This is a genomic window from Streptomyces sp. NPDC020801, assembly GCF_044334385.1.
GTDB lineage: Bacteria > Actinomycetota > Actinomycetes > Streptomycetales > Streptomycetaceae > Streptomyces.
The window spans coordinates 115,344-163,760 of sequence record NZ_JBIRST010000010.1; the positions used below are offsets into that span (position 1 = coordinate 115,344).

At 73.1% G+C, this 48,417-nt stretch carries 48 protein-coding genes and 3 pseudogenes (1 of these 51 cut by a window edge); 22 read left to right on the forward strand and 29 right to left on the reverse strand.

The annotated features are described in order from the left end of the window. Positions 1 to 439, reverse strand: the 5' portion of a protein-coding gene (locus tag ACH4UM_RS21825) for a MarR family winged helix-turn-helix transcriptional regulator (RefSeq protein WP_398181681.1). It extends 5 nt beyond the left edge of the window; 439 of the gene's 444 nt are visible here — the first part of the coding sequence; it begins with the start codon at positions 437 to 439; the stop codon falls past the left edge of the window. Positions 440 to 563: 124 nt separating this feature from the next. Here ACH4UM_RS21825 and ACH4UM_RS21830 point away from each other — a divergent pair, with 124 nt between their 5' ends. Both ACH4UM_RS21830 and ACH4UM_RS21835 read left to right on the forward strand, forming a co-directional pair. Beyond that, positions 564 to 1,481 (forward strand): zinc-binding alcohol dehydrogenase family protein, encoded by a 918-nt coding sequence (locus ACH4UM_RS21830; protein ID WP_398181684.1) that lies wholly within the window; start codon positions 564 to 566, stop codon positions 1,479 to 1,481. A 45-nt stretch (positions 1,482 to 1,526) separates the two neighbouring features. Then, complete coding sequence (locus ACH4UM_RS21835) at positions 1,527 to 2,762, forward strand: hypothetical protein (protein WP_398181687.1); 1,236 nt, start codon at positions 1,527 to 1,529, stop codon at positions 2,760 to 2,762. Here the strand turns inward: ACH4UM_RS21835 and ACH4UM_RS21840 are convergent. Continuing rightward, entirely contained in the window at positions 2,698 to 3,717 is a 1,020-nt protein-coding gene (locus ACH4UM_RS21840; RefSeq protein WP_398182095.1) for a bile acid:sodium symporter family protein, read from the reverse strand. The two genes, ACH4UM_RS21835 and ACH4UM_RS21840, sit on opposite strands and share 65 nt — an antisense overlap. Before the next feature lie 199 nt (positions 3,718 to 3,916). On the opposite strand from ACH4UM_RS21840, the gene ACH4UM_RS21845 reads away from it, so the two are divergent. The 4 genes from ACH4UM_RS21845 to ACH4UM_RS21860 all read left to right on the forward strand — a co-directional run bounded on the left by ACH4UM_RS21845 (position 3,917) and on the right by ACH4UM_RS21860 (position 9,474). Next, positions 3,917 to 4,822, forward strand: a complete 906-nt coding sequence (locus ACH4UM_RS21845) for a LysR substrate-binding domain-containing protein (RefSeq protein ID WP_398181688.1) — start codon at positions 3,917 to 3,919, stop codon at positions 4,820 to 4,822. 908 nt (positions 4,823 to 5,730) lie between these two features. Next, the gene (locus tag ACH4UM_RS21850; protein ID WP_398181690.1) at positions 5,731 to 7,557 is read left to right on the forward strand and encodes an AMP-dependent synthetase/ligase; all 1,827 of its coding nucleotides are present in this window, start codon (positions 5,731 to 5,733) and stop codon (positions 7,555 to 7,557) included. A 201-nt stretch (positions 7,558 to 7,758) separates the two neighbouring features. Beyond that, on the forward strand, positions 7,759 to 8,595 hold the full coding sequence (locus ACH4UM_RS21855) for an aldo/keto reductase (protein ID WP_398181693.1): 837 nt from the start codon (positions 7,759 to 7,761) through the stop codon (positions 8,593 to 8,595). A 183-nt stretch (positions 8,596 to 8,778) separates the two neighbouring features. Beyond that, a complete protein-coding gene (locus tag ACH4UM_RS21860) occupies positions 8,779 to 9,474 on the forward strand; it encodes a glycoside hydrolase family 75 protein (protein WP_398181695.1) in 696 nt (231 codons plus the stop codon). 175 nt (positions 9,475 to 9,649) lie between these two features. On the opposite strand, the gene ACH4UM_RS21865 is transcribed toward ACH4UM_RS21860, so the two are convergent. Then, complete coding sequence (locus ACH4UM_RS21865; protein ID WP_398181698.1) at positions 9,650 to 10,606, reverse strand: class I SAM-dependent methyltransferase; 957 nt, start codon at positions 10,604 to 10,606, stop codon at positions 9,650 to 9,652. 124 nt (positions 10,607 to 10,730) lie between these two features. Between ACH4UM_RS21865 and ACH4UM_RS21870 the strand changes: the two genes are divergently transcribed. After that, positions 10,731 to 11,501, forward strand: a complete 771-nt coding sequence (locus ACH4UM_RS21870; RefSeq protein WP_398181701.1) for a phytanoyl-CoA dioxygenase family protein — start codon at positions 10,731 to 10,733, stop codon at positions 11,499 to 11,501. A 30-nt stretch (positions 11,502 to 11,531) separates the two neighbouring features. Here ACH4UM_RS21870 and ACH4UM_RS21875 read toward each other — a convergent pair whose 3' ends face one another. The 3 genes from ACH4UM_RS21875 to ACH4UM_RS21885 form a co-directional block, all read right to left on the reverse strand. Next, positions 11,532 to 11,672, reverse strand: coding sequence for a hypothetical protein (locus ACH4UM_RS21875; protein ID WP_398181704.1), 141 nt, complete (start codon positions 11,670 to 11,672; stop codon positions 11,532 to 11,534). A gap of 110 nt (positions 11,673 to 11,782) precedes the next feature. After that, entirely contained in the window at positions 11,783 to 12,553 is a 771-nt protein-coding gene (locus ACH4UM_RS21880) for a class I SAM-dependent methyltransferase (protein WP_398181707.1), read from the reverse strand. Positions 12,554 to 12,578: 25 nt separating this feature from the next. After that, positions 12,579 to 12,884, reverse strand: coding sequence for a 4a-hydroxytetrahydrobiopterin dehydratase (locus ACH4UM_RS21885; protein WP_398181711.1), 306 nt, complete (start codon positions 12,882 to 12,884; stop codon positions 12,579 to 12,581). 389 nt (positions 12,885 to 13,273) lie between these two features. On the opposite strand from ACH4UM_RS21885, the gene ACH4UM_RS21890 reads away from it, so the two are divergent. The 3 genes from ACH4UM_RS21890 (at position 13,274) to ACH4UM_RS21900 (ending at position 15,969) form a co-directional block, all read left to right on the forward strand. Further along, the gene (locus ACH4UM_RS21890) at positions 13,274 to 14,104 is read left to right on the forward strand and encodes a helix-turn-helix domain-containing protein (protein ID WP_398181713.1); all 831 of its coding nucleotides are present in this window, start codon (positions 13,274 to 13,276) and stop codon (positions 14,102 to 14,104) included. Between the two features lie 121 nt (positions 14,105 to 14,225). Continuing rightward, entirely contained in the window at positions 14,226 to 15,089 is an 864-nt protein-coding gene (locus ACH4UM_RS21895; protein WP_398181715.1) for a helix-turn-helix domain-containing protein, read from the forward strand. 64 nt (positions 15,090 to 15,153) lie between these two features. Further along, complete coding sequence (locus ACH4UM_RS21900) at positions 15,154 to 15,969, forward strand: SAM-dependent methyltransferase (protein WP_398181717.1); 816 nt, start codon at positions 15,154 to 15,156, stop codon at positions 15,967 to 15,969. Positions 15,970 to 15,988: 19 nt separating this feature from the next. On the opposite strand, the gene dnaK is transcribed toward ACH4UM_RS21900, so the two are convergent. After that, complete coding sequence (gene dnaK, locus ACH4UM_RS21905) at positions 15,989 to 17,857, reverse strand: molecular chaperone DnaK (RefSeq protein WP_398181720.1); 1,869 nt, start codon at positions 17,855 to 17,857, stop codon at positions 15,989 to 15,991. Positions 17,858 to 18,057: 200 nt separating this feature from the next. Continuing rightward, complete coding sequence (locus tag ACH4UM_RS21910; RefSeq protein WP_398181722.1) at positions 18,058 to 18,483, reverse strand: OsmC family protein; 426 nt, start codon at positions 18,481 to 18,483, stop codon at positions 18,058 to 18,060. 159 nt (positions 18,484 to 18,642) lie between these two features. Between ACH4UM_RS21910 and ACH4UM_RS21915 the strand changes: the two genes are divergently transcribed. Continuing rightward, entirely contained in the window at positions 18,643 to 19,422 is a 780-nt protein-coding gene (locus tag ACH4UM_RS21915; protein WP_398181725.1) for a type IV pilus biogenesis/stability protein PilW, read from the forward strand. Then, entirely contained in the window at positions 19,412 to 22,054 is a 2,643-nt protein-coding gene (locus ACH4UM_RS21920; RefSeq protein WP_398181728.1) for a VWA domain-containing protein, read from the forward strand. Before ACH4UM_RS21915 ends, ACH4UM_RS21920 begins: the two co-directional genes overlap by 11 nt. A 31-nt stretch (positions 22,055 to 22,085) precedes the next feature. On the opposite strand, the gene ACH4UM_RS21925 is transcribed toward ACH4UM_RS21920, so the two are convergent. Further along, entirely contained in the window at positions 22,086 to 24,185 is a 2,100-nt protein-coding gene (locus ACH4UM_RS21925; protein ID WP_398181730.1) for a phage holin family protein, read from the reverse strand. A gap of 92 nt (positions 24,186 to 24,277) precedes the next feature. On the opposite strand from ACH4UM_RS21925, the pseudogene ACH4UM_RS21930 reads away from it, so the two are divergent. Next, positions 24,278 to 24,391, forward strand: a pseudogene (locus tag ACH4UM_RS21930) (IS481 family transposase); the annotation flags it as partial. A gap of 163 nt (positions 24,392 to 24,554) precedes the next feature. Here the strand turns inward: ACH4UM_RS21930 and ACH4UM_RS21935 are convergent. Next, entirely contained in the window at positions 24,555 to 24,992 is a 438-nt protein-coding gene (locus ACH4UM_RS21935) for a hypothetical protein (protein WP_398181733.1), read from the reverse strand. Between the two features lie 86 nt (positions 24,993 to 25,078). Between ACH4UM_RS21935 and ACH4UM_RS21940 the strand changes: the two genes are divergently transcribed. Beyond that, positions 25,079 to 25,852 carry an MBL fold metallo-hydrolase gene (locus ACH4UM_RS21940; protein ID WP_398181736.1) on the forward strand — a complete coding sequence of 258 codons (774 nt, stop codon included), beginning with the start codon at positions 25,079 to 25,081 and terminating at the stop codon, positions 25,850 to 25,852. 17 nt (positions 25,853 to 25,869) lie between these two features. Continuing rightward, the gene (locus tag ACH4UM_RS21945) at positions 25,870 to 26,511 is read left to right on the forward strand and encodes a DedA family protein (RefSeq protein ID WP_398182098.1); all 642 of its coding nucleotides are present in this window, start codon (positions 25,870 to 25,872) and stop codon (positions 26,509 to 26,511) included. A 151-nt stretch (positions 26,512 to 26,662) separates the two neighbouring features. Here ACH4UM_RS21945 and ACH4UM_RS21950 read toward each other — a convergent pair whose 3' ends face one another. The 4 genes from ACH4UM_RS21950 to ACH4UM_RS21965 all read right to left on the reverse strand — a co-directional run bounded on the left by ACH4UM_RS21950 (position 26,663) and on the right by ACH4UM_RS21965 (position 31,275). Then, entirely contained in the window at positions 26,663 to 27,757 is a 1,095-nt protein-coding gene (locus tag ACH4UM_RS21950) for an MBL fold metallo-hydrolase (protein ID WP_398181738.1), read from the reverse strand. Beyond that, positions 27,754 to 29,004, reverse strand: a complete 1,251-nt coding sequence (locus ACH4UM_RS21955) for an aminotransferase class I/II-fold pyridoxal phosphate-dependent enzyme (RefSeq protein ID WP_398181741.1) — start codon at positions 29,002 to 29,004, stop codon at positions 27,754 to 27,756. Before ACH4UM_RS21955 ends, ACH4UM_RS21950 begins: the two co-directional genes overlap by 4 nt. A 242-nt stretch (positions 29,005 to 29,246) precedes the next feature. Beyond that, positions 29,247 to 30,218 carry a hypothetical protein gene (locus ACH4UM_RS21960; protein ID WP_398181744.1) on the reverse strand — a complete coding sequence of 324 codons (972 nt, stop codon included), beginning with the start codon at positions 30,216 to 30,218 and terminating at the stop codon, positions 29,247 to 29,249. Between the two features lie 262 nt (positions 30,219 to 30,480). Then, positions 30,481 to 31,275, reverse strand: coding sequence for an RNA polymerase sigma factor SigF (locus ACH4UM_RS21965; RefSeq protein ID WP_398181747.1), 795 nt, complete (start codon positions 31,273 to 31,275; stop codon positions 30,481 to 30,483). 294 nt (positions 31,276 to 31,569) lie between these two features. Here ACH4UM_RS21965 and ACH4UM_RS21970 point away from each other — a divergent pair, with 294 nt between their 5' ends. Together ACH4UM_RS21970 and ACH4UM_RS21975 are read left to right on the forward strand one after the other, a co-directional pair. Continuing rightward, complete coding sequence (locus ACH4UM_RS21970; RefSeq protein WP_398181750.1) at positions 31,570 to 31,971, forward strand: DUF2795 domain-containing protein; 402 nt, start codon at positions 31,570 to 31,572, stop codon at positions 31,969 to 31,971. Between the two features lie 598 nt (positions 31,972 to 32,569). After that, positions 32,570 to 33,112, forward strand: coding sequence for a type 1 glutamine amidotransferase domain-containing protein (locus ACH4UM_RS21975; RefSeq protein WP_398181753.1), 543 nt, complete (start codon positions 32,570 to 32,572; stop codon positions 33,110 to 33,112). Positions 33,113 to 33,272: 160 nt separating this feature from the next. Here the strand turns inward: ACH4UM_RS21975 and ACH4UM_RS21980 are convergent, their stop codons facing one another. Next, positions 33,273 to 33,551: a DUF6158 family protein gene (locus ACH4UM_RS21980; RefSeq protein ID WP_398181755.1), complete on the reverse strand. Its 279-nt coding sequence runs from the start codon at positions 33,549 to 33,551 to the stop codon at positions 33,273 to 33,275. A 57-nt stretch (positions 33,552 to 33,608) separates the two neighbouring features. Here ACH4UM_RS21980 and ACH4UM_RS21985 point away from each other — a divergent pair, with 57 nt between their 5' ends. Further along, entirely contained in the window at positions 33,609 to 34,727 is a 1,119-nt protein-coding gene (locus tag ACH4UM_RS21985; protein ID WP_398181758.1) for a Vms1/Ankzf1 family peptidyl-tRNA hydrolase, read from the forward strand. Positions 34,728 to 34,998: 271 nt separating this feature from the next. Here ACH4UM_RS21985 and ACH4UM_RS21990 read toward each other — a convergent pair whose 3' ends face one another. Both ACH4UM_RS21990 and ACH4UM_RS21995 read right to left on the reverse strand, forming a co-directional pair. Continuing rightward, on the reverse strand, positions 34,999 to 36,618 hold the full coding sequence (locus ACH4UM_RS21990; RefSeq protein ID WP_398181761.1) for an ABC-F family ATP-binding cassette domain-containing protein: 1,620 nt from the start codon (positions 36,616 to 36,618) through the stop codon (positions 34,999 to 35,001). A 162-nt stretch (positions 36,619 to 36,780) separates the two neighbouring features. Next, positions 36,781 to 37,437 (reverse strand): annotated as a pseudogene (locus ACH4UM_RS21995) (histidine phosphatase family protein); the annotation flags it as partial. Between the two features lie 89 nt (positions 37,438 to 37,526). Between ACH4UM_RS21995 and ACH4UM_RS22000 the strand changes: the two are divergent. The 3 genes from ACH4UM_RS22000 to ACH4UM_RS22010 all read left to right on the forward strand — a co-directional run bounded on the left by ACH4UM_RS22000 (position 37,527) and on the right by ACH4UM_RS22010 (position 40,236). Next, positions 37,527 to 39,020: a bifunctional phosphatase PAP2/diacylglycerol kinase family protein gene (locus ACH4UM_RS22000; RefSeq protein ID WP_398181764.1), complete on the forward strand. Its 1,494-nt coding sequence runs from the start codon at positions 37,527 to 37,529 to the stop codon at positions 39,018 to 39,020. Between the two features lie 177 nt (positions 39,021 to 39,197). Continuing rightward, the gene (locus ACH4UM_RS22005) at positions 39,198 to 40,019 is read left to right on the forward strand and encodes a class I SAM-dependent methyltransferase (RefSeq protein ID WP_398181767.1); all 822 of its coding nucleotides are present in this window, start codon (positions 39,198 to 39,200) and stop codon (positions 40,017 to 40,019) included. 46 nt (positions 40,020 to 40,065) lie between these two features. Further along, positions 40,066 to 40,236, forward strand: a complete 171-nt coding sequence (locus tag ACH4UM_RS22010) for a hydrophobic protein (protein ID WP_398181770.1) — start codon at positions 40,066 to 40,068, stop codon at positions 40,234 to 40,236. On the opposite strand, the gene ACH4UM_RS22015 is transcribed toward ACH4UM_RS22010, so the two are convergent. From ACH4UM_RS22015 to ACH4UM_RS22070, 12 genes are all read right to left on the reverse strand, one after another. After that, complete coding sequence (locus ACH4UM_RS22015; protein WP_398181773.1) at positions 40,237 to 40,518, reverse strand: gas vesicle protein K; 282 nt, start codon at positions 40,516 to 40,518, stop codon at positions 40,237 to 40,239. Then, positions 40,515 to 40,712 (reverse strand): gas vesicle protein, encoded by a 198-nt coding sequence (locus ACH4UM_RS22020; RefSeq protein WP_398181776.1) that lies wholly within the window; start codon positions 40,710 to 40,712, stop codon positions 40,515 to 40,517. The genes ACH4UM_RS22015 and ACH4UM_RS22020 overlap by 4 nt, the downstream gene beginning before the upstream one ends. Further along, the gene (locus tag ACH4UM_RS22025) at positions 40,709 to 41,479 is read right to left on the reverse strand and encodes a GvpL/GvpF family gas vesicle protein (protein WP_398181778.1); all 771 of its coding nucleotides are present in this window, start codon (positions 41,477 to 41,479) and stop codon (positions 40,709 to 40,711) included. Before ACH4UM_RS22025 ends, ACH4UM_RS22020 begins: the two co-directional genes overlap by 4 nt. Further along, positions 41,476 to 41,829: a gas vesicle protein gene (locus ACH4UM_RS22030; RefSeq protein ID WP_398181781.1), complete on the reverse strand. Its 354-nt coding sequence runs from the start codon at positions 41,827 to 41,829 to the stop codon at positions 41,476 to 41,478. The genes ACH4UM_RS22025 and ACH4UM_RS22030 overlap by 4 nt, the downstream gene beginning before the upstream one ends. After that, positions 41,826 to 43,022 carry an SRPBCC family protein gene (locus tag ACH4UM_RS22035; protein ID WP_398181784.1) on the reverse strand — a complete coding sequence of 399 codons (1,197 nt, stop codon included), beginning with the start codon at positions 43,020 to 43,022 and terminating at the stop codon, positions 41,826 to 41,828. The genes ACH4UM_RS22030 and ACH4UM_RS22035 overlap by 4 nt, the downstream gene beginning before the upstream one ends. After that, positions 43,019 to 43,693, reverse strand: a complete 675-nt coding sequence (locus ACH4UM_RS22040) for a DNA primase (RefSeq protein WP_398181787.1) — start codon at positions 43,691 to 43,693, stop codon at positions 43,019 to 43,021. The genes ACH4UM_RS22035 and ACH4UM_RS22040 overlap by 4 nt, the downstream gene beginning before the upstream one ends. Continuing rightward, positions 43,690 to 43,953, reverse strand: coding sequence for a gas vesicle protein GvpG (locus ACH4UM_RS22045; RefSeq protein WP_398181789.1), 264 nt, complete (start codon positions 43,951 to 43,953; stop codon positions 43,690 to 43,692). Before ACH4UM_RS22045 ends, ACH4UM_RS22040 begins: the two co-directional genes overlap by 4 nt. A gap of 4 nt (positions 43,954 to 43,957) precedes the next feature. Beyond that, positions 43,958 to 44,728 (reverse strand): GvpL/GvpF family gas vesicle protein, encoded by a 771-nt coding sequence (locus tag ACH4UM_RS22050; RefSeq protein ID WP_398181792.1) that lies wholly within the window; start codon positions 44,726 to 44,728, stop codon positions 43,958 to 43,960. Further along, positions 44,725 to 45,156: a gas vesicle structural protein GvpA gene (locus tag ACH4UM_RS22055; protein ID WP_398181795.1), complete on the reverse strand. Its 432-nt coding sequence runs from the start codon at positions 45,154 to 45,156 to the stop codon at positions 44,725 to 44,727. Before ACH4UM_RS22055 ends, ACH4UM_RS22050 begins: the two co-directional genes overlap by 4 nt. 58 nt (positions 45,157 to 45,214) lie before the next feature. After that, the gene (locus tag ACH4UM_RS22060) at positions 45,215 to 45,586 is read right to left on the reverse strand and encodes a gas vesicle protein (protein ID WP_398181798.1); all 372 of its coding nucleotides are present in this window, start codon (positions 45,584 to 45,586) and stop codon (positions 45,215 to 45,217) included. A 105-nt stretch (positions 45,587 to 45,691) separates the two neighbouring features. Next, on the reverse strand, positions 45,692 to 46,315 hold the full coding sequence (locus ACH4UM_RS22065) for a hypothetical protein (protein ID WP_398181801.1): 624 nt from the start codon (positions 46,313 to 46,315) through the stop codon (positions 45,692 to 45,694). Then, complete coding sequence (locus ACH4UM_RS22070) at positions 46,312 to 48,159, reverse strand: transketolase (RefSeq protein WP_398181804.1); 1,848 nt, start codon at positions 48,157 to 48,159, stop codon at positions 46,312 to 46,314. Before ACH4UM_RS22070 ends, ACH4UM_RS22065 begins: the two co-directional genes overlap by 4 nt. A 57-nt stretch (positions 48,160 to 48,216) precedes the next feature. Here ACH4UM_RS22070 and ACH4UM_RS22075 point away from each other — a divergent pair. Then, positions 48,217 to 48,417: pseudogene (locus ACH4UM_RS22075) on the forward strand (hypothetical protein); the annotation flags it as partial.

Genomic DNA, 48,417 nt, shown 5'->3' on the forward strand with positions numbered 1-48,417 from the left:
GCTGTGTGCCGGAAATCCGGATCAACAGGTCCATGAACCGCTTCCGTTCGGCCGAGGACAGCGGCGCGAGGAGGGTGTCGTTCGCCTCGCGGGCCGCCTTCTCGCAGCGGGTCAGCAGCCGCCCGCCCTCCTCGGTGAGGGACACCGCGTTCTTGCGCCGGTCCCTGAGGTCCGGCTCGCGCACGACCAGTCCGGCCGACTGCAGGTCGTTGAGGACACCGACCAGGTCCTTGGGGTCCAGGCCGACGCTGCGGCCGAGGTCGGCCTGGGCGACGGGGGCGAGGTCGCGCACGGCGGAGAGCACCACGTGGTGCCACATCCTCAGCCCCTCCACGGCCAGCGCCTCGGCCACCAGGGCCCGGCCGCGGGCGGCGGCCCGGCCGAGCAGCCAGCTGGGCAGGGAGCGGATCGCGGCGAGGGGGGCTTCGGCTTCGGCCATGCCGGAAGCCTAGCGAGATTTCATTGGACTTCCCAATGAAGTCATGGATACCGTTGGGGTACCCAATGAATTCGAGGGGTTCGACGACGGTTTCCGAAGCGGTCCCACGCCCTCAGGAGGTGCGATGCGACGCGTCCGGTACGAGTCCACCGGCGGTCCCCTGTTCCTGGAGGAGGTCGCCGTCCCCGAGCCGGGCCCCGGCGAGCTGCTGGTGCGCTGCGAGGCCGTCGGGGTCACGCTGCCCGTCGTGCGCAAGGTGACCGAAGCCGCGGAGCCGGTCCCGCTCGGGGGTGAGGTCGCCGGCGAGGTCGCCGGCGCCGGCCCGGGCGTGACCCGGTTCCGCGCCGGTGACCGCGTGACGGGGCTCTGCTTCGGGCACGGGTACGCCGACTTCGCGCTGCTGCACGAGGCCATGGCCTCGCCCGTCGCGGACGTCGCGTCCGCCGTCGACGCGGTCGCGCTGGTCCGCAGCGGGCTCGTGGCCCTCGGCGCGCTCGAGGCCACCCGGCCGGGGCCCGGTGAGGCGGTGCTGGTGACCGCGGCCGCGAGCGGCGTGGGCCATCTCGCGGTGCAGCTGGCCCGGTTGCGGGGCGCGGCCCGGGTGGTGGGCGCGGTCTCGGATCCCGCCAAGGCGGACTTCGTACGCTCCCTCGGGGCCGACGAGGTGGTCGGCTACGGCGACGACGACTGGGGCGAGCCCGTCGACTGCGTGCTCGACGCGGTCGGCGGCGACCTGCTCACCCCGGCGCTCGCCGCGCTCGCGCCGGGCGGACGGCTGGTGGCCTACAGCTCCGGAGGCGGCACGATCCAGGCGTACGACCTGCTGGTGGGCGCCAAGTCGGTGATCGGCTTCCAGATGACGCGGATCGCCCGCGACGAGCCGGAGTCGTACGAGCGCATGCGGCAGGAGCTGTGGCGGCTGTTCGCGCGGGGCTCGCTCACCCCCGTCGTCCACAAGGAGTTCGCCCTCGAGGACGCGGCCGGGGCGCACGAGGCGATCGCGTCACGCGGCAACCTGGGCAAGGTGGTGCTGCGCCCCTGACCCACCATGGACCGGGCCGGCGGTGAGCCGCTAACGTCCCGGAGCGTGCCCGGGGATGCGCGAGCACGACAGCGGACGGGAGCCGGGGCCGGCCTGCTGCTGGTCCTGGTTCTCGCGGCCGTGCTGCTCACCGCGCTGCCGGCGCGGCACCACCAGGACCACGGCGGCGGATGCCGGGCCCTGACCATCGGCTCCTGGTCGGCCGACCGGCCGCTCGGCAGTGCCTTCGCCCGCTACGGCGACGACCCCGCCCGCACCGACGACTGGACCGGCGGGGACGGCACCCACTCGGTGCGGCTGCCGGACGGCCGGGTGCTGTGGCTGTTCTCCGACACCTACCTGGGCCAGGTGCACCCCCCGCCCAACCCGTCCGGTGAGTCGGCGTCCTGGCGGGACGCCTCCGCCCCGATGGTGCGCAACTCGGCGGTCGTGATGGACTCCCGGGGGCGGCTTGGGCGCACGCTGCCCGCTCCGCTGTTCCCCGATCCGGCGCCGGGCCAGTGGCGGTGGCCGGTCGCGGCCCGTGTCGAGCCCCGCTCCCCCGGCTCGCCGGAGCGGGTCCTGCGCGTCCTGCTGTGGGTGCGCGCGGCCGGGCGGTTCCCGTGGATCTACGGGGTGCCCACCGCCACCGAGGTGGCCACACTGACGCTTCCCGGCCTGCGGGTGGAGTCGGTGGCGCGGGTCCTGGACCAGCAGCAGGTCCCGGATCCCTCGCGGCGGGTCCTGTTCGGTACCACCCTGGTCGCCTCGGGCGGATGGACGTACGTCTTCGGCGGCGACGACGGCCAGGCGGTGTCCCGCCCGGTGTCGTCGGCGTATGTGGCGCGGGTGCCGGAGGGCCGGCTCGCCGATCCGGTGGCCTGGCGGTACTGGAACGGCTCGTCGTGGGCGGCCGGCGCCGGCGGTGTGCGGCCGGTGCTCGGGGACGGACGGCGCGCCGGTGTCGGCAGCGCCTTCTCGGTGGTGCCGGACGGCGGCACGTACCTGCTGTTCACGATGGCCGCGGGCAGCCGGGGGCTGACCACCCTGACCTCGTACTGGGCCTGCTCCCCCACCGGGCCGTGGCACGGTCCGGTGGGCGGCTTCGCCGTGCCGCTGCCGCCGGGGCGGGTCGCCGCGTACAACCCGCAGGCGCATCCGGCGCTCGGCGGGGACGGCCGGCTGGTGCTGAGCTACGACGTGAACTGGCTGGAGGCGGCGACGGCGTCGGCGGGCGTCAGCGGGAACGTGTCGCTGTACCGACCGCGCTTCCTGACGCTGCGGCCGGCACCGCCGCGTTGAGTTCCTCCCGCGCCTCGGCGTCGTGCGCCCGGCGCTTGGCGATCACCGCGCACACCATGAGCTGCATCTGGTGGAAGAGCATCAGCGGCAGCACGGCGAGGGAGGCGTGGGCGCCGAACAGCACGCTTGCCATGGGCAGTCCGGAGGCCAGGGACTTCTTCGAGCCGGCGAACTGGATGGCGATCCGGTCCTCGCGGCCGAAGCGCAGTGCCCGGGCGCCGTACCAGGTCAGGGCGAGCATCACGGCCAGCAGCACGGCCTCCACGACTAGCAGGCCGCCCAGCCGGACGGGGCTGACCTGGTGCCATATGCCCCGCACCATGCCCTCGCTGAACGCGGTGTAGACGACGAGCAGGATGGAACCGCGGTCGACGAGGCCCAGCACCTTCCTGTGCCGGGCGACGAAGCCGCCGATCCACGGGCGCAGCGCCTGCCCGGCGGCGAACGGGACGAGGAGCTGCAGGACGATCGTGACCAGGGAGTGCGCGGAGAAGCCGCCGCCGCTGCCGCCGAGGAGCGCGGCGGCGAGCAGCGGCGTCAGGACGATGCCGACCAGGGAGGAGAAGGAGCCGGCGCAGATCGCGGCGGGCACGTTGCCTCTGGCGATGGAGGTGAAGGCGATGGACGACTGGATGGTGGAGGGGACCAGGGTCAGGAAGAGCAGGCCCTGGTAGAGCGGCTGGGTGAGCAGGACCGGGACCAGGCCGCGGGCGGCGAGGCCGAGCAGCGGGAAGATCACGAAGGTGCCGGCCAGGACCGTGGTGTGCAGCCGCCAGTGCCTGAGTCCGTCCAGCGCCTGGCGGGTGGACAGGCGGGCGCCGTAGAGGAAGAACAGGAAGGCGATCGCGGCGATCGAGGCGCCGGAGGCCACGTCGGCGGCGGCGCCGCGGGCCGGCAGGAGAGCGGCGAGGCCCGCCGTCCCGAGCAGCAACAGGATGTACGGGTCGATCGGCATCCGACTCGGCCGGCGCAGGCGTTTCACGGTGCTCCACTTGCTCGTGCTCTTCGGCGGCAGGGCGTCCGGCGTCGTGCGCCCTCTCGTCACGGGACCGACGGGTCCCCGGTCCATCGTCCTCCTCACGGGGCCGATCGGGAATCCGTCATACCGCTCCGACTGTCATCATGTTCCGTGATGAACAGCTAGCCTGGACCTCGTGTACGACCCCGCCCAGCTGCGCACCTTCCTGGCCGTCGCCCAGAGCCTGAGCTTCACCCGGGCGGCGCGGCGGCTGGGGCTGCGCCAGTCGACCGTCAGCCAGCACGTGCGCCGCCTGGAGGACGCCACCGGGCGGCTGCTGTTCACCAGGGACACCCACTCGGTGGAGCTGACCGAGGACGGCGAGGCGATGCTCGGCTTCGCGCGCCGGATCCTTCGGGTGCACGAGCAGGCGGCGGCGTTCTTCACGGGCACCCGGGTGCGCGGCCGGCTCCGGTTCGGCGCGTCGGAGGATTTCGTGCTGACCCGGCTGCCGGAGATCCTGGAGGGCTTCCGCTACGAGCATCCCGAGGTGGACCTCGAGCTGACGGTGGAGCTGTCGGGCACGCTGCACGAGCAGCTGGCCGCGGGACGGCTCGATCTGGTGCTGGCCAAGCGGCGCCCCGAGGACCCGCGCGGCGAACCGGTCTGGCGCGACCGGCTGGTGTGGATCGGCGCGGAGCGGCTCCGCCTGGACCCCGACCGCCCGGTGCCGCTGATCGTCTACCCGCCGCCGGGCATCTCCCGGGCCCTGGCATTCGAGGCCCTCGAGCGTCAGGGGCGGCCCTGGCGCATCGCCTGCACCAGCGGCAGCCTCAACGGGCTGATCGCCGCCGCCCGGGCGGGCCTCGGCGTCATGGCCCACTCACGCGGGCTGATCCCGCCGGGCCTGGTGCGGGTGCCGGACCGGGCGGGGCTTCCCGAACTGGGCGGGGTCGACTTCGTCCTCGTCCACAACCACCAGCGCCCCTCCGCCCGGCCCGCGGCCGACGCGCTGGCCGCGGCGATCCTGACGGGCGGCGACCGCCTGCACCACCGCTGGCCACCGCCGTCCGTCGCCGGGCGCTCGGCAGACCATGGGTGACGGCAGGCGGCGGCGGGACGGCAAGCAGCGGGGCAGGAGGTGGATGACGGCAAGCGGCGGGGCAAGGGGTGGGTGACGGCAGGCGGTGGGTGACGCGGCGCCCGGCGCCACGCGTCCGCCGCGCCGGCGGTGCTCGGCACGGCGGGTTCCGGCAGACGAGCCGGCGCGGGCCGTGCGTCGCGGGAGAGCCCGCCGTGCGAGTGGGTGCGGCGTCCGGACGCGGGCGCGGACGCCCTGCCGGATTCGGGCACGGACGCCCTGCCGCCCCTGCGGGCCGCAGCGGGCCTGCGTGGCGGCGGCCTCGGCGGGGCCGCAGGGCACCCCGTCCGCCCGGCTCGGGGACACACCGGGCACCGGCTCGGGGTCACACCGGGCGCCGCCCCCGCCCGGCACCCGTCCCTGCCCCGGACGCGCCACACGCCGCCACACGCCGCCACACGCCGCCACACGCCGCCGCCGACGCGGTCCGGCAGGGCCGGACGAGACGGACGGCCGGGCCGGACAGGACGGCCGGGCGGGCTGGGACGGGCGGGACGGGACGCCAGGGCGGGCGCGGCGAGCAGGCGCGGTGGGGTGAGTGGAGTGACGGAATCCGGTGGGTGGACGCTGTCAGAGGTGACGGTGGGGCGGCGCGGACGGTGCCGTCGGCCAGGCGGGACGGCCGTAATCGGGTCGTACAGATTCAGTGGAGATTACGGCGCCAAAGCTTACGGAACCGTAAGTCTTCTGTCCGACCCCTACCCTTGTGAGCGCATTTTGCAGCGCTGACCAGTGCGTTTTGTGAGCACTGCTCGCCTTCGGCCCCCCTCCCGCCCTGCCGCCCGGTGGGGTAGCTTTCACGGCGCTGTGCGGAGCGTCACAGGTAGCGCCCCGGAGGCGCACCGAAGACCGAGGAGCGGGAGAGGGGTTTGCGCGAGTTCACCAACCCGCCGTTGACGTCGGCCCCGCCAGTGGGCGGACTGGCCGACGTCGTCTTCCAGCATGCCCAGGACGACCCGCTGCACGTCGCGCTCGGCCGCAAGGACGACAGCGGCGTATGGGGTGATGTGACCGCCGCCGAGTTCCGCGACGAAGTGCTCGCCCTGGCCAAGGGCCTGCTCGCGCAGGGCATCCGGTTCGGCGACCGGGTCGCGATCATGTCCCGTACCCGCTACGAGTGGACGCTGTTCGACTTCGCACTGTGGACCATCGGCGCCCAGGTGGTGCCGATCTATCCGACCTCCTCCGCGGAACAGTGCTTCTGGATGCTGTACGACGCGGAGGTGTCCGCGGCGGTCGTGGAGCACGAGGACCACGCGATGACGATCGCCACCGTCATCGACCGGCTGCCGCAGCTGCGCGGGCTGTGGCAGCTGGACGCGGGCTGTGTGCAGGAGCTGTACGACGCGGGCGCGCACATCGACGACGACGTGGTGCACCGCCACCGCGAGGCGGTCACCCCCGACTCGGTCGCGACGGTCATCTACACCTCCGGCACCACCGGCCGCCCCAAGGGCTGTGTCCTCTCGCACGGCAACTTCATGTACGAGGCGGACACGGTCATCGAGCGCTGGCAGCCGGTCTTCCACACCAAGAAGGGCGACGAGGCGGCGACGTTGCTGTTCCTGCCGCTCGCCCACGTCTTCGGCCGGATGGTCGAGGTCGCCACCATCCGCGGCAAGGTGCGCCTCGGCCACCAGCCGGAGCTGCACGCGGCCGCCCTGCTGCCCGATCTGCAGGCCTTCAGACCCACGTTCATCCTGGCGGTGCCGTACATCTTCGAGAAGGTGTTCAACGCCGCCCGCCGCAAGGCGGAGCAGGAGGGCAGGGACGGACCCTTCGAGAAGGCCGTCGAGATCGCCGTGAAGTACGCGGACGCCGTCGAGGCCAAGGCGTGGGGCATCGGGCCCGGCCCTTCGGCCGGTCTGCGCATGCAGCACCAGCTGTTCGACAAGCTCGTCTACTCCAAGGTGCGGGCGGCGATGGGCGGCCGGATCCGCAACGCCATGTCCGGCGGCTCCGCGATGGACCGGCGGCTCGGTCTGTTCTTCGCGGGCGCCGGGGTGCAGATCTACGAGGGCTACGGCCTGACCGAGTCCACGGCGGCCGCCACCGCCAACCCTCCGGAGAAGACCCGCTACGGCACCGTCGGGCAGCCGATCCCCGGTGTCACCGTGCACATCGCCGACGACGGCGAGGTCTGGCTGCGCGGCGGCAATGTCTTCCAGGGCTACCTCAACAACCAGAAGGCCACCGACGAGACCCTGCACGACGGCTGGCTGGCCACCGGCGACCTCGGTTCCCTCGACGAGGACGGCTATCTGACCATCACCGGCCGCAAGAAGGAGATCCTGGTGACCTCCGGCGGCAAGAGCGTGGCACCGGGCCTGCTGGAGGAGCGGGTGCGCGACCACCCGCTGGTCTCCCAGTGCATCGTCGTCGGCAACGACCGCCCCTACGTCGCCGCCCTGGTCACCCTGGACCAGGAGGCCGTGGAGCACTGGCTGCAGATGCGGGGCAAGCCCCGGATGCCCCCGGCCCAGCTGGTGCGGGACGCCGACCTGGAGACCGAGGTGCGGCGTGCGGTGGTCGCCGCGAACACCCTGGTCTCCCAGGCGGAGTCCATTCGTACCTTCCGTATCCTCGCCCAGCCGTTCACCGAGGAACACGGCCTGCTCACGCCGTCCCTGAAGCTGAAGCGGAAGGCCATCGAGAACGCGTACGCGAACGAGGTGGACGCGCTGTACCAGGGGTGAGCCCGGGGTGAGCCCGGGGCGACCCGGGTGAGCGCCTTGGAGGCCGAACTCCCCCGCACCTCACCGATCTTGTTCACCCGGCGCCCGCGGACCGGCTCGCCGATCCGTTCCGGGCGGATCGGCCGATCAGGAATGCACGCGGGCCCGTGATCGTTGACGATGGTGACTACCACCTGACGACAACCGAAGGATCAAGAGCTCGTGAGCAGCAAGGTCCCCCCGATCATCCTCAACAACGGCGTCGAGATGCCCCAGCTGGGCTTCGGCGTCTGGCAGGTGCCGGACGACGAGGCGGAGCGGGCGGTCGCCACCGCGCTGGAGGCCGGGTACCGCAGCATCGACACAGCGGCGATCTACGGAAATGAACAGGGCACCGGCAAGGCCGTCGGCACCTCCGGGATCCCCCGCGAGGACATTTTCGTCACCACCAAGCTCTGGAACAGCGACCAGGGGTACGACAGCACGCTGCGCGCCTTCGACACGTCGCTGGCCAGGCTCGGCCTGGAGTACGTGGACCTGTACCTGATCCACTGGCCGATGCCGTCGAAGGGCGCCTTCGTCGACACGTACAAGGCGTTCGAGAAGCTGTACGCCGACGGCCGCGTCCGGGCCATCGGCGTGTCCAACTTCCTTCCCCAGCACCTGGAGCGTCTGATCGCCGAGACCTCGGTGATCCCGGCGGTCAACCAGATCGAGCTGCATCCGCATCTGCAGCAGCACGCCGCACGCGAGTTCCACGCGGAGCAGGGCATCGCCACCGAGGCGTGGTCGCCGCTCGGCCAGGGCAAGGGCCTGCTGGAGGTGCCGGCGATCGTGGCGATCGCCCAGAAGCACAACCGCACCCCGGCCCAGATCGTGCTGCGCTGGCACCTGCAGCTGGGCAACCTGGTGATCCCGAAGTCGGTGACGCCGTCCCGGATCCGGGAGAACGTCGAGGTCTTCGACTTCAGCCTGGACGACGAGGACCTCGCGGCGATCAGCGCGCTGAACGAGGACCGGCGACTGGGCCCGGACCCGGCGACCTTCGAAATGGCCTGACGGACGCTCCCTCGGTGCGCCCCGGAACCGCTTCCTGCGGTTCCGGGGCGCACTGGTCGTCGCCGGACGGCACGGGTGGCGCAATAGGTGTCACCCGAACGCCCACCGGACTTGACGCGGGCATGCAGGCGGGCCACTTTGCACGTGGTAAGGAAACTTTCCTAACAGAAGGGTGCCTCCACAGTGCACATACGAACACTGACCCTCGCCGCGGCCTCAGGTGCCGCCCTGCTCGCCGCCGGAGTGCTTCCCGCGAACGCCTCCGGTGCCACCAGCCCGAAGTCGGCCCAGGAGGGCACGGTCAGCGCGGCCGGCCTGCTCGCCAAGGTGACGTCCTGTCAGCAGATCTCGAACGGCAAGTACAAGACCGACGACGAGACCTCGGCCACCGTCCCCGTGTGCGGCAAGAACGGCGCGGTGTTCTGGAAGGCGGACATGGACGTCGACTGCGACGGCCAGCGCACCACCAACTGCAACGAGAACCGCGACCCCTGGTTCCTGAACGACACCGCGTTCCACCAGTCCAACGGCCAGCCGCTGAAGGCGGAGTCACTGCCGTACATCGTGGTCCCGAGCTCCAGCAGTATCTGGAACTACTCGAGCGCCGGCATCAAGGGCGGCGGCGTGGTCGCCGTGATCTACAACAACAAGGTCGAGTACGCGGTCGTCGGCGACACCGGACCCACGAAGATCATCGGGGAGGCGTCCTACGCCACCGCCAAGGCACTCGGGATCAATCCCGATCCGGCGACCGGCGGCACGGACTCCGGGGTGACGTACATCCTGTTCAAGAACTCGCAGGTCTCCCCCATCGAAAGCCACAGCGCGGCGGTCACGCTCGGCGACAGGCTGGCGAGGCAGTTCATCGCCGGCAACTGAGCCGAAGGCCGGGTGCGGTGCCATGGCCCGTCGCGGCACCGCACCCGACGCAGCCGCGCAGCCGCTCCTCGCCGCGGCCGGTGACGGCCACCCGGTGCCCGGCGCCCGGCAACCGCCGCGGCACCGCCGCGCATCACTTGAAGAGCACTCCAGGTCAACCCGTGGCGCGGGCCGTTCAGGAGGTCCGCACGGCCGTGTACACGGTGTACGCCTTCAGGACGAACACGTCGTTCCTGCGGTGCACGCTCGCCTCGTCCTCGGGGTCCAGGAGCCGGTCCAGGGTGGCTCGGTCCGCTTCGTCGACGCCGTCCTCGAGCGCCTCGCGCAGCCGGGTCAGGGAGGCGACGACGTAGGCGCGGGCCCGGTCCGAAACGGGCGCGGGCAGGTCGAGGAGGAAACTGCGGGTGCCGGTGGGCTTCAGTCCCGCGGCGGCCAGCAGCGCCGGCCAGTCCTCGGTCTCGGCGACGGAGCCCGGCAGCTCCTCCCGCATCCGGGTGAACCAGTCCGCCTCCACGGCGTCGAGCCGGGCCTGCAGGCCCGGGCGGCCGATGCCGATGTCCCGGGGCAGGAAGCGGGCGGGCAGTCCCCCCTCCAGCAGGGCGAGGGTGCCGCCGGGTGCCAGCCGCCGGGCGAACTCGGCGATTGCAGCGCGCTGGTCGCCCAGGTGGTGCAGGCTGTTGGCGGCCCAGAGCAGATCGGCCGGGTAGTCCAACTCGGCCAATACGTCCGGTAGTTCACCGGCGATGGTGGAGAAGCGGTCGGCGAGGCCGAGGCGGGCCGCCCGGGCGCGGGCCAGCTCCAGCAGCGGCTCGGAGCCGTCCACCGCGACGACCCGGGCGCCGGGGAAGGTCTCGGCGAACAGGCAGGAGACGACGCCCGGCCCGCTGCCCATGTCGACGATCAGACCCGGCTCGGTCACCTCCTTCGCCAGCCAGGCCATCGCCCGCTCGTAAAGGGGCGCGAACAGTTCCGCCTGGGACTGGAGCAGCGGAGCCATCTCGGCCCAGTCGATGTCGGTGTGGCCGTGATGACCCCGGTGTCCTTGGTGGGCGCGGTGGCCCTGGCTGTGGTCGTGACCTTGCGGGCCATGCGGGCCGTGCGGGCCGTGGTGGTCTCGGTGCTCCTGCGCCATGGAATCAGCCTCTTCTCTCGGTGCGCCCAGGGTGCGCCGACGCACCGCCCGGCGGCCAGTCGAGTTGCCGGGACGGCAAAAAACCAGGTGCGTCCTTTCCGGGCCGGACGCCACCATGGGGCGCATGGAGGACCTGATGGTGGAGCGCTTCCTCGAGGACGGGTTCGTGAAGATCGAGGGCGCCTTTCCGCTCCGTGTCGCCGAGGACTGCGCGCGGCTGCTGTGGCGGGAGACCGGGTACGACCCAGGGGATCCCGGCACCTGGAAGGAACCCGTGGTGTGGGTGGGCGACATGGCGCAGGGCCCGTTCGCGGCCGCCGTCAACAGCCCCGTACTGCACGACGCGTTCGATCTGCTGGTGGGCGCGGGCCGCTGGGCACCGCGCTACTCGCTGGGCTCCTTCCCGCTGCGGTTCCCGCACCAGGAGGAGCCGGACGACGCGGGCTGGCACATCGAGGGCGGCTACCTCCCCGAGGGTGCGCGGTGGCACTACGCCAACCTGCGGTCGAAGGACCGCGCGCTGCTGATGCTGTTCCTGTTCAGCGAGGTGGGCGAGGACGACGCGCCGACCCGCATCCGGGTGGGTTCGCACCTGGACGTGCCCCGGCTGCTTCAGCCGTACGGCGAGGCCGGCGTGTCGGGCCTGGAGATCGCCCCGCAGCTGGTCGAGGCCTCGGCCCACCGCCCGCTCGCGTACGCCACCGGGCGGCCGGGCGACGTCTACCTCTGCCACCCCTTCCTGGTGCACGCCGCCCAGCCGCATCACGGAACCCGGCCCCGGTTCATGGCCCAGCCTCCGCTGTACCCGGCGGTGCCCTACGAGCTGGACCGGCCCGACGGCGACCACTCGGCGGTGGAGTTCGCGATCCGCCGGGGGCTGACCCGAGAGGACTGACCCCGCCGGATCGCGCGCCGGGTCGCCGTGTCACGACAGCGGCGGATAGGCGTTCCGCACCAGCTGCTGGAACTGGGCGGAGAACCAGTGTCCGGACGGCGGGGCGTTCGGCGGTGCGCCCGACATGCTGTTGCCGTTGCGGGCGTTGCCCGTGTACGTCGGGTCGCACATCCGGCCGAAGCCCTTGTCGCCGCGTACGCCAGGACTCCGACTACGCCGGCAGGTCGGGTGGCACCGGGGCCGGGTCCACGGCCGGGGCGCTGCTGGAGTGGGGCCTTCTCTCAGCTGCCGCCGTCCGTACGGGAGTTGGCGTGGGGCTTGCGGAACGCCCGCAGGGTGAAGACGGGTTCCGGGCGGGGGCGGTCCTGCTCGGGCAGGGCCGCGAGCCGGGCAGCGAAGTCCTCACTGAGCGGCTCGCCGGGCGGCAACGTGACGAACCAGCCCCGGCGCAGGTCGGCGATGGTGCGGCGGGGGCTGCGGCCCTGGCCGCGGCCCGGGAAACGGTCCCGGCCGGCCGGGAGCAGGCCGTGCTCGGCGGCGTATGCGGCGACGAGGTCCTCGGCGTCCCGGGCCGGGCTTCGCGGCCGGGAGGCGAGGACGGCGTCGATGTCGCTGCCGACGTTGTGGGCGGCGGCCTTGTCGACGGTGGTGACGTACACGCCGCCGGGCCGCAGCACCCGGGCACACTCGGCGACGACGGCCCGGGTGTCCTCGGGGCCGGACGTGAGGTGCAGCAGCCACACGCTGGTGACCGCGTCGAAGCGGCCGGCCGGGAAGGGCAGGCGGCGGCTGTCGGCGAGGACGACGGCGCCGGGCAGGCGGGCGGCGGCCTGCCGGGCCATCGCGGGCGCCCGGTCGACGCCGGTCACGTGCAGGCCGGCCCGGGCGGCGGCGAGCCGGCGGGTGACGATGCCCGTGCCGCAGCCGACGTCGAGGAGGTCGCGGGCCGCCCGTGGCACGAGGCCGAGGACCGCCTCGGCGGCCGCCGCAGCCCTGGGTTCGCCGCCGCGGGAGGCGTCGTAGCGTTCGGCTTCCTTGTCGTAGTCCAGCATGCGGCTCCCCCCGCCCCGGCGCCGCTCAGCTCGCCCCGTGCCCCGGCGCGAGGTCCTGGACGCGGCGGGCGAGCTCGAAGTCCTTCTCGGTGACGGCGCCGCCGGCGCTGTGGGTGTGCACGCTGAGGGAGATCGTGTTGTAGCCGAGGGTGAGGTCGGAGTGGTGGTCGAGCTCTTCCTGGACCTGGGCGATGTGCACGACCATCGCCGTCGCCGCGAAGTGCGAGCCGAGCCGGAAGGAGCGGGTGAGGCGGTCCCCGTCGAGCGACCAGCCGGGCAGTTCGGCCAGCCGTTCCTCGATCTCCTTGTGGGACAGCGGTTCGGCGGGCATGGGCTCGCTCCCTTCCTGGGCTCGGCGTGACGGGCGCTCCTCGTCCGGCGGGCGCGCCCACCTGTTCAGACTGCCACAGGACAGCTCCTGCGTCCCTGGTCAGAGGGGGACCCGGGGCGCCGTCCGGGGATGTGCCCCGCCGCCGGGCTGCCCGCGCGGGGGCTCCTGCGCGGCCGGGAGCCGGTGGGGTGGCCGTGGGCCGTCCGGGCGCAGTGGGACGGGTGTGCCACGGGGCGGGCGGGCGCGGGGCAGGCATGCCGGGGCGCGGGCGAACCGGGGGGCGGGCACATCCGGTGCCGCGGCGGAGACGCTCTGGCAGCGGGCGGGCCCGCGGGCGTTTTCCTCCGGGCCCGGGTGGCATGCGGGCGGGGTCGACTACGGTCGTGCTTATGACCACTGTCGCCTCGGGTAGTGCCGCCTCCTCCGTCGCCCCGGCCGCTCAGGGGGTGGGTCCGCTGCTGCGGGCCTGGCGGGAGCGGCGGCGGGTCAGTCAGCTGGAGCTGGCGCTGCGCGCCGACTCCTCGGCCCGGCACATCAGCTTCGTCGAGACGGGCCGGTCCCGGCCGAGCGAGGAGATGGTGCTGCGGCTGGCGGAGCACCTGGACGTGCCGGTGCGGGAGCGCAACGCGCTGCTGCTGGCGGCCGGCTACGCCCCGCACTATCCGGAGACCCCGCTGCAGGACCCGGCGCTGGGCGCGCTGCGGGAGGGCATGGAACGGCTGATCCAGGGCTACGAGCCCTATCCGGCGCTGGTGGTGGACGCCACCTACGACGTGGTGACCGCCAACCGGGGCATCACGATGCTGCTGGAGGGTGTCCCGGAGTCGCTGCTCGCCCCGCCGCTGAACGCGATGCGGCTGACCCTGCACCCCGAGGGGCTGGCGCCGCGCATCCGCAATCTGCGCCAGTGGCGCGGGCATCTGCTCGCGCAGATGGAGCGGCAGATCGCGCTGCACCGGTCGGAGAAGCTGCGCGCGCTGTACGAGGAGGTGTCGGCCCATCCGGTGCCGGACACCGGCTCCGATGAGGAACCGGAAGAGGAGGTCGCGTACTTCGCGCTGCCGATGCGGATCGAGCACGAGGGACGGGTGCTGTCGTTCGTCTCCTCGATCTCCACCTTCAACACACCGATGGACGTGACGGTGGCCGAACTGGCGATCGAGACGTTTCTGCCCGCCGATCCGGCGACCGTCAAGTACCTTCACTCGATGGTGTCTTGACACCGCTGTGACGCTTGTGCCGACGTAGGCCCCGGGTGTGCCCGTGCGTACCCGTGTGCGGTCCGGCGGCACATGTCACACTGCTGGCAGAGGTCCGGGCGCGCGTGTGGGGAGGCGTGGCGTGAGTGAGCGGCGGCCCGCGCCCACCGTGGGTCAGGTGGTGCTCGGCAGAAGACTTCAGGAGCTGCGCGAGGCGGTGGGCCTCAGGCGTGAGGAGGCCGCGCGGGTGCTGCGGGTGGCGCCCGCGACCGTGCGGCGCATGGAGATGGCCGAGGTCGCCCTGAAGATCCCGTACGTGCAGGTGCTGCTGACGACGTACGGGGTGGGGGACGAGGAAGCGGCGGCGTTCGTTGCGCTGGCCGAGGAGGCCAACCAGCCGGGCTGGTGGCAGCGGTTCCACGACGTGCTGCCGGACTGGTTCAGCCTGTACGTGAGCCTGGAGGGTGCGGCCCGGCTGATCCGCTCCTACGAGCCGCACTTCGTGCCGGGGCTGCTGCAGACCGAGGAGTACGCGCGTGCCGTGCTGGAGGCCGGGACGATCGGGCAGCGCGGGCCGGAGGCGATCGAGCGGCACGTGTCGCTGCGCATGGCCCGGCAGCGGCTGCTGGAGCGTGCGGACGCGCCGCACCTGTGGGTGATCATCGAGGAGACGGTGCTGCGGCGGCCGGTGAGCGTCCGCGGGCAGGTGATGCGCGACCAGCTGGACAAGCTGCTGGAGTACACCGAGCGGGACCGGGTGACGGTCCAGGTCGCCGAGTTCGCCAACGGCCCGCACCCGGGGACGTACGCGCCCTTCTCGCTGTTCCGCTTCGCCGAGCCGGAGCTGCCCGACATGGTCTACACCGAGTATCTGACCGGCGCGCTCTACCTGGACTCGCGCAGGGAGGTCTCCGCGCACCTGGAGGTCCTCGACCACATGACGGCGCTGGCGGCCTCCGCCGAGCGCACCCGCAAGCTGCTGCGGGAGTGCCGCGAGAACTTCTGAGATCTCCCGTTCGTTCAAGACGCAGTTTTCCGACGCCCCGACCAAGCCGAGGAGCATTCACCGCATGACCGGATCCGACGCCGCGCCCACCCGTATCGACACCAGCCGTCCGCACCCGGCCCGGGTGTACGACTGGTGGCTGGGCGGCAAGGACAACTACCCGGTGGACGAGGAACTGGCCCGCCGGATCCTCGCCGTGGACGACACCGCCGTGCGCGGAGCGCGCGCCAACCGCCGGTTCATGCACCGGGCGACCCGCGCGGCCGCCGAGGCGGGGACACGGCAGTTCCTCGACATCGGCACCGGCATCCCCACCGAGCCCAATCTGCACCAGGTGGCTCAGCAAGTGGCACCGGAGGCGAAGGTGGTGTACGCCGACAACGACCCGATCGTGCTGCGGCACGCCCAGGCGCTGCTGCGCGGCTCCACCGAGGGCAGCACCGACTACGTGCACGCCGACGTCCGTGATCCGGGCACCATTCTGCGGCTGGCCGCCGAGTCCCTGGACTTCTCCCGGCCCGTCGCGCTGTCGCTGGTCGCCCTGACGCACTACCTGGACGACGAGGCGGACGGGGACGACGTGCACGGCCTGCTGCGGCGGTACGTGGACGCACTCGCCCCGGGCAGTCATCTGATCCTGTCGCAGGTGACGCCGGATCTGAATCCGGAGGCCGTGGCGAAGGCGGCGGAGCTGTTCCGCCGCAACGGCACGCCCTTCTTCCCGCGTTCCCTGGCCGAGTTCTCCCGTTTCTTCGAGGGGCTGCGGCTGCTGGGTCCCGGGATCATCCCGGTCACCGGATGGCGGCCGGAGCCCGTCGACGTGGCGGCCCAGGAGGAGGGCGTCGTGCCCGTGTACGCGGGGGTGGCCGTCAAGCCGTGACCCGGGCCGCCGTCGTGTGTCAGGCGGCCCCGCCCTTCGCGTCGCGTTCGTCGTCGACGATCTCCGCGTCCACCACGCTTTCGTCTTCGTGCTCGTGCGGCGCGGTGTGCTGCTCGGCGCCCTCGGCCGGGCCCTGCTGTGCCTGGGCGTACATCGCCTGGCCCATCTTCTGGCTGACGGCGGCGAGTTTGTCGACGCCGTTGCGCAGGGCGGCGGTGTCGGCGTTCTGCTCCAGCAGGGTCTTCACCTCGGCGGCGGCCGCCTCGACCTCGCCCCGGGTGTCGGCGGGGATGCGGTCGGTGTTGTCGCGGAGGAACTTCTCGGTCTGGTAGACGAGTTGCTCGGCCTGGTTGCGCGTCTCGGCGGCCTCGCGGCGTTCGCGGTCCTCCTCGGCGTACTGCTCGGCCTCCCGCATCATGCGGTCGATGTCGTCCTTGGGGAGGGCGGAGCCGCCGGTGACGGTCATCTTCTGTTCGCGGCCGGTCGCGAGGTCCTTGGCGGAGACGTGCATGATCCCGTTGGCGTCGATGTCGAAGGCGACCTCGATCTGCGGCACCCCGCGCGGGGCGGGCGGCAGGCCGGTGAGGTCGAAGACGCCGAGCTTCTTGTTGTAGGCGGCGATCTCGCGTTCGCCCTGGTAGACCTGGATGCCGACCGAGGGCTGGTTGTCGGCGGCGGTGGTGAAGATCTCCGAACGCCGGGTCGGGATCGTGGTGTTGCGTTCGATGAGCCTGGTCATGATGCCGCCCTTGGTCTCGATGCCCAGGGACAGCGGGGTGACGTCGAGGAGGAGCACGTCCTTGACGTCGCCGCGGATGACGCCCGCCTGGAGGGCGGCGCCCACGGCGACCACCTCGTCGGGGTTGACGCCCTTGTGCGGGTCCTTGCCGGTGAGGTCGCGCACCAGGTCGGTGACGGCGGGCATCCGGGTGGAGCCGCCGACGAGGATGACGTGGTCGATGGCCGAGAGCTTGATCCCCGCGTCCTTGACGGCCTGGTGGAAGGGGGTCTTGCAGCGGTCCAGCAGGTCGGCGGTGAGCTCCTGGAACTGGGCCCTGGTGAGCTTCTCGTCCAGGTGGAGGGGGCCCTCGGCGGAGGCGGTGATGTAGGGCAGGTTGATGGAGGTCTCGGAGGACGACGAGAGTTCGATCTTGGCCTTCTCCGCGGCCTCACGCAGCCGCTGCAGCGCCATCTTGTCGGCTGCGAGGTCGATGCCGTACTGGCCCTTGAACCGCTTGACGAGGTGCTCGACGATCCGCTGGTCCCAGTCGTCGCCGCCGAGGTGGGTGTCGCCGTTGGTGGCCTTGACCTCGATGACGCCGTCGCCGATCTCCAGCAGGGACACGTCGAATGTGCCGCCGCCGAGGTCGAACACGAGGACGGTCTGCTCCTCGCCCCGGTCCAGGCCGTAGGCGAGCGCGGCGGCCGTGGGCTCGTTGATGATCCTGAGGACCTTGAGCCCCGCGATCTCCCCGGCCTCCTTCGTGGCCTGCCGCTGGGCGTCGTCGAAGTAGGCGGGGACGGTGATGACGGCGTCGGTGACGTCCTCGCCCAGATAGGCCTCCGCGTCCCGCTTCAGTTTCTGCAGCACCCGCGCGGACAGTTCCTGAGCCCGGTAGCGGGTGCCGTCGACGGAGCCCTGCTCGGGGAACCGCCAGTGCGCGTCTCCCATGTGGCGTTTGACGGAACGGGCGGTGCGCTCCACGTTCGTCACGGCCTGCCGCTTGGCGACCTCGCCGACGAGGACCTCGCCACTCTTGGCGAAGGCCACGACCGACGGCGTGGTCCGCCCGCCCTCGGCGTTGGCGACGACGGTGGGCTCGCCGCCTTCCAGGACGGCCACCACCGAGTTCGTCGTCCCGAGATCGATCCCGACCGCACGTGCCATCGTTTGACCCCTTCCGCGAGGGCACCTCCCGTGTGTCCCCTTGTGTCCAGCACAAAACCTGAGTGGGCTGTTGTCAATGCCGCGTACTCCGCGCCGCGTACCGCGCCGTGCGGAAACGGCCGCGTACCGCGCCGGGCGAAAACGACGGTGCCGCGCCCCCGTCTGCCGGCGGGGGCGCGGCACCGGTCCGGCGCGGGGCCTCAGGCGAGCTTCGCGTCCAGGGTGATCGTCGTGCCGGTCAGGGCCTGGCTGACCGGGCAGTTCTTCTTGGCGTCCTCGGCGGCGGCGGCGAACGCGTCGTTGTCGATGCCGGGGACCGTGCCCTCGACGGTGAGGTGGATGCCGGTGATGCCCTCACCCGGCTGGAATGTGACGTCGGCCTTGGTCTCGATCTTGGTGGGCGGGGTGCCGGCGCCGGCCAGGCCGTGCGACAGCGCCATGGAGAAGCAGCTGGAGTGTGCGGCGGCGATCAGCTCCTCGGGGCTGGTCTTCCCGTTCGCCTGCTCGGCGCGCGACGGCCAGGACACCGGCTGCTGGCCGATGCCGGAGGAGTCGAAGGTGACGATGCCGTTGCCCTCGAGCAGGTTGCCTTCCCAGACGGTGTGAGCGGTGCGCGTGGTTGCCAAGGTTGTTCATACCTTTCGCCTAGGTTCCCGTTGCCGGGGTTCCGTGGCCCCATCCGATCACATCCGTGCGCCGCGCAGCCGTCGAACGGGCCGCGACCTGCCGGAGAAGGTCGGTGAATCGCCTGCCGGGCGGCGGCGCCAGGGCCTACAGTCCGTTCCATGGTCGAACTCTTCCAAGTCCTCGGGGGAATCGCGGGATTTGGTGGGGTCGCTCTCGGCGTCCTGTATCTGCTCTACCGGGACCTCGTGCGCGACATCATCCGCAGGCGGATGTTCCGGACGCTCACGTCGGCCCAGGCGACCGCCCTGTTCGGGGCCGTCGTGGTGCTGGCCTTCGTCGTCGCGATCCTCGGGATCTTCGCCACCCTCGCCGAGAGCCGGGGCGTACAGCAGTTCCTGGTGCTCGTGGGCATGCTCCTGCTGTTCCTGCTGGCGGTGCTGTTCATCGCGGTGCGTACGGTCACCGGCCCCGCGGCCCGCCCGAAGGCGACCGGCAGGAACGGCGTCGAACGCTCGCTGGCCACCGTGCTGCGGCACATCGAGAGCGACGAGCCCGACCACGCCGAGCGGGCACTGGAGTCGGCCGGGCTGGACGGGGACTCGCCGGTCCGCTGGTACTGGAAGGCCCGGATCGCGCTGGCCCGGTCCAACCTCGACGTGGCCGCCGGCTATGCCGAGGAGGCGCTGAAGCTGGATCCCCGGGACCCGTACAGCATCGCGCTGAAGATCGAGCTGCTGTTGCTGGCCAATGATCCCGGCCGGCGCGACCGGGCCGTGCGGCTGGCGGAGGAGAGCACCGGTCTGAGCGGCGAACTCGACACGTGGCTCAGGCAGTTGCGGGCCGAGGGAATGTTCGGCGGTGGGGTGCGCACCCGCACGCGGTTCGAAGCGCGGTGCCCGCTCCCCACCCGTACCACGGAGGATGTCCATGCGGAGTGAGCGCAGCAAGGTCGACGGACCGCGGACGGCCGTCGTCTATCTCGGGCCGCCCACCGTGACCGATGGGGGCCCTGCGACGGCCGAGGCCGCCCGTGCGGTGTCCGGCGCGGGGCAGGAGGCGTGCCACGCGGTCCTGCGGACCGGTCTGTTTCCGCTGTCGCCGGTCAGGACGGTTCAGGAGGCCGATACGCTGCTGGCCGAGTACCCGGACGCGGTGCTCTGCGTCCATCCCGGTGGCGCACGGCCCGACCGGGTGCCGGCTCCGGGCAGTGCGCTGTGGAACCTGCTGCGCTGCGGGGCCGGGTTACGGCTGTGCGAGACGGGCTCGGCAGAGGCGTCCCCGTCGCCGGAGCCCGGGAGCGCGGAGGCCTTCCTGGTGGTGGAGCTGCCCGTGGAGGGCGGTGCCGGAAACGATCCGGCGCGCGACGATCGCGAGCCGCACGCGGAGCGCGTGGCCGAGTGCCGGGCGTTCGCCGCGACACTCGGTCTGCCCACCGGACCGGTGCTCGCCGGGGACCCGCTGCACTGGGGCGCCGCATTCGAATTGGCCCTGCTCCGGCCACTGCCGCCCACGGCCGTCGTCCATCCGGGCATCGCCCCTCCGGCCCCGGACAGCCCGGACGGGCTGCTGTGGCGGTGGCTGCGGTCGGGGCGGGAGATCCGGTCGGCGGCCGGCCCGGTGACACGGACGCCTGGGCCGCCGGCGGTGCTGCCGCGGTCCCGGTCCGCAGCGGCCCGGCTGTCCGGCTCCGCCCCGGGTTCCGCCCCGGCCTCTGCCCCGTCCCCGGCCGACCCCGGCCGTCGGGCCGTCCCGGGCGGTCCTCCACCGGCCCGGGATGCCCCGGCGCCGTCCCCCCGCAGCGACGACATCCCGGGAGCCCCCGCCCGGCTCGGCTCGCGGTACCGCGGCCTGCGGCGGAGCCTGGCGTCCGACGACGCCGACGACCTCGACGTCCCCGACTTCCTGGAGTACGGGCGGGCCGAGCGGCGCCGCTCGGCCAAGAGCCGTATCAGCCATGGCGCCTCCGGCCCCCGGCACCGCCCCGCCCACTCCTCCCGGCGCACCGGCGAGCCCCTCCCCCACGACGGCCTGTTCATCCGCCGCAACAACGCCTTCGGCACCCGCTCCCCGCTCGGTGTCCGGGACCTCATCGAGCAGGGCGTGATCATCGGTCAGGAGCAGATCCGGTTCGACGACTTCGTGGCGGCCCGCACCGACCAGGTGCCCGGCCCGCCGCCCGGCCGGGCCGTCGCCGTCAGCCACGGACTCGCGGCCGTCCAGGGGGACTTCAGGGCGGACGAGGCCACGACCCACTTCCTGGAGATCACCCTCAAGGCGGGCGAGGCCCACCCCGGCGACACCCCCGCCGAGCCGCTCCCGGTCAACTTCGTCTTCGTCGTGGACACCAGCGGCTCGATGCACGGCGAGAAACTCGACTGCGTCAAGGCGGCCCTGCAGACCCTCTACGACAAGCTGCGGCCCGCGGACTGCCTGGGCATCATCACCTTCGACCATCACGTCCGCACCGTGCTCGCCGCCACCGCCAAGCGGGACCTGCCGCCCGAGCGTTTCGCCCAGGTGGTCTCCGGGCTCACCGCCGGCGGCGGCACCGACATCAACCTCGGTGTGCAGTACGGCATCGACGAGATCGGCCGCAACGCCCTCGGCGGGCGCACCGTCAACTGCCTGTACCTGTTCTCCGACGGCGACCCGACCTCCGGCGAACGGGACTGGGTCAGGATCCGTACGAACGTCGCGGCCAAGCTCCGCGGCGACCTCACCCTGTCCTGCTTCGGCTTCGGCTCCGACGCCCGGATGCCCGAACTGGCCGCGCTGGCCGGGCTCGCCGGCGGGCACTCGACGTTCGTCACCCGGCCCGAACAGGTGGGCGCGGACCTGCTGGCCGACCTCAACCGGCGCGACCACCTGGCCGCCATCGACATCCAGCTCAGACTCGACATCGCGCCGGACGTGGAGATCCGGCACCTGTACGGCCACGACCTGGTCACCGACCCCCGGGCCAGGGCGGCCGTCCTGCGGGAGGTGGGCCGGGCGGCCGAACGGGCCCGGCAGGACTACGGCGCCGAGGCGCTCCCGGACATCGTCACCGACGAGAAGGGCATCAGGATCTTCGCGCCCGACCTCGCCTTCGGGGAGACGTACTGGATCGTCCTCGAACTCGCCGTGCCGCCCGGCCGCGAGGTGCCCGGTCTGGGCACCGCCACCGTGCAGTACGTCGACACCGTCACCCGCGAGGGGCACCGGCACGAACTGGACGTGTCCACCGGGTTCACGCTGTCCGAGGAGACCGTGACCGTGCACGCGGTGGGACTGTGGACCAGCGAGGTGACCTTCCATGCGCTCGATGACCTGTACGACCGCGACCGGGACGCGGCGAGGAAGCGGCTGACCCATCACATCCAGGTCCTGCGGGCCGCCCACAGCCGGCTGCCGGCCCCGGAGTTCCGCGACGACCAGGTCACCCTGCAGAAGCTGATCACGCTGACCGGCACGCTGGACACCGTGGTGTCGTTCAGCGACACCCCCCACGGCCCGGGTCCGGTGGCGTCCGCGGTCATGGCCATGAGCGACTTCGGCAGGGTCCGGTCGGGATTCTGGCCGCACCGCTGACGGCCGGCCACGCCGGACGGCACACCTGGGCCTAGGCCGCCCGCTCCTGTGGCTCCTGTGGCTCCTGTGGCTCCCGCGGCTCCCGCGTGAGCGGCACCTGAGGTCCGGCGGCCTCGCGCAGCCAGCGGCGCAGCAGCCGGTGGATCTGCTCGGCGCCGGCGAGCTCCCCGCCCTCCGCCCCGGGCGGGGAGCAGACGAGCGGCGACAGCAGGAAAGGGCGGCCCTGGGCGCCGCCGAGGCCGCCGTGGGATCCGATCTGCTCCTCGAAGGCGAGGACCTCGCCGTCGGCCGGGTCGTGGAAGGAGTTGACCATGATGTCGGCGGCGTGCGGGAAGGAGTGGGTGCGGCGGACCACGTCGGCGGCGCCGGGTCCGAAGGCGGCGAGCGGACCGGGCGTCGTGTCGAGGTCGGCCAGCGGTATCTGCGCGCCGCGCGCGCCGAGCACCAGGCCGCCGTGCTCCTCGCTGCGCACCAGCAGGAACCCGATGCCGGGGTGGTTGGCGAGCGTGGGCAGCAGCGCGGGATGGCGGGCGTCGATCTCCTCCCGGCTCATGCGGTGCGGCACGTCCGGGAACGAGATCAGGCCGAGGTTGCCGGAGGCCAGGACGACCGGCTCCGAGCGGCGGGCCGGCCGGTGCCGCTCGCCGCGCTCCTCGACCGGGCGGCGCAGCGCGGCGCGCACGGCGGCCCGCGCCTCGGCGCCGCTGTGCGTGCTCTCCGCCCGGCGCGGCACATGCAGTCCGCAGCCGGCCCGGACCAGGTCGCCGAGGGTGAGACCGTAGCGGGCGCGGAAGGTCTCGCCGGGGCTCTGGCCGTGGTCGGACAGCACGACGACGCGGTAGGGGCGGGGGGCGTGCTCGGCTACGTTCTCGATCAGAGCGAGCGAACGGTCCAGGCGCTGCAGCACCTTGGCCGCGTCGCGGCTGCGGGGCCCGGAGTGGTGGGCCACCTCGTCGTAGGCGACCAGGTCGGCGTAGATCGCGGTGCGCCCGGCGAGCAGGTCGCCCATCACCGCGGCGACGACGACGTCCCGTTCGACGACGGTCGCGAAGGCCCGGACGAGCGGGTAGAGGCCACCGCGCGAGACACGCGGACGCTGCCTGCGGACACGGGCGCGGACGAACTGGCCGATCTCGCGGGCGGCCTCGGCGACGAAGGACAGGGCGGTGCGGACGGCGTTGGCGGGGTCGGAGAAGTAGGCGAAGTAGCCGGCGCGGGAGCGGTTGCCGGGGCCGCGCCGCGCGGACACCGACAGCACCAGGGCGAGTTCGCCGGCGCCGCCGCTGAACAGGTTGCCGCGGCTGGCGCCGTCTGCGCTCAGCAGTCCGGCGTCGCCCGTGTACGACACGGCGCGGCGCTGGAGTTCGACGGCGCTGGTCGGCCGGTTGCAGACCATCACCTCGCCGGTGTCCTTCTCGTACCAGCGGAAGGCCGGGACGTCGTGGTTGGAGCCGTGCAGGATGCCGAGCTGGCTGGCGCCGGTCTGGCTGGACCAGTCGGTGCGCCAGGCGGTGAGCCGGTGCGTGGGCTCCTGCCCTCCCCCGGCGCCGAGCCAGCGCGCGACGGTCGGCATCAGGCCCTTGTCCACCGCGTCCCGCAGCACGTCGTGGCCGACGCCGTCGAGTTGTACGACGACGGTGCCGGGCGTCGACGAGCAGGGCGGCAGCCGTCTGCGGCGGCGGTCGGCCAGCCGGTAGAGCCGGCGCCGGTAGGCGTCGTCGTCGCGGACGGCGAGTGCGGCGCCGGTGGCGGAGGCGACCGCGGACATCACGGCCGCCACGATGACCGCGGTCTCGGGGGTGACCTCGGGCCGGCCGGAGGGGTTGACGCGCAGGGCGAGCAGGAGCAGCGAGCCGTTGAGGAAGAACACCAGCAGCCCGAGCAGCAGCGCGGGCACGAGCAGCAGCAGCCGGACGAGCACCGGCCAGGCGACCGCCGACAGCAGACCGAAGGCACCGGCGCCGAGCGCGGCGGTCACCGCGACGGTGGTGGCGCTGTCACCGCCGGGCGACTGCAGCTGGAAGTCCGGCAGGATCCCGGCGAGCACCAGCATGGTGACGGTGGAGACGGCCCATACCGCGACGCTCCGCCCGACCTGACTGGCGGCCCGCCGCCACCACCCGCCACCCACCCCAGCCCACCTCACGTCCCGAACCGGCCACCCGCACGCCCCGGCTCCAGCTTGTCACACGCTCGGCGCGCGGCAGCCGGCCGACGCCGGGGCGCGGCGCGGCCCCCGCAGACTTCCTCCACACCTGCGGCCAACACCGCCACCACCCCGCACTCGGCGGCCGGCCGCCCATCACCCGCGTGAACGACCCTGCGGGTCAGTACACCTACTGCTGTGGCCGGAAAGGTTTGCCGGAAAGCCCGCGGCGTCCGGTGCGGTGCATCGCAAGGCGGAGCATCGCCCGCGTACCGGACGTACTCGGGTGATGCGACAACGCGGCGAGGTCCCGTACCGGGCGTCGCGAGCCGGTGAACCTTTCCGGTCGCAGCACTAGCGGCCGTCGTAGCCGGCCGTCGGCATGGAGAGGCGGCGGTGCACTCGTGCCTTCATCTGGGCGTCGTAGGACGGCTCCGCCTGGCCCACGGTCTCCACCCGCACTCCGCGCCGGGCGCACTCCGCGGTGAACTCCTCGACGGAGGACAGCGCCCTCTCCAGCACCCGCCGGCTGGGCGCGACGAACAGGTCGACGCCGGGCCGCACCCCGTCCCACAGGGCGCAGTGGTCGGTGCGCAGGCCCCGGACGAGCAACTCGCGCGCGACCACGTAGCCGTGCTCCGCCGCCCAGCGGGCGCACATCGCGTGCTGGCTGCGGGAGTCCACCAGGAAGGGGTCGTCGTTCAGCTCCTCCAGGGGGGTCAGGCTCGCGATCGCCGTGACCCGGACCGGCACCGCGGCGGCCCCGCCGGGGGCATCCCGCACTTCTCCCATGGCGTCCCCCTCACCTCCGGGTTTTCGCGGCCGACCCTACTCCTGCCCGTAGGCTCGGGGGGAGTCGCACGAGGGAGGCAAAGAAGGTGCCGGTGGAGATCACCTGGTGGGGTCACGCCACCTGCACGGTCCAGGATTCGGACGTACGTGTGCTCACCGACCCTCTGTTCGCCCGCCGGCTCGCGCATCTGCGGCGCCGCCGCGGGGGACTGCCCCCGCCGACGGCCTGGCACGCGGACGTGGCGCTGGTCTCCCATCTGCACGCCGACCATCTGCACGTCCCCTCGCTGGCCCGGCTCGCGCCGGGCACGCGCCTGGTGGTGCCCCGGGGCGCACTCCGGGCGGTACCGGGCCTGCGCCGGCTCGGGCAGTTGCGGATCACGGAGGTGACGCCGGGCGACCGGGTGCAGGTCGGCGGGGTCGTCGTAGGGGTGGTTCCGGCGCGCCACGACGGGCGGCGGCTGCCGGTCGGGCCGCACCGCTCCCCCGCGCTCGGCTACGTCGTCGAGGGCGAGGCGCGGACGTACTTCGCCGGGGACACCGGCCTGTTCGAGTCGATGGCCGAGGATGTCGGGCCGGTCGACGTGGCCCTGCTGCCGGTGGGCGGCTGGGGACCGTACCTCGGCGAGGGGCATCTGGACGCGGGACGGGCGGCGCAGGCGCTGGCCCGGCTGGCGCCGAGCAGCGCGGTGCCGGTGCACTACGGCACGTACTGGCCGATCGGGATGAACGCGGTGCGCCCCCACGAGTTCCATGCGCCGGGTGACGAGTTCGTGCGCCTCGCCGCCGAGCGCGCGCCGGGGGTCCTGGTGCACCGGCTGGCGCACGGCGAGAGCGTGCGCCTGGAGGTCGCCCGGTGACAGGGCTTGCCGCCCCGGTGACAGGGCTTGCGGCCGCCGTGACGTCGGTGGTGCCGACGGAGTCCACCCAGCAGGCGCTGGGGTACCCGTCGCTGTTCCTGCTGGTGCTGATCGGGGCGCTGGTCCCGGTGGTGCCGACGGGTGCGCTGGTCAGTTCGGCGGCGGTGGTCGCCTTTCACCAGACGGCGCCGTTCGCGCCGGCGCTGGTGTTCGGGACCGCGTCGCTGGCCGCGTTCCTCGGGGACGGAGCGCTGTACTGGCTGGGGCGGCGCGGGCTCGGGTCGAAGAACGGCTCGCGCTGGCTGGAGGCGATCCGCTCGCGCGCGCCGGAGGACCGGCTGGTGCAGGCGCAGGAGAAACTCGCCGGCCACGGGGTGGCGGTGCTGGTGCTGTCCCGGCTGGTGCCGGCCGGACGCATACCGGTGATGCTGGCCTGCCTGCTGGCCAAGTGGCCGCTGCGCCGCTTCTCCCGCGGCAACCTGCCGGCCTGCCTCGCCTGGGCGGCGACGTACCAGCTGATCGGCGTTCTCGGCGGCTCGCTCTTCCCCGAGCCCTGGGAGGGCGTGCTCGCCGCGATCCTCCTGACGGTGCTCCTCGGCACGGCACCGAGCCTGTGGCGCCGCCTTCGGCGGACGGCGCCCGCACACCGCGCGAACTGAGCAGCCGGGGGCGGGACCCGCCGCGAGTTCCCGCCGACGACTCGGCCCTCTGCGGCCGCCCTGCTCGGCACCGGCCGGGACCGTCCTGGCCCGGCGGCCCCGTCCTCATCGGCCCCCGGCTCGGCCGGTGCCGGTGCCGGTGCCGGCTCGTTCAGAGCTCGTGCCGGTCCAGCACTCGTGCACCTCCGACCGGCAGGTCCCACAGGTCTTCGCGGGGCAGGGAGGCCTTCTCCCAGGCCGTGCGGACTCTTGTGAGGGGTTCCAGGACGGGTTCGGCGGAGAGGACGAAAGTGCCCCAGTGCATCGGGGCCATACGGCGGGCACCGAGGTCCTGAGTGGCCTGGACCGCCTCCTCGGGGTCGCAGTGGACGTCGCTGAGCCACCAGCGGGGGTCGTAGGCGCCGATGGGGAGCAGGGCGAGGTCGATGCCGGGGTAGCGGCGGCCGATGCGGGAGAACCAGTGGCCGTATCCGGTGTCGCCGGCGAAGTAGAGGCGCTGTCCGTCGGGGGCGGTGAGCACCCAGCCGCCCCACAGACTGTGACAGGTGTCGGTCAGGGTCCGCTTGGACCAGTGGTGGGCGGGCACGAAGTCGAAGCGGACGCCGGACAGTTCGGCCGCCTCCCACCAGTCCAGCTCGGTGACGTGGGTGAACCGGCGCCGCTGGAACCAGCGGCCGAGCCCGGCCGGGACGAACACCGGTGTGTCGCGCGGGAGTAGGCGCAGGGTGGGCGCGTCGAGATGGTCGTAGTGGTTGTGGCTGATGACGACCGCGTCGACACGCGGCAGGGCGTCCCAGGCCACCCCGGGCGGGGTGATGCGGGTGGGGGTGCCGATGATGCGGCGGGACCAGACCGGGTCGGTCAGCACGGTCAGCCCGCCGATCCGCACCACCCAACTGGCGTGTCCCACCCAGGTGACGGCGACGGTGCGGGCGTCGACCCGGGGCAGCGGACTGGGCTCGTAGGGCAGCAGCGGGATGTCGGCCAGGCCTTCCCTGCCCGGCCGTACGGCACCCTCGCGGGCGAACCGGGCCATGGCCTTGAGGCCGGGCAGCGGTGCGGTGAGCCGGTCGTGGAAGGTGCGCGGCCACACCCGCCGCTCGCCCAGCGGCCGGGGCTCGGCGAGCGGCGGGAAGGGGGAGAGCGGGGAGGCGAGGGCGGCCGGGGCCACGGGGTCGCCGAGCTCCCGGGTACTCATGGTCGTGGTCGTGGTCATGGACGTGGTCGACTCGGACTGCTGCGTCATCGAGGAGGCTCCCATCGCTGAGCGTCGTCGCGGAGATCGTCGAAGACCGACCTCAAAGAGATCAACGCGCGTTGCACGTGCGGCAGTTCCAACGGCGCGGGTGACGTGAGGCATTCCGCGCGCTCCTCGTCCGTGCCGCCTAGCAGTTCCGCGGTGGACAGCCGCACCCGCAGTGCACCGAGGTCGTCGCCGAAGCGGTGGCCGCCCGGCGCGGGCAGGGCGAGGCGGGCACCCAGGACGTCCTCCAACTCCTGCGCGTCACCGACCCCGTGGGCGGCCAGCGCCGAGCGCAGGGGACCCAGGTCGGCGTAGAGATGGCGGCCGGCCTGCGGCAGCCGGGCAAAGGCGCCTCCGGCGACCACGGTGGCGTGCACGGCGCGGGCCACGCGCGCGTGCAGGCGGACGGATGCGCTCAGGCGCGCGGTGACGGGGTCGGGTTCGTCGAGGGCGTAGGCGGCGGCGACGGCGACCGGTTCGGCGATGCGGGCGTCCAGCGCGGTGAGGACGTCGAGCACGCGCGCGTGGAGCGCGTCCCCGGTACCTCCGGCGGGAAAGCGGGCGATCGCGGCGGGCCAGCCGGCGGGCAGGAAGGCGCCGGCGAGGTCCGTGACGACGGTGACCCGTTCGGGCAGCATCTCGGCGGGACTGAGCAGCACCGTCTCGTGCGGTGCGTGCACGGTGTCGCGCCAGGTCTCGTCGCTGACCAGGTGCAGCCCCTCGCCCGCGGCGGCCTCGACGGTCTCGTGCAGCACCTCGGGCGGCGCGACGGTGGCGGTGGGGTCGTCGGCGACGGACAGCACCAGCAGCCGCGGATCACCGCCCTCGGCGCGGACCCTGCGGACGGTCTCCAGCAGGGCGTACGGGTCGGGTACGCCCCCGCACTCGGCCGGAGTCGCCACATGAAAGACGGGCCTGCCCAACAGGCGTGCGTACGGAGCCCACCAGGCCGCGCACGGCCGGGGCACGAGAACGTCGCCGCCCAGCGCGGCGGTCAGCGCGAGCAGCAGGGACGGTGCGGCGGGCGCGGCGGCCACGCGGTCGGGGCCAGTGGTCAGGCCGCGGCGCATCCAGTAGCCGCAGGCCGCGTCCAGCAGCGCCGTGCCGCCGCCGATCGGTCTCTCCCGTCTCCGGCCGGCCGCTGCGGCGAGCGTGGCGGACAGCTCCGGCAGTACGGGCAGGCCGTCGTCGGGGAGGGCCGACGGCCCGTAGCGGACGGGGCCGTGACCTTCGGGGTCCGTCCGCCGCATGGGTACCTCCGCGCAGTCCCTGGTGCCGTACCGTGCCGTGTCGTCCGCCGTCGGGCCGTGCGAGTCCTGGGTCCGCCACGCGGGTCCGCGGATCCGTCCCCGGGAGACCGGTGGTCCGTGCGTGTGGCGCGGGCCTTGCTCTCGGCCTATCGAGTACCCCTGTCGGCGCCGCCTCATGGCCGCCCGGGCGGGTCGCGAAGGTCACACGAGACTTCGCGGTCCCGCGGCGCCGGCGGCCGCGCTCAGCCGTACGCCCTCCCGCGGTGCCACATCCGGTGCGCCGCGGCGCCGAACGCCGCCGCGATCAGTGCCCCACCGCCGATCAGCGCCGGCAGTGACGAGGTGAACGCGCCGCCCGCACCGGCCTGTACGGCCTGTACGGCGTGCCCGTCCACCGCCCCTGCGCACGCCCGGTCGGCGCGGCCGGCACAGGACGGTCCGGGGTCGCGGGAGACGGGGTCACGCGACACGGGGTCACGGGTGGGGTCGTGGGTGGGGTCGTGGGGTGCCGGGAGACGGTCGGTGTCGGGGGACGCCTGGTCGCGCGAGGGTGCCCGGGAACTCGCGTCGTGGGTCGGGGTGCGCGAGGCCCGGTCGCGGGCGGGATCGCGCGGCGCGGCGGTGCGGGTGGCGCCGGACGTCGGCTCGCGCGACAGATCGCGCGCTGCGTCGTAGGTCGGGGTGAACGTCGGGGTGAACGTCGGGGAGTACACCGGATCCTCGGCCGGGCCGTACGGAACGTTGCCCTGGGTGGGGACCTGGGCGGGATCCGGGATGAGGTCCTCTGTGGGGTCCTGGGCGGGGTCCTGGATCGGGTCCTGGGCGGGGTCCTGGGTGGGGTCCTGGGTGGGGTCCTGGGCGGACTGGTCGCGGGCGGGGTCGTGGGCCAGCGCGTCCTCCAACACCGGATCGGTGGAGGCGTCCTGGAGCGTCTCATCGAACCAGGGCACCTCGGGCTCCGGTCCGGGCGCGACCGGGACGCTGCGCTCGCCGCGAGAGTCCGCCGAGGACGTCGTCGCACAGGAGCCGCCGGGAACGACGGCGCCGGGCGGCTCGCACGCGGTGAACGTGAGGGGGGTGAGGCCACCGCCGGGGCGCGCGGTGTCCGCAGCGGCCCGCGCGGCCGGGTTCGCGGAGGCGGTCGTGGCGGCGGAGCCCGCTATGAGGCCGGCCAGGACGGCGGCGGACAGGACACGGGGGGTGGTTCGGCGCATGGGCGGGGCTCCTCGGACCGGCAGCGGCTGAGGGTACGGAGTCCGTGCCCTCCGCAGCCATCACAGCCGCTCCCGCCCCGGGCCGCGCGCGGCCGAGCCCCATTCGCGGTACACCAACGGCCTATCGGGTGACACCCGGGGCCGCACGCCACCGGCACGGGACCCACGTGAGGCCGCCGGGCACGGGGCCCACGTCCGTGCGCCGGACGCGCGGCCCGCGCCCCTGCGCCGGGCGCGCCGTACGGGGTGCGCGGTGCGCGGCCTATGCCGCCTCCTGCATCACCTGGTCGCGCAGCCGGTCGCAGCACCGGCTGATCAGCCGGGACACGTGCATCTGCGAGATGCCAAGCTGCTCGGCGATCCGGCTCTGCGTCATGTCGCCGAAGAAGCGCATGTAGAGGATGGCCCGCTCCCGCTCGGGCAGCGCCGCCAGCCGGGGCCTGACGGCCTCGCGGTCCACCACGGTGTCCAGCGCGGGATCGGGCGAGCCGAGGGAGTCGCTCAGGGAGTAGCCGTCCTCGCCGCCGGGCAGTTCCGCGTCGAGGGAGAGGGCGGCGAAGCTCTCCAGGGCCTCCTGGCCGACCCGGACGTCCTCCTCGCTCATCCCGGTGTGCTCGGCGATCTCGGCGACGGTGGGCCGGCGGCCCGAGATGGTCTGGGAGAGGTCCTGGGAGGCGAACCGGACGCGGTTGCGCAGGTCCTGCACCCGGCGCGGCACGTGCAGCGTCCACATGTGGTCGCGGAAGTGCCGCTTGATCTCACCGGTGATGGTGGGGACGGCGTAGCTCTCGAAGGCGTTGCCGCGCTCGGGGTCGTAGCGGTCGACGGCCTTGACCAGGCCGAGGGCGGCGACCTGGCGCAGGTCCTCGAAGCTCTCGCCGCGGCTGCGGAAGCGGCCGGCGAGCCGGTCGGCCATGGGCAGCCAGGCCTCGACGATCCGGTCGCGCAGGGCGTCGCGCCGCTCGCCCGCGGGGAGCGCGGCGAGCCGCTGGAAGGCTTCCGCGGTGTCGGGGGCGTCGTCGTGGGGGTGCTGCCTCGCGCTCGCTTGAATTCGCATGGTGCGTCGCAACTCCCTTGGAGTGCTCTGGGATGGACGGTCACCGTGGAAGCGCTGCCGGGTTCCGGGGTCCGGACGGCCGCACGCAGGGCGGCGGCGCGCCGCGCCGCTCCCACGGACGTGCCTCCGGTCCGAAGCACTGAGTCTGCGCCTGCCCCCGGCCGCCGGGGGCAAACACCGGGACGTGAGGAGGAGCGGCCGTCGCGCCGGCCGCCGCATCCCGCCGGGGAAAGGCCGTGTTGGCTCCCCCTGCACGGGTACGCGGGGGCCACCCCCGACGATCTGGAGGGAGACATGCAGCGAGGCAGTGACCGGCTGAGTGTCCACCGTGACGACGAGATGAAGCACGAACTTCAGGGCCTGCTCAGGTCCGGCCATCCCACGCGGAGCGAGGAGTGGCACGACCCGGAGCCGACCGCCGACGACGACCCCGAGGTCTGGGGCGGACCGGTGGCCCCGGGCGGGTCCCGGGCGTCCCTGGAGACCGTCCGCCTGGAGCTGGCCAAGATCCTGGGCCGCAGCGCCTTTCCGGCGACCCCGGGCGAACTGGGCCACGCCCTGCGCCGCAAGAACGCGCCCGACGCGCTGGTCGAGGCGGTGGAACGGCTGCCGCGCAAGGCGCGCTACGCCAACGTTCAGGAACTGGCGAAGGAGCTGACCCACACTGCGCGGCCCGGCCGGGAGGACCGCGCATAGGCCCCGCCCAAAGGGGTGCCGCAGGCGTCGTCGTACGCACGACCGCGGCACCCCCGCCGGCCGGGACAGGGAGCCACACGGGCAGCCGCGCCGAGGACGGCCCGCCGGTCGCCATGGTGAGCCTGGGAGACCCGGCCGGGGCACGGGAGGCGCAGTCGGCGCCGGCCGACATCAGCCGGGCCGAGCCGGACGCCAGGACGACCGCATGAGCCGCGGACCGGCCACCGAGATCGCCGACGGTGGCGCCACCGTCGACGTCGGTGAGGTCACGACCGGCCACCTCCCCCACGGACTCCTGCGGTGCACGAGGCGACCGCTCTGTGGGACGTGCGGACGGCCGTCGACAGCGACCGCGGGGCAAGCCGGTCGAGCGGCACATCCACAGCTTCCGGGAGTCACTGCCGTTCGCGGCGCCGGCGTCGCTGATGTGCCAAGCGCACCCGGCGGGCGCGGGAGACACAGCGAAGACCCGGACACGACGGGCACTCGGAACACGGCGGGCACGGGGAACAAGCGAAGAAGCGGCGCGCGCGGGCGCACGACTCCGCCGGCTCGCACAGACTCGCACAGACTCGCACAGAAAGGACGTTGAACCATCATGCGCATCGCATTTCTGACCGCGCCCGAGGGCGTCGAGCAGGTCGAGCTCACCAAGCCGTGGCGGGCGGCCAAGGATGCGGGCCACGAGCCCGTGCTGGTGTCGACGAAGCCCGGCGAGATCCAGGCGTTCAACCATCTGGACAAGGCGGACACGTTCGCCGTCGACGAGGTCGTCGGGGACACCTCCGCCGACTCCTTCGACGGGCTGGTCCTGCCGGGCGGCGTGGCGAACCCGGACTTCCTTCGCATGGACGCGAAGGCCGTCGCCTTCGTGAAGGCCTTCTTCGAGCAGGGCCGTCCGGTGGCCGCGATCTGCCACGCGCCGTGGACGCTGGTCGAGGCCGACGTCGTGCGCGGACGGGTGCTGACCTCGTGGCCGAGCCTGCAGACGGACATCCGCAACGCGGGCGGCACATGGGTCGACGAGCAGGTGAAGATCTGCGACCACGGTCCGAACAAGCTGGTCACCAGCCGCAAGCCGGACGATCTGAAGGCGTTCTGCGAAGCCTTCCTGGACGTGCTGGCCGGGAAGGCGGGCTGATCAGCCCGCTTTCCGGGATGCCGGGCGCCCGCCGACGCGCCGCAGGAAGCGCGCCGGCGGACACGAACCGGGGGATCACGAGCGGGCAGTACCGCCCGGAGAGATGCTGCCGCTCGGGAAGGTCAGGGAGGTACCGGCCGCTCAGGCGGATGCCGGCCGCTCAGGTGCGGGGAGCCGCCGACTCCCCGCATCCACGTTCCCGGGCTCCCTCGCGGGTGCGGCTCGCGGCGACCGTACGGCGCGGGTTGCGCCGCAGGTACTCGCCCTCGAGCTGGGCCATGCGCTCGTTGTGGGCCCGCAGCGCGTCGTTCGAGCCGTACAGCAGCGTGTCGTGGCGCGTGCGGTGGATGGTCTCCAGCTCCTTCATGAGCTGCTGGTCGTCCAGCCGGCCCGGGTCGACTCCGGTCATCGTGTTGCCCCGCTCGTCGTGTTCGTTCATGCCGTCCGGGTACCCGCCCGGCGTGCACTACCACCGAACGGCATCCGGGAGGGAGCCATGGATCTCGCCTACCTGAATCCACTGTACGAACACCCGGGCCCCTGGGCCTCCGTGTACGTCGACACCTCCCGGCACGCGGAGGACACCCCCCACGAGCTGCATCTGACGGCCCAGGCGATGGTGCGCGAGCTGTCGGGGCAGGGCGCGGACGAGGCCACCTGCCGGGCCGTGGAAGGTGCGGTCGAGGATCTGCGCCACTCCCCCGACCCGCACGGCCGGGCCCTGTTCGCGCGAGGCGGCGCCGTCGTCCTCGACCCGCATCTGGCCCGTCCGCCGCAGGGCGGCAGCCGGGCGGAGTGGGCGCCGCTGCCGCGGGTGGCGCCGCTGCTTGATCTGGCCGGCGAGGACCCGCTCGCGATCGTGGCGTACGTCGACCGCAAGGGCGCGGACTTCGAGCTGCGCAGCGCGCTGGGGCGGCAGAAGGCCGGCGCGGTGGTGGGCCGGCAGTGGCCCATCCACCGGACGAGCAGCGTCGACTGGTCGGAGCGGCACTTCCAGCTGAAGGTGGAGAACGCCTGGGAGCACAACGCGGCGGAGATCGCCGACGCGCTCAGCGTCTGCCAGGAGGAGAGCGGGGCCGACCTTCTGATCATGGTCGGTGACGAGCGTGAGCGGCGCGAGGTGCGCGACCGGCTGCCCAAGCGGCTGCACGCCCGCGTGGAGGAGGCCGCTCACGGTGCCGGCAGCAGGCTGCTGGACGAGGACCTGGAGCGGATCCGCGCCGAGCACGTGCGCCGTCGCGTCGAGGCCGAGCTGGACCGCTTCCGGGCGGCCCGCACGCCGGACGACGAGGGCCGGGCCGGGGCCGTGGAGGGTGTGCCGGCGCTGGTCGAGGCGGCCCGTGAGCACCGCCTGGAGGAGCTGCTGATCCGCCCGGACGGCGCCGACAACCACCGTGAGGTGTGGATCGGCGAGGACCCGGACCAGCTGGCGGTGCGCCGTACGGAACTGAAGATCCTCGGCGAGCAGCACTCCTGGTCGGCTCGTGCCGACGACGTCCTGATCCGCTCCGCGGTCACCACGGACGCCACGGCCCTGTCCCTGGCCCCGCTGCCCCCGACGGCGGGCGAGGACACCCCGGCGGGCGGCCTGGGCGCCCTCCTCCGCTGGAAGTGACCGAACCGGCCGGGTGCGGAGCCACTCCTCCGCCCGGCCGTCGCCACCGTCCACGGCGCCCGTCCACCGAGCCGGTCCACCGCCCGTCCCACGGAGGGGCCCCGTCCACCGCCCGGTCCCGGGGAGGGGCCGACGGGAGAGGCGGGAGGGACGGAGACAGGTGGACGCCGATCTCCGACAGCCCATCCGGGCGGCCGGCGAACCCGGTCATCGGCCGGACCCGCTCGACGGCTACCGGTCCCGCTCGACCGCTACCGGACCCGCTCGGCCGCTACCGGACCCGCTCGACCCGGCGTTCGTCCCAGACGGGCTCCACGGTCTCGCGGACGCGGCCGTCGCTGCCGAAGACCAGGTAGCGGTCGAAGGAGCGGGCGAACCAGCGGTCGTGGGTGACGGCCAGGACCGTGCCCTCGAATGCCTCCAGGCCCTCCTGCAGGGCCTCGGCGGATTCGAGGTCGAGGTTGTCGGTCGGCTCGTCCAGCAGGAGGGCCGTGGCACCGGCCAGTTCCAGGAGCAGGATCTGGAAGCGGGCCTGCTGACCGCCGGAGAGACGGTCGAAGGTCTGTTCGGCCTGGTTGGTCAGCTCGTAGCGGCGCAGCCGGGACGTGGCGGCGCCGCGGTCCTGGGCGTGCTCCTTCCACAGGATGTCCAGCAGGGTGCGGCCCCGCAGCTCGGGGTGCGCGTGGGTCTGGGCGAAGTGCCCGGGGACCACGCGGGCGCCGAGCTTCCACTGCCCGGTGTGCGCCACGTCCTCGCCGGCCAGCAGCCGCAGGAAGTGCGACTTCCCCGAGCCGTTGGAGCCGAGGACGGCGACCCGTTCACCGTAGAAGACCTCCAGGTCGAAGGGTTTCATCAGGCCGGTCAGTTCCAGGCCCGTGCAGGTGACGGCGCGCACTCCGGTGCGGCCGCCCTTCAGGCGCATGCGGATGTCCTGCTCGCGGGGAGGCTCCGGCGGCGGCCCGGCCTCCTCGAACCTGCGCAGCCTGGTCTGCGCGGCCTGATAGCGGGAGGCCAGCTCGTGGCTGACGGTGGCGGCCTGCCGCAGGCTCAGCACCAGCTTCTTCAGCTGCGCGTGCTTCTCGTCCCAGCGCCTGCGCAGCTCCTCGAAGCGGGCGAACCTCTCGCGCCGGGCCTCGTGGTAGGTGGCGAAGCCGCCGCCGTGCACCCAGGCGTCGGCCCCGGCCGGCCCGGGTTCGACCGAGACGATCTTCTCGGCGGCGCGGGCGAGGAGTTCGCGGTCGTGGGAGACGAACAGCACCGTCTTGCGGGTTTCCCCGAGGCGTTCCTCCAGCCAGCGCTTGCCGGGGACGTCGAGGTAGTTGTCCGGCTCGTCGAGCAGCAGCACCTCGTCGGTGCCGCGCAGCAGCGCCTCCAGGACCAGCCGTTTCTGCTCGCCGCCCGACAGGGTCCGCACCTGCCGCCACTGCGCCTTCTCGTACGGCACACCGAGCGCGGCCGTGGTGCACATGTCCCACAGGGTCTCCGCCTCGTAGCCGCGGGCCTCCGCCCAGTCGGCGAGCGCCTGCGCGTACCGCAGCTGGGCGGCCTCGTCGTCGACGGTCATGATGGCGTGCTCGGCCGCGTCGACGGCCTGGGCGGCCTGCCGGATCCGCGGCGGGGCGACGGACACCAGCAGGTCGCGTACGGTCGTCTCGTCCCGCACCGATCCCACGAACTGCCGCATCACGCCGAGGCCGCCGCTGACGGTGACCGTGCCCCCGTGCGGCTTCAGCTCGCCGGAGATCAGCCGGAGCAGTGTCGTCTTGCCCGCGCCGTTCGGGCCGACGAGGGCCATCACGGCCCCTTCTCCCACGCGGAAGGACACATCGCCGAGCAGTGCCCTCCCGTCGGGCAGGCAGTACTCCAGGTGCGCGGCTTCCAGATGTCCCATGGGCACGCATTCTGCGGGCGGTCCGGACTGCGCGGCAAACGCTTATCCGGCCCCACCGTCCCGCCCCGCCGCCCGGCCTCGCCCGGCGATCTCACCTGTCGGCCCCGAGCGATCTCGTCTGCCGGCCCGAGTGATCTCGTCTGCCGGCCCGAGCGTCTCGCCGTCGGCCCGGACGGGCCGCCCCGCCGGACCGCCCTCCCCCGCGGGCGACACGACCGCGCCCGCCCACGACAGGGCGTTCCACCCGTCGGCAGGCGAGCCGTCCAGGATCACCACGCCGATGTTGCGCAGCCGGTGGGCGGCGGCGAAGTCCGCGTCGAGGTTGTGCGCGCGCACCGCGGTCCACAGCCGGATCGCCGCGCCGTGGCTGACCATGGCGACGGTCCTCGCTCCGCTGCCGGCCGCCTCGGCGACCACCGCGTCGTACCGTGCCAGCACCTCGGCGCCGGTCTCCCCGCCCGGCCCCGCCATCCGCAGGCCGGTGTTCCCGGCGGCCCAGGCCAGCACCGTACGCATGTACGCCTGTCCGCGCTCGGAGTCGCCCGGCTCCATCTCCAGCTCGCCGGCGCACAGCTCGCGGATGCCGTCGCGGACGATCAGCCCGAGTCCGCGCGCGGCGGCCAGCGGGGCCGCGGTGAGCTGGGTGCGCACGAGGGTGGAGGCGTAGAGGGCCTCGATGTCCTCGTCGGCCAGCGCCTGTGGCAGCGCGGTGGCCTGCCGCTCGCCGAGGTCGGTAAGGCCGGGGCCCGGGACCGTGGTGTCCAGCAGGAAGTCCACGTTGGACGGGGTCTGGGCGTGGCGGACGAGGAGCAGACGCATACGAGGCTTCCGGACGAAGGTGAGCGGGCGGGCAGCGCCCGGCGCACACCGCGCACAAGAAACGGCCACTTCAGGGTAACGGTCCCTGTATGAGCCCAGACGTCGACCTCACCACCCCGAAGACCGGTGCGCACGCGGTACTCAAGCGCCTGCTCGCCCTGGACTGCCGCCTGTTCGAGTTCACGGCCGAGCGGCACTGGCCCGGCGCCGAGCCCATGCTGCCGCGGCTGAGCCGGAGCGCCAACCACGGGGTGCTGTGGTTCGCGGCGGCGGCCGCCGTCGCGGCCAGCCGCACCCCGCGCGCCCGCCGTGCCGCGGCCCGGGGTCTGGCCTCCCTGAGCCTGGCCTCCCTGACCATCAACACGCTGGGCAAGCGCTCGGTGCGCCGGCCCCGCCCCGTCCTCGACCCGGTGCCGATGGTGCGCCGGCTCAAGCAGCAGCCGATCACCACATCCTTCCCGTCCGGTCACGCGGCGTCCGCGGCCGCGTTCGCGACGGGCATGGCCCTGGAGTCGCCGGCCTGGGGCGCGGCGGTGGCCCCGGTCGCGGCCGCCGTCGCGCTCTCCCGCGTCTACACCGGCGTGCACTTCCCGAGCGATGTGCTGGCGGGTGCCGCCCTGGGCGCGGGCGCCGCGTTCGCGGTGCGGGGCATGGTGCCCACGCGCGCCCAGATCACCGTGCCCGCCCGGCCCCGCGCCGATGTGCCGCCGCTGCCCGAGGGCGAGGGGCTGGTGCTGGTGGCCAACAACGCCTCCGGCACCGCGGACCGGGCCCGCGCGCTGCGGGACGCGCTGCCCAGGGCGGAGGTCGTCGAGTGCGAACCGGAAGACGTCCCCGCGGAGTTGGAGAAGGCGGCGGGCCGGGCCCGGGTGCTCGGGGTGTGCGGCGGCGACGGCACCGTGAACGCGGCGGCCGAGGTCGCGCTGCGCCACGGCCTGCCGCTCGCGGTGCTGCCCGGCGGCACCCTCAACCACTTCGCCTACGACCTGGGCGTGGAGGACGCGCGGGACCTCGGCCGGGCCGTGGAGCAGGGCGAGGGTGTGCGGGTGGACGTGGGCCGCTTCACCGCCGGGAGGAAGCGGGGCATCTTCCTCAACACCTTCAGCCTGGGCGTCTACCCGGAGCTGGTGCGCGAGCGCGAGCGCTGGTCGGACCGGATCGGGGGGTGGCCGGCCGGGGTGCTGGCGGCCCTGAAGGTGCTGCGCGCGGACCGCCATCCGCTGGAGGCCGAGTTCGACGGCCGGCGCCGTCCGCTGTGGCTGCTGTTCGCCGGTAACGGCACATACCACCGCATGGGGCTCGCGCCGGGCCGCCGGCTGGATCTCGCGGACGGCCGGCTCGACGTCCGGGTGGTGCACGGGGGCCGCAGGCCGGCCCTGCGGCTGCTGTCCGCGGCCTTCGCCGGTCCGCTGACCCGCTCCCCCGCCCACGCCGCGGTCCAGGTGGGCAGGCTGCACCTGACCGGCGTCGCGCCGGGCACCCTCCTCGCCTACGACGGGGAGGTCATGGAGGTCGAGGACGAACTGCGGCTGGAGAAGCTGCCGGAGGCGCTGACGGTGTATCGCCCGCTGCCGCAGAGCTGACCGTGAGCCCAAAGGGAGCCGAAGGTGAGCCGAAGGCCGGGCGACCATGGCCGATTGTCCGTCAGTCCACATGTCAAAACGCGGGTCTCATCATTCGGCATGCGCGCGTACCGTGATCCGTACCGCCCCGGGGCCGAGGTGACCCCGGGGACCCGGTACGACCGAAGGGGTACAGCCATGCCGAAACCAAGGGAGACGGCCGTCTACACGCACGGGCACCACGAGTCCGTGCTGCGTTCCCACACCTGGCGCACCGCTGCCAACTCCGCGGCCTACCTCCTCGGCTCGCTGAAGCCCCACATGAAGATCCTCGACATCGGCTGCGGCCCGGGCACCATCACCGCCGACCTGGCCGCACTGGTCCCCGAAGGGCATGTCACGGGCGTCGACCGGGCCCCGGGGATTCTGGAGCAGGCCCGGGCCACCGCCGCGGAGCGCGGGGCGGCCAACACCGACTTCGCGGTCGCGGACGTGCACGCCCTGGACTTCCCGGACGACACCTTCTGCGTCGTCCACGCCCACCAGGTGCTCCAGCACGTGGGCGATCCCGTGCAGGCGCTGCGCGAGATGCGGCGGGTGACCAAACCGGGCGGCCTCGTCGCCGTCCGGGACGCGGACTACGCGGCGATGACCTGGTACCCCGAGGTGCCCGGACTGGACGGCTGGCTGGAGCTGTACGAGCGGGTGGCCCGCGCGAACGGCGGCGAGCCGGACGCCGGACGCCGGCTGAGGTCCTGGGCGCTGGCGGCGGGCTTCACGGACGCCGGCGTCACGGCCACCTCAAGTACCTGGACCTACGCCACCGCAGCCGAGCGCGAGTGGTGGAGCGGGCTGTGGGCCGACCGGACGCTGGCGTCGGCGTACGCCGAGCGCGCCACCGCGGGCGGTCACGCCACCGCGGAGCAACTGCGGGCCGTGTCGGAGGCCTGGCGGGAATGGGGACGGCGCGAGGACGGCTGGTTCGCCGTCCTGCACGGAGAGATTCTGTGCCGCAGGTGAGCCTGATCGCCGGATTACGGGAAACCCGGACAGCAGGAGGTTCATCATGGTTCCCATCCTGCTGGTACTGCTTCTGGCGCTGATTCTCTTCGGGGCCGGGTTCGCGCTGAAGGTGCTCTGGTGGATCGCACTGGTGGTACTCGTCGTCTGGCTGCTGGGTTTCCTGGTCCGTGGTACGACCACGGCCGGAGGCAGGGGCCGCTGGTACAGGTGGTAGTCACTCCCGGGGAAGCAGCGGTCCCAGCGGCCCGAGGTCCAGATTGAGGTCCTCGGGCCGCAGCCCGTAGCGGTCACGAAGTTCGGCCATGCGGTCCTCCAGGAGCATCAGCGTGAGGCCGATCCGCTCCTCCTGATCCTCGGTCAGGTCACCCACGTCGAAGCGGCGCAGGGCCTGCCCCTCCATCAGCTGGCGCAGCAGCTCGACTACGGTGAGAACGAGCTTCACCAGGTCCCGTTCCACGGTGTCGGGCTCCAGTTCCAGGCGCTTGCGCGGGCTCACGGCGACTCCTCGACGGCCTCGAAGGGGGACGGCACGTTTGCGTTCACCGAGCTGATCAGCGCGTTCAGATCGATACGGACGAGATCGACGTCCGCGATGCGCAGGGTGATGTCCCCGGTGATGACGACCCCGCCGGCCAGCAGCCGGTCGAGCAGGTCGACCAGGGCGATCTCACGGCGTTCGACGACCGTCATGTCTCCTCCCCCGGCGATTCCCCGGCGAAGGAGTACGCCGCCCAGGGGCCGGTGAGCTCCACGCGCAGCCCCGGCACGTCGTCCTTCGTGCGGTCCACGAGTTCCACGAACTCCTCGGAATGGCCGCGCGGCACGAGATAGGCGGCGTTGAGCACGTTGCGTCCGGCCGCGCCGGAGAGCGCGGCGTTCTGCGGGGCGTGCAGCCGGGAGTCCTCGGCGAACGCCGAGAGTTTCCCGTGCAGAGCCGTCGCGAAGCCCTCGGCCTTCTGCCACAGGTCCTCGTGGGTCCTGGTCTGCTGCCGCCGCCGGCGCAGATAGTCCCGGCCCGACGTGGGCTTGGGCGCGGGCACCGCGCTCTCCTGGGGCTGTTCGGTCTCGACGTAGACCTTGACGCCCCACTCCACGCGCCCCTCCAGGCGCTCCAGGGTGTCGCGGATGTGCTCCTCACGGGCCTCGATCATGGTGCGCACCGCGCTGTCGTCCCGGAAGACCGTGGCCAGGCGCAGGGGCAGCGGCGTGGTGACGACGGTGAGCGCGTCGATCACGCCCTGGTGGGCGCGGGCGGTGGCGGCGAGCCAGTCCAGGTCCTCCAGATGGGCGCGCAGCGGCTCCTCGGCGAAGTCCTGTTCCGGCACCTCGCTGAGGACGGCCACCAGGCCGTGGTGGGTCAGCAGCTTGGCCGGGGCGCCCCCGACCCCGGTCAACTCGGCCTGGAGGGGCGCCCCGAGGGGACGGCAGACGGCGTAGACGTACCGCAGTCCGGTCATGGTGCCTCCTTCGGGAGCCTACGGCCGGAACGGCCGGTGCCCAGCTCCAGTTCCTCGAGGCGCGCCAGCCGCTCGCGCAACTCGGCGTTCTCCCGGGCGAGTTCGTCGCGCCGGGCCCGGGAGGAGAGCGCCGGGTCGCTCTCCCACCAGTCGATGCCCATCTCCTTGGCCTTGTCGACCGAGGCCACGACGAGCCGGAGTTTGATGGTGAGCAGTTCGATGTCGAGCAGGTTGATGCGGATGTCGCCCGCGATGACGACGCCCTTGTCGAGTACGCGCTCAAGGATGTCGGCGAGGTTGGCGCCGCTGCTCGGGCCGTAGGGGTCGGGCAGCCTGCTCGGCGTCGTCATCGGCGGCTACCACCCTTGGCGTACTCGTACTCGTCCTGCTCCTCTTCCTCGAACTCCCCTTCCGGCTCCTCCTCGGCGCCCTCCTCCTCGTACTCGCCGTTCTCGTCCTCGGCGCTCCCGTCCTCGGCGCTCTCGTCCTCGGCGTACGGGCCCTCCTCCTCGTCCTCGTACGGCTCCTCCTCTTCCTCGTCCTCGTAGCCGGGCTCTTCCTCCTCCTCCGGCTCCTCCTCGCCCTCTGCGCCTTCTTCCTCTGCGCCTTCTTCCTCGGCGCCTTCTTCCTCGGCGCCCTCCTCCTCGGCACGCTCCTCCTCGAGCGCGTCCTCGTGGCTGCGGACGACCTCGCCGTCGCGGATCTCACCGCGCCAGCCGTCCTCCGCCTCTGCCTTGAAGGTGATGAAACGGGCGAAGTTCTTCAGGTCGAGCCGGGCTCGGCGGCCCTGGGCGCGCCAGATGTTGCCGGTCTTCTCGAACAGGCCGCTCGGGTAGTACTCCATGACCAGCAGGACGCGGGTGAGGTTGTCCTCCAGCCGGTGGAAGGAGACGACACCCTTGGTGGTGCCCTTGGCGCCCTCCGACGTCCACTGGATGCGGTAGTCCGGTATCTGCTCGGTCGTCGTGGCCTTCCAGCTGCGGTTGGACCAGAACACCTTCAACTGCCAGTCGGAGGTGGTGTCGTCGGCGCGGTTCGCGCTCTTGACGCCCTTGGCGAAGGTGCTGAAGTCCTGGTACTGGGTCCACTGGTCGTAGGCCGTGCGCAGCGGCACTCCGACATCGATGTACTCGATGATGACGGTGGGCTTGTTGCCCCCGCCGCCCTTGCGCTTGCCCTTGCCGCCCCCGAGGTTCTTCAGTGCGCCCATGACCTTGTCCTTGGCTCGCGAGCCGCCCACCTCCAGCGCGGTGCGCAGCGGGCCCTTGCCCTCCGCGATCTTGCGGCCGGTGTCGAGGGCGAGCTTGGCGAAGCCGGGGCTGTTGCCCTCGGCGATGTCGTTCAGCTTGCCGGTGGTCTGGCCGAGCTTGTGGCCGAAGCCGACGAGCAGCCGCTGGGCCTGGGCGCCGAGGTACTCCTGCACCTCTGCCTTGAGCCGGTCGGCGGCCTCACTGTGCGCCAGATCGGAGAGGGGACTGTCCTTCGCCGCGCCGCCCGCCGCCTTGCCTGCGGCGGAGGTCGCGGATCCGAGGGCCTCGGTCATCGTTCACCGCCACCCTTCGCCGGCCGGGAGCGGGTCGCGCTGCCGGCCGAGGCCGTCCTCTTCGCGGCCGACCGCCCGGCCGCGGTCTTCTTCGCCGCCGCCTTCCTGGCAGGGGCCTTCTTCGCCGGCTTCTTGGCCGGCGCCTTCCTGGCGGTCTCGCCGGTCTTCTTCGCCGGCGCCCTCCGCGCGGTCTCCTTACGGGCCCGTCCGGACTCGCCCTCGGGCTCCTGCTCCTGTCCGGAGTCGTCCGCGGCCTTCGGCTCCCGCTCGTCGGCCTCGCGGCCCTCCCGGTCCTCGTACTCGTCCCGGCCGCCGTCCCCGGTGTCCTCCTCGTCGCCGCCGGTGTCCGGGACGACGCCCGCGAGCTCGTCACGGACCTGTGTGGTCCGGCCGTGCAGCCGGTCGGCGAGCGCCGTCATCTGCCGCTCGACCATCGCGCCGGAGGCGGCCTTGCCCACGCCCCGCAGGTCCTGGCGCAGCTGGTCCCCGATCTCCTTGAACTGCGGGTTGTCCTTGAGCTGCTTGTTGACCAGGTCCGCGATCCCGCGCGGGCCGAGGTTCATCTTCTTGCCCGCCACCAGACTGCCGACGGCGAGGGCGAGTTTCGCCTTCTTCGTACGTCCCAGGAGGTATCCGGCCCCTATCGCGAGGCCGAGTCCCACTCGATTCATCGTGCCGTCCCCTCGCCTGTCCCCGCGCCCCCGCGCAGGCCGATCTCCAGCCGGTCCAGGAGCTCGTCCTCCTGTTGGCCGAACTCCTCCTCGGTGATCTCTCCCGCCTCCAACCGTGCTTCCAGCTGGGCGAGTTCGGCCCGTACCGTGGCCGGGTCGTAGTAGATGCGCTCCGCTTCGCGCAGCACCTGTCTGATCGCCCAGGCGCTGCCGCGCGCCGGTGCGAACGGCAGCAGCAGCACCTCCGAGATCAGTCCCATGGCTTTACTCCGCTCCCGCGTCGGCTCCCGCCGTGGTGCCCGCCGGCTCGGCCGGGCCGGGCTCTACGAAGCTGTAGGGCGGCAGCGGGCCGTTGACGCGTAGTTCGAGATGGGGCAGGTCCTTGCGGGCCTGTTCGACGGCGGCCAGGAAGTCCTCCGCCGAGTTCCGGTCGACCAGGAAGGACGCGTTGACCAGCCAGCCCGTGGACTGCGGACCCTCGCTGAGGGCGGCCGCGGCGGGCTGCAGCGCGCGCACCACCTCGGCGGCGTCACCGGCCTCCCGGGCCTGCACCGCGGCGGCGACCATCTCGCCCAGCCGGATCTTGTCGTCGTAACTTCCGCCGCCCGCCTGCCGGTTGGCCTCGGCCTGCGCCCGGATGCCGGGGTTCTCGGCCATCACGCGGTGCAGCACGGCCTCCTCGACATGGCTGCCCTTGACGTTGTACTCGACCTTGCCGTCCAGCGCCTGCAGGCGCTCCTTGTAGTGCTCGGCGCGCTCGGTGAGCACGCCGGTGACGGAGTCGTCGTCCGGGGCGACACTGCCGAACCGCATGGGCAGCACACAGCCGGCCGCACCGGCCTCGCTGAGCACGCTCTGATGGGCGAGCAGGTCCTTGCGTTTGGGGCGCAGTCCCTCGGGCGCCTCGCTGACGACCGCGGCCAGCTCGCCCGCCTTCAGAACGCGGACCAGGCGCGGCGGGTCGCCGACACCGCCCATGCCCTCCGGCAGCGCGGGATGCGAGGCGGCCGTGATCCCGTAGACGTACGTGCTCACTCCTGCTCCTCCTTCCTGCGTGCCGACGTGGTCCTGCGCGCCCGCGGCCGGGACTGGGTCTCGCCCGAGCTCTCGTCACGGGCCTGCTTGAACGCGTCGGATATGGTCTCGGCGGCGCCGGACAGCGCCCCCTTGGACTTGCCGCGCGCGCCGGACTCGGTGACCTCGCCGACGATGTCGGGCAGACCGGGGGTCTTGTGCGGGCCCGACTCCAGGTCGAGCCGGTTGCACGCCTCGGCGAACCGCAGATACGTGTCCACGCTGGCGACGACCACCCGTACGTCGATCTTCAGGATCTCGATGCCGACGAGGGAGACCCTCACGAACGCATCGATCACGAGCCCCCTGTCGAGGACGAGTTCCAATACGTCGTAGAGGCCACTGCTGCCGCCTCCGCCGCCGGATGTCTGTGCCGGGACAACGGTCATGCCGACCGTACCTCCAAGTCTGTGTGCGGGATTGCGAATCTGGTTGCGGGCGGGCGGCCTAGCGGCCGCCGGACCGGTGTGCGTCGGCTCGTCCGCGTTCGTAGCGGCGCAGGCGCCGGTAGCCGGTGAGCTGGCCCTCGTCGTCGAGTTCGACCAGGTAGCTCGCCATCAGGCTCATGGTGTCGGGGACCCGGGCGAGTTCGAGGACCTCGACCTCCAGGGACCAGCCGTCCTCCGTCTGCTCGAAGGACGTGACGGACTCGGCGGTCAGGTTGGTCAGCTCGGCGAACTGGGCGCGCGCCTCGCGCAGCACCTCCATCGGCCGCGGCCGGCGCGCCGTCGCACGGTTGTCGTCTTCGGTATGTGACTCCTGTGATTTCTGTGGCTCGCGTGAGTCCTGCGACTCTGATGTGTTTTTTGTATTCGCCATGGCCACCTCTCCTCTCCGTGTGGCCGCAGGTTCCTTGGCCAAACCTTCGAGGGCGCAGCCATCCCCGGCGCAGGGCGTTCCACCTGCGCACGGGCGGTATGTGCATCAGCCACGTAATGCGGTGAGACGGCGGCGCGCCGGTTCCGGGGCGCCGCCGCGGCCGAGCGCGCCGGCCCGGGGATGGGCGCGGGCCTGGTCCACGGCGTCGGAGATGGTCCGGCGCCGGGGGCCGAGGCCGGGGTCGTCGAGCTGGTCCCGGGAGACCGGGACGGCGACCGGCGCGCCGGGCCGGGCGCGGACGGTGAAGAGGGCCTCCGCGGTCTGGGCACAGCCGTTGCGCTGCACGTCGAGGTGGAGGCGGCGGCGGTCGGACCGGGAGAGCCAGCGGTGCAGGGTGAGGCACGCCTGGTCCGCCGGACGGACGAGCGTGGCGGGGTTGTCGCACACCGTGTGCGTGACCGTGTCACCTTTCGTGTACTCCTCGGCGGCGCCGTCCCCGGTCACCGCCATCGCCCCGGTCACCGCCGTCGCCCCGGTCACCGCCGTCGCCCCGGTCACCGCCGTCGCCCCGGTCACCGCCGTCGCCCCGGTCACCGCCGTCGCCCCGGTCACCGCTGCCGCCCCGGGCGCCGCCGCCCCGGGCGCCGCCGCCAGGGAGAGCACCTTTTCCGGCCGGTGCACCTCCACCGTGCGCCGGCCGGCCCGCACCGTGCGGGGCGCATCGCTCACCGCACCACCGCCTCCTCCACCAGCAGCCGCGCGGAGGCCGCGATCGACTCCGCGTCGATCCCCGCCGCGTGCAGCTGCTCGGCGGGCGAGGCCGAGCCGGGCATCGTACGGACGGCCAGCCGCACCAGGCGCGGCACCGGGCGCCCGTCCAGGAAGGCGTCGAGGACGGCGTCTCCGAGGCCGCCCTCCTCGCGGTGGTCCTCGACGGTGAGCAGACAGCCGGTGTCCTCGGCGGCCCGCCGGAGCGTTTCCCGGTCGACGGGCTTGACCGAGTACAGGTCGATCACGCGGACCGCGATGCCCTCCTGGCCGAGGGCGTCGGCGGCGGTGAGCGCCTCGTGCAGGGTCACGCCCGCGGCGACGATCGTCAGCCGGTCCCGGACGGAGGAGCGCAGCACCTTGCTGCCGCCGACCGGGAAGTCCTCCTGCGGCCCGTAGAGCACCCGGCTCTCGCCGCGCGAGGTGCGCAGATAGCGGATGCCGTCCAGGCCGGCCATCTGCGCCACGAGCTTCGCGGTCTGATTGGCGTCGCTCGGGTACAGCACCGTCGAGCCGTGGAGCGCCCGCATCATCGCCAGGTCCTCCAGACCCATCTGGCTGGGTCCGTCCTGTCCGATGGCGACGCCCGCGTGGGAGCCGTTGAGGTTGATGCCGGAGCCGCTGACGGAGGCCATCCGCACGAAGTCGTGGGCACGGGTCAGGAAGGCGGCGAAGGTGGAGGCGAACGGCACCCAGCCGCGCCGGGCCATCCCGACCGCCGCGGCGACCATCTGCTGCTCGGCGATGTAGCACTCGAAATAGCGGTCGGGGTGCTCCTTGGCGAAGAACTCCGAGCGGGTGGAGTCGCCGACCTCGCCGTCGAGGGCCACGACGTCGCCGCGTGCGGTGCCGAGCGCGGCGAGCGCCTGGCCGTAGGCGTCGCGGGTGGCCACCTCCTCGCCCTTGTCCCAGCGGGGCAGTTCGAGGCTGCCGTCACCGACGGCGTGCAGCGACCGGACGGTGGGCGGCTCGTGGACGTGCACGCGGATGTCGCGGACACCGCCGAGTTCCTCGATCGCCTCCCCGGCGTCCTTCAGCGGCTTGCCGTGCATTCCCTCGCGGTCCTCCGTCTCCTTGGCGCCCTTGCCCTTGAGGGTGCGGGCGATGATCGCGGTGGGCTGCCCCTTGGTGGAGATCGCCTCGCCGTAGGCGCGGTCGACGGCGTCCACGTCGTGGCCGTCGATCTCGACCGTGTGCCAGTCGAAGGCGCGGAAGCGGCGGGCGTAGGCGTCCAGGTCGTGGCCGTGCCGGGTGGGGCCGCGCTGGCCGAGGCGGTTGACGTCGACGATCACGGTCAGGTTGTCGAGGTGCTCGTACCCGGCGCTCTCGGCGGCCTCCCAGATCGAGCCCTCGGCCATCTCGCTGTCGCCGCACAGCACCCACACCCGGTAGTCGGCGTGGTCGAGCCGCTTGCCGGCCAGCGCGATGCCGACGCCGATGGGCAGTCCCTGTCCGAGGGAGCCGGTGGCAGTCTCCACCCAGGGCAGCCGCTGCGGCGTGGGGTGCCCCTCCAGGCGGCTGCCCAGCTTGCGGAAGGTGAGCAGTTCCTCGTCGTCGATCGCGCCGGCCGCCTTGAACGCGGAGTACAGCAGCGGGGAGGCGTGTCCCTTGGACAGCACCAGGCGGTCGTTGCCGGGGTGCTCGGGCCGGCCGAAGTCGTAGCGGAGGTGGTTGGCCAGCAGGACGGCCACCAGGTCGGCGGCGGACATGGAGGACGTGGGGTGCCCGGAGCCCGCCGCGGCGGCGGCCCGCACGCTGTCGACGCGCAACTGCTGCCCGAGGTCGACGAGTTCAGCGGTGTTCATGAGTCTCCTTCTGCGGGGATGTCGTCTTGCCTGACCGGACCGGGGGCACGGTGGGGTGTGGCCGGTGCGGAAGGCCGGGGACCGGGCTGGTTCTTCGCGGGCTCACCGCCGGGCTGGTTCTTCGCCGGTTCGCCGCCCGGCTGGTTCTTCGCGGGCTCGCCACCCGGCTGGTTCTTCGCGGGCTCGCCACCCGGCTGGTTCTTCGCGGGCTCGCCACCCGGCTGGTTCTTCGCGGGCTCGCCGCCCGGCTGGTTCTTC

Excerpts from the sequence above, each read along its gene's own strand:
- ACH4UM_RS21935 (WP_398181733.1), bottom strand. The coding sequence starts at position 24,992 with ATGGGAGAAGTGCGGGATGCCCCCGGCGGGGCCGCCGCGGTGCCGGTC.
- ACH4UM_RS21890 (WP_398181713.1), top strand. The coding sequence starts at position 13,274 with ATGACCACTGTCGCCTCGGGTAGTGCCGCCTCCTCCGTCGCCCCGGCC.
- ACH4UM_RS21840 (WP_398182095.1), bottom strand. The coding sequence starts at position 3,717 with ATGCCGATCGACCCGTACATCCTGTTGCTGCTCGGGACGGCGGGCCTC.
- ACH4UM_RS21970 (WP_398181750.1), top strand. The coding sequence starts at position 31,570 with ATGCAGCGAGGCAGTGACCGGCTGAGTGTCCACCGTGACGACGAGATG.
- ACH4UM_RS21830 (WP_398181684.1), top strand. The coding sequence starts at position 564 with ATGCGACGCGTCCGGTACGAGTCCACCGGCGGTCCCCTGTTCCTGGAG.
- ACH4UM_RS21875 (WP_398181704.1), bottom strand. The coding sequence starts at position 11,672 with ATGTGCGACCCGACGTACACGGGCAACGCCCGCAACGGCAACAGCATG.
- ACH4UM_RS21975 (WP_398181753.1), top strand. The coding sequence starts at position 32,570 with ATGCGCATCGCATTTCTGACCGCGCCCGAGGGCGTCGAGCAGGTCGAG.
- ACH4UM_RS21900 (WP_398181717.1), top strand. The coding sequence starts at position 15,154 with ATGACCGGATCCGACGCCGCGCCCACCCGTATCGACACCAGCCGTCCG.
- ACH4UM_RS22055 (WP_398181795.1), bottom strand. The coding sequence starts at position 45,156 with ATGACCGTTGTCCCGGCACAGACATCCGGCGGCGGAGGCGGCAGCAGT.
- ACH4UM_RS21980 (WP_398181755.1), bottom strand. The coding sequence starts at position 33,551 with ATGAACGAACACGACGAGCGGGGCAACACGATGACCGGAGTCGACCCG.
- ACH4UM_RS21885 (WP_398181711.1), bottom strand. The coding sequence starts at position 12,884 with ATGCCCGCCGAACCGCTGTCCCACAAGGAGATCGAGGAACGGCTGGCC.
- ACH4UM_RS22025 (WP_398181778.1), bottom strand. The coding sequence starts at position 41,479 with ATGACCGGACTGCGGTACGTCTACGCCGTCTGCCGTCCCCTCGGGGCG.
- ACH4UM_RS21865 (WP_398181698.1), bottom strand. The coding sequence starts at position 10,606 with ATGGCGCAGGAGCACCGAGACCACCACGGCCCGCACGGCCCGCATGGC.
- ACH4UM_RS22070 (WP_398181804.1), bottom strand. The coding sequence starts at position 48,159 with ATGAACACCGCTGAACTCGTCGACCTCGGGCAGCAGTTGCGCGTCGAC.
- ACH4UM_RS22035 (WP_398181784.1), bottom strand. The coding sequence starts at position 43,022 with ATGACCGAGGCCCTCGGATCCGCGACCTCCGCCGCAGGCAAGGCGGCG.
- ACH4UM_RS21955 (WP_398181741.1), bottom strand. The coding sequence starts at position 29,004 with ATGCGGCGGACGGACCCCGAAGGTCACGGCCCCGTCCGCTACGGGCCG.
- ACH4UM_RS22000 (WP_398181764.1), top strand. The coding sequence starts at position 37,527 with ATGAGCCCAGACGTCGACCTCACCACCCCGAAGACCGGTGCGCACGCG.
- ACH4UM_RS22005 (WP_398181767.1), top strand. The coding sequence starts at position 39,198 with ATGCCGAAACCAAGGGAGACGGCCGTCTACACGCACGGGCACCACGAG.
- ACH4UM_RS21920 (WP_398181728.1), top strand. The coding sequence starts at position 19,412 with ATGCGGAGTGAGCGCAGCAAGGTCGACGGACCGCGGACGGCCGTCGTC.
- ACH4UM_RS21880 (WP_398181707.1), bottom strand. The coding sequence starts at position 12,553 with ATGCTGGACTACGACAAGGAAGCCGAACGCTACGACGCCTCCCGCGGC.
- ACH4UM_RS22040 (WP_398181787.1), bottom strand. The coding sequence starts at position 43,693 with ATGAATCGAGTGGGACTCGGCCTCGCGATAGGGGCCGGATACCTCCTG.
- ACH4UM_RS21950 (WP_398181738.1), bottom strand. The coding sequence starts at position 27,757 with ATGACGCAGCAGTCCGAGTCGACCACGTCCATGACCACGACCACGACC.
- ACH4UM_RS22010 (WP_398181770.1), top strand. The coding sequence starts at position 40,066 with ATGGTTCCCATCCTGCTGGTACTGCTTCTGGCGCTGATTCTCTTCGGG.
- ACH4UM_RS21965 (WP_398181747.1), bottom strand. The coding sequence starts at position 31,275 with ATGCGAATTCAAGCGAGCGCGAGGCAGCACCCCCACGACGACGCCCCC.
- ACH4UM_RS21915 (WP_398181725.1), top strand. The coding sequence starts at position 18,643 with ATGGTCGAACTCTTCCAAGTCCTCGGGGGAATCGCGGGATTTGGTGGG.
- ACH4UM_RS21870 (WP_398181701.1), top strand. The coding sequence starts at position 10,731 with ATGGAGGACCTGATGGTGGAGCGCTTCCTCGAGGACGGGTTCGTGAAG.
- ACH4UM_RS22060 (WP_398181798.1), bottom strand. The coding sequence starts at position 45,586 with ATGGCGAATACAAAAAACACATCAGAGTCGCAGGACTCACGCGAGCCA.
- dnaK (WP_398181720.1), bottom strand. The coding sequence starts at position 17,857 with ATGGCACGTGCGGTCGGGATCGATCTCGGGACGACGAACTCGGTGGTG.
- ACH4UM_RS22045 (WP_398181789.1), bottom strand. The coding sequence starts at position 43,953 with ATGGGACTGATCTCGGAGGTGCTGCTGCTGCCGTTCGCACCGGCGCGC.
- ACH4UM_RS21985 (WP_398181758.1), top strand. The coding sequence starts at position 33,609 with ATGGATCTCGCCTACCTGAATCCACTGTACGAACACCCGGGCCCCTGG.
- ACH4UM_RS21990 (WP_398181761.1), bottom strand. The coding sequence starts at position 36,618 with ATGGGACATCTGGAAGCCGCGCACCTGGAGTACTGCCTGCCCGACGGG.
- ACH4UM_RS22020 (WP_398181776.1), bottom strand. The coding sequence starts at position 40,712 with ATGACGGTCGTCGAACGCCGTGAGATCGCCCTGGTCGACCTGCTCGAC.
- ACH4UM_RS21960 (WP_398181744.1), bottom strand. The coding sequence starts at position 30,218 with ATGCGCCGAACCACCCCCCGTGTCCTGTCCGCCGCCGTCCTGGCCGGC.
- ACH4UM_RS22030 (WP_398181781.1), bottom strand. The coding sequence starts at position 41,829 with ATGACGACGCCGAGCAGGCTGCCCGACCCCTACGGCCCGAGCAGCGGC.